Source organism: Novosphingobium sp. SG754 (assembly GCF_013149315.1).
In the GTDB taxonomy this organism is placed as follows: Bacteria; Pseudomonadota; Alphaproteobacteria; order Sphingomonadales; family Sphingomonadaceae; genus Novosphingobium; species Novosphingobium capsulatum.
Genome location: NZ_JABGCC010000004.1, coordinates 399,819 through 455,729, shown reverse-complemented (window position 1 = coordinate 455,729; position 55,911 = coordinate 399,819). Strand labels below are relative to the sequence as shown.

53 protein-coding genes (2 of these 53 running past the window's edge) are annotated in these 55,911 nt (G+C 66.2%); 18 read left to right on the top strand and 35 right to left on the bottom strand.

The features are described 5' to 3' along the window. Window positions 1-549, bottom strand: the 5' portion of a protein-coding gene (rsmD, locus tag FHW97_RS12675) for a 16S rRNA (guanine(966)-N(2))-methyltransferase RsmD (RefSeq protein WP_022674558.1). It extends 3 nt beyond the left edge of the window; the window shows 549 of its 552 coding nt (coding positions 1-549); it begins with the start codon at window positions 547-549; the stop codon falls past the left edge of the window. Between the two features lie 4 nt (window positions 550-553). Beyond that, entirely contained in the window at window positions 554-1,717 is a 1,164-nt protein-coding gene (locus FHW97_RS12670) for a pseudouridine synthase (RefSeq protein WP_171799144.1), read from the bottom strand. A gap of 175 nt (window positions 1,718-1,892) precedes the next feature. Here FHW97_RS12670 and FHW97_RS12665 point away from each other — a divergent pair, with 175 nt between their 5' ends. Next, on the top strand, window positions 1,893-3,605 hold the full coding sequence (locus FHW97_RS12665; RefSeq protein ID WP_253941760.1) for an MFS transporter: 1,713 nt from the start codon (window positions 1,893-1,895) through the stop codon (window positions 3,603-3,605). 64 nt (window positions 3,606-3,669) lie between these two features. Here FHW97_RS12665 and FHW97_RS12660 read toward each other — a convergent pair whose 3' ends face one another. The 4 genes from FHW97_RS12660 to trpB all read right to left on the bottom strand — a co-directional run bounded on the left by FHW97_RS12660 (window position 3,670) and on the right by trpB (window position 8,204). Then, a complete protein-coding gene (locus tag FHW97_RS12660) occupies window positions 3,670-4,992 on the bottom strand; it encodes a folylpolyglutamate synthase/dihydrofolate synthase family protein (RefSeq protein WP_171796309.1) in 1,323 nt (440 codons plus the stop codon). Between the two features lie 57 nt (window positions 4,993-5,049). Continuing rightward, window positions 5,050-5,898, bottom strand: a complete 849-nt coding sequence (accD, locus tag FHW97_RS12655; protein WP_022676002.1) for an acetyl-CoA carboxylase, carboxyltransferase subunit beta — start codon at window positions 5,896-5,898, stop codon at window positions 5,050-5,052. Then, window positions 5,895-6,695: a tryptophan synthase subunit alpha gene (gene trpA / locus FHW97_RS12650; RefSeq protein WP_171799143.1), complete on the bottom strand. Its 801-nt coding sequence runs from the start codon at window positions 6,693-6,695 to the stop codon at window positions 5,895-5,897. The genes accD and trpA overlap by 4 nt, the downstream gene beginning before the upstream one ends. 273 nt (window positions 6,696-6,968) lie before the next feature. After that, entirely contained in the window at window positions 6,969-8,204 is a 1,236-nt protein-coding gene (gene trpB, locus FHW97_RS12645) for a tryptophan synthase subunit beta (RefSeq protein ID WP_171799142.1), read from the bottom strand. A 446-nt stretch (window positions 8,205-8,650) separates the two neighbouring features. Between trpB and FHW97_RS12640 the strand changes: the two genes are divergently transcribed. Next, window positions 8,651-9,112 carry a hypothetical protein gene (locus FHW97_RS12640; RefSeq protein ID WP_022675999.1) on the top strand — a complete coding sequence of 154 codons (462 nt, stop codon included), beginning with the start codon at window positions 8,651-8,653 and terminating at the stop codon, window positions 9,110-9,112. Window positions 9,113-9,230: 118 nt separating this feature from the next. Here the strand turns inward: FHW97_RS12640 and FHW97_RS12635 are convergent, their stop codons facing one another. The 7 genes from FHW97_RS12635 to FHW97_RS12605 form a co-directional block, all read right to left on the bottom strand. Next, on the bottom strand, window positions 9,231-9,875 hold the full coding sequence (locus FHW97_RS12635; protein ID WP_054131947.1) for a phosphoribosylanthranilate isomerase: 645 nt from the start codon (window positions 9,873-9,875) through the stop codon (window positions 9,231-9,233). A 23-nt stretch (window positions 9,876-9,898) separates the two neighbouring features. Next, window positions 9,899-10,660: an SIMPL domain-containing protein gene (locus tag FHW97_RS12630; RefSeq protein WP_171799141.1), complete on the bottom strand. Its 762-nt coding sequence runs from the start codon at window positions 10,658-10,660 to the stop codon at window positions 9,899-9,901. 80 nt (window positions 10,661-10,740) lie between these two features. Continuing rightward, window positions 10,741-11,265, bottom strand: a complete 525-nt coding sequence (locus tag FHW97_RS12625; RefSeq protein ID WP_171796307.1) for a GNAT family N-acetyltransferase — start codon at window positions 11,263-11,265, stop codon at window positions 10,741-10,743. Window positions 11,266-11,271: 6 nt separating this feature from the next. Next, complete coding sequence (pyrF, locus tag FHW97_RS12620) at window positions 11,272-11,955, bottom strand: orotidine-5'-phosphate decarboxylase (protein ID WP_054131949.1); 684 nt, start codon at window positions 11,953-11,955, stop codon at window positions 11,272-11,274. Next, window positions 11,952-12,269: a LapA family protein gene (locus tag FHW97_RS12615; protein WP_054131950.1), complete on the bottom strand. Its 318-nt coding sequence runs from the start codon at window positions 12,267-12,269 to the stop codon at window positions 11,952-11,954. The genes pyrF and FHW97_RS12615 overlap by 4 nt, the downstream gene beginning before the upstream one ends. Before the next feature lie 87 nt (window positions 12,270-12,356). Beyond that, the gene (gene purB / locus FHW97_RS12610; protein ID WP_022675993.1) at window positions 12,357-13,670 is read right to left on the bottom strand and encodes an adenylosuccinate lyase; all 1,314 of its coding nucleotides are present in this window, start codon (window positions 13,668-13,670) and stop codon (window positions 12,357-12,359) included. Window positions 13,671-13,879: 209 nt separating this feature from the next. After that, window positions 13,880-14,566: a DUF2490 domain-containing protein gene (locus FHW97_RS12605; RefSeq protein WP_054131952.1), complete on the bottom strand. Its 687-nt coding sequence runs from the start codon at window positions 14,564-14,566 to the stop codon at window positions 13,880-13,882. A gap of 225 nt (window positions 14,567-14,791) precedes the next feature. Between FHW97_RS12605 and FHW97_RS12600 the strand changes: the two genes are divergently transcribed. Continuing rightward, window positions 14,792-17,200, top strand: a complete 2,409-nt coding sequence (locus FHW97_RS12600; protein ID WP_171799140.1) for a TonB-dependent receptor — start codon at window positions 14,792-14,794, stop codon at window positions 17,198-17,200. 858 nt (window positions 17,201-18,058) lie between these two features. Then, the gene (locus tag FHW97_RS12595) at window positions 18,059-20,131 is read left to right on the top strand and encodes a S46 family peptidase (RefSeq protein WP_253941759.1); all 2,073 of its coding nucleotides are present in this window, start codon (window positions 18,059-18,061) and stop codon (window positions 20,129-20,131) included. Here the strand turns inward: FHW97_RS12595 and FHW97_RS12590 are convergent. Continuing rightward, on the bottom strand, window positions 20,089-21,408 hold the full coding sequence (locus FHW97_RS12590) for a cyclopropane-fatty-acyl-phospholipid synthase family protein (RefSeq protein ID WP_171799233.1): 1,320 nt from the start codon (window positions 21,406-21,408) through the stop codon (window positions 20,089-20,091). The two genes, FHW97_RS12595 and FHW97_RS12590, sit on opposite strands and share 43 nt — an antisense overlap. 121 nt (window positions 21,409-21,529) lie before the next feature. Further along, on the bottom strand, window positions 21,530-21,886 hold the full coding sequence (locus tag FHW97_RS12585; RefSeq protein WP_022675988.1) for a glycine zipper 2TM domain-containing protein: 357 nt from the start codon (window positions 21,884-21,886) through the stop codon (window positions 21,530-21,532). A gap of 181 nt (window positions 21,887-22,067) precedes the next feature. Here FHW97_RS12585 and FHW97_RS12580 point away from each other — a divergent pair, with 181 nt between their 5' ends. Continuing rightward, window positions 22,068-22,904: a PhzF family phenazine biosynthesis protein gene (locus FHW97_RS12580; protein ID WP_171799139.1), complete on the top strand. Its 837-nt coding sequence runs from the start codon at window positions 22,068-22,070 to the stop codon at window positions 22,902-22,904. 109 nt (window positions 22,905-23,013) lie between these two features. On the opposite strand, the gene rlmN is transcribed toward FHW97_RS12580, so the two are convergent. Continuing rightward, entirely contained in the window at window positions 23,014-24,291 is a 1,278-nt protein-coding gene (gene rlmN / locus FHW97_RS12575; protein ID WP_169048171.1) for a 23S rRNA (adenine(2503)-C(2))-methyltransferase RlmN, read from the bottom strand. Window positions 24,292-24,349: 58 nt separating this feature from the next. Beyond that, on the bottom strand, window positions 24,350-25,069 hold the full coding sequence (locus tag FHW97_RS12570; protein WP_171799138.1) for a 2OG-Fe(II) oxygenase family protein: 720 nt from the start codon (window positions 25,067-25,069) through the stop codon (window positions 24,350-24,352). Window positions 25,070-25,269: 200 nt separating this feature from the next. Between FHW97_RS12570 and FHW97_RS12565 the strand changes: the two genes are divergently transcribed. Next, complete coding sequence (locus tag FHW97_RS12565; protein WP_022675984.1) at window positions 25,270-25,947, top strand: outer membrane protein; 678 nt, start codon at window positions 25,270-25,272, stop codon at window positions 25,945-25,947. Between the two features lie 55 nt (window positions 25,948-26,002). On the opposite strand, the gene FHW97_RS12560 is transcribed toward FHW97_RS12565, so the two are convergent. The 6 genes from FHW97_RS12560 to FHW97_RS12535 form a co-directional block, all read right to left on the bottom strand. Beyond that, window positions 26,003-26,356 carry an invasion associated locus B family protein gene (locus FHW97_RS12560; protein ID WP_354489619.1) on the bottom strand — a complete coding sequence of 118 codons (354 nt, stop codon included), beginning with the start codon at window positions 26,354-26,356 and terminating at the stop codon, window positions 26,003-26,005. Window positions 26,357-26,487: 131 nt separating this feature from the next. Beyond that, a complete protein-coding gene (locus FHW97_RS12555; RefSeq protein WP_022675982.1) occupies window positions 26,488-26,691 on the bottom strand; it encodes a hypothetical protein in 204 nt (67 codons plus the stop codon). After that, complete coding sequence (locus FHW97_RS12550) at window positions 26,691-26,891, bottom strand: DUF4169 family protein (RefSeq protein ID WP_107715710.1); 201 nt, start codon at window positions 26,889-26,891, stop codon at window positions 26,691-26,693. Before FHW97_RS12550 ends, FHW97_RS12555 begins: the two co-directional genes overlap by 1 nt. Next, window positions 26,891-27,550 carry a histidine phosphatase family protein gene (locus tag FHW97_RS12545; RefSeq protein ID WP_171799137.1) on the bottom strand — a complete coding sequence of 220 codons (660 nt, stop codon included), beginning with the start codon at window positions 27,548-27,550 and terminating at the stop codon, window positions 26,891-26,893. Before FHW97_RS12545 ends, FHW97_RS12550 begins: the two co-directional genes overlap by 1 nt. Beyond that, window positions 27,547-28,035: a transcription elongation factor GreB gene (greB, locus tag FHW97_RS12540; protein ID WP_169048169.1), complete on the bottom strand. Its 489-nt coding sequence runs from the start codon at window positions 28,033-28,035 to the stop codon at window positions 27,547-27,549. Before greB ends, FHW97_RS12545 begins: the two co-directional genes overlap by 4 nt. A gap of 150 nt (window positions 28,036-28,185) precedes the next feature. Further along, window positions 28,186-30,231 (bottom strand): lytic transglycosylase domain-containing protein, encoded by a 2,046-nt coding sequence (locus FHW97_RS12535; protein ID WP_084390686.1) that lies wholly within the window; start codon window positions 30,229-30,231, stop codon window positions 28,186-28,188. A gap of 167 nt (window positions 30,232-30,398) precedes the next feature. On the opposite strand from FHW97_RS12535, the gene dapA reads away from it, so the two are divergent. After that, window positions 30,399-31,280, top strand: coding sequence for a 4-hydroxy-tetrahydrodipicolinate synthase (gene dapA, locus FHW97_RS12530; protein ID WP_171795149.1), 882 nt, complete (start codon window positions 30,399-30,401; stop codon window positions 31,278-31,280). 131 nt (window positions 31,281-31,411) lie between these two features. On the opposite strand, the gene radC is transcribed toward dapA, so the two are convergent. Then, complete coding sequence (gene radC, locus FHW97_RS12525; protein ID WP_171795057.1) at window positions 31,412-32,161, bottom strand: DNA repair protein RadC; 750 nt, start codon at window positions 32,159-32,161, stop codon at window positions 31,412-31,414. Between the two features lie 128 nt (window positions 32,162-32,289). Here radC and FHW97_RS12520 point away from each other — a divergent pair, with 128 nt between their 5' ends. The 8 genes from FHW97_RS12520 to FHW97_RS12485 all read left to right on the top strand — a co-directional run bounded on the left by FHW97_RS12520 (window position 32,290) and on the right by FHW97_RS12485 (window position 38,984). Continuing rightward, window positions 32,290-35,502 (top strand): YdbH domain-containing protein, encoded by a 3,213-nt coding sequence (locus tag FHW97_RS12520; RefSeq protein ID WP_171799136.1) that lies wholly within the window; start codon window positions 32,290-32,292, stop codon window positions 35,500-35,502. An 86-nt stretch (window positions 35,503-35,588) separates the two neighbouring features. Continuing rightward, window positions 35,589-35,777, top strand: a complete 189-nt coding sequence (locus FHW97_RS22060; RefSeq protein ID WP_231627680.1) for a YnbE family lipoprotein — start codon at window positions 35,589-35,591, stop codon at window positions 35,775-35,777. Between the two features lies 1 nt (window position 35,778). Then, window positions 35,779-36,171, top strand: coding sequence for a YdbL family protein (locus FHW97_RS12510; RefSeq protein WP_022677861.1), 393 nt, complete (start codon window positions 35,779-35,781; stop codon window positions 36,169-36,171). A gap of 209 nt (window positions 36,172-36,380) precedes the next feature. Further along, a complete protein-coding gene (locus tag FHW97_RS12505) occupies window positions 36,381-36,698 on the top strand; it encodes an AtpZ/AtpI family protein (protein WP_022677862.1) in 318 nt (105 codons plus the stop codon). A gap of 91 nt (window positions 36,699-36,789) precedes the next feature. Beyond that, window positions 36,790-37,572: a F0F1 ATP synthase subunit A gene (locus FHW97_RS12500; RefSeq protein ID WP_022677863.1), complete on the top strand. Its 783-nt coding sequence runs from the start codon at window positions 36,790-36,792 to the stop codon at window positions 37,570-37,572. A gap of 59 nt (window positions 37,573-37,631) precedes the next feature. Further along, window positions 37,632-37,859 (top strand): F0F1 ATP synthase subunit C, encoded by a 228-nt coding sequence (locus FHW97_RS12495; RefSeq protein ID WP_022677864.1) that lies wholly within the window; start codon window positions 37,632-37,634, stop codon window positions 37,857-37,859. 86 nt (window positions 37,860-37,945) lie between these two features. Beyond that, the gene (locus tag FHW97_RS12490) at window positions 37,946-38,440 is read left to right on the top strand and encodes a H+-transporting two-sector ATPase subunit B/B' (protein WP_022677865.1); all 495 of its coding nucleotides are present in this window, start codon (window positions 37,946-37,948) and stop codon (window positions 38,438-38,440) included. Continuing rightward, the gene (locus FHW97_RS12485; protein ID WP_022677866.1) at window positions 38,433-38,984 is read left to right on the top strand and encodes an ATP synthase subunit B; all 552 of its coding nucleotides are present in this window, start codon (window positions 38,433-38,435) and stop codon (window positions 38,982-38,984) included. The genes FHW97_RS12490 and FHW97_RS12485 overlap by 8 nt, the downstream gene beginning before the upstream one ends. Before the next feature lie 163 nt (window positions 38,985-39,147). Here the strand turns inward: FHW97_RS12485 and FHW97_RS12480 are convergent, their stop codons facing one another. From FHW97_RS12480 to FHW97_RS12455, 6 genes are all read right to left on the bottom strand, one after another. Next, window positions 39,148-41,481 (bottom strand): glycoside hydrolase family 3 C-terminal domain-containing protein, encoded by a 2,334-nt coding sequence (locus FHW97_RS12480; protein WP_171799135.1) that lies wholly within the window; start codon window positions 41,479-41,481, stop codon window positions 39,148-39,150. Beyond that, a complete protein-coding gene (locus tag FHW97_RS12475) occupies window positions 41,478-42,035 on the bottom strand; it encodes an NADPH-dependent FMN reductase (protein WP_169048163.1) in 558 nt (185 codons plus the stop codon). Before FHW97_RS12475 ends, FHW97_RS12480 begins: the two co-directional genes overlap by 4 nt. Before the next feature lie 5 nt (window positions 42,036-42,040). Continuing rightward, window positions 42,041-43,144, bottom strand: a complete 1,104-nt coding sequence (locus FHW97_RS12470; RefSeq protein ID WP_171799134.1) for an LLM class flavin-dependent oxidoreductase — start codon at window positions 43,142-43,144, stop codon at window positions 42,041-42,043. A 171-nt stretch (window positions 43,145-43,315) separates the two neighbouring features. Then, entirely contained in the window at window positions 43,316-43,816 is a 501-nt protein-coding gene (locus FHW97_RS12465) for a nuclear transport factor 2 family protein (RefSeq protein ID WP_253941758.1), read from the bottom strand. Window positions 43,817-43,831: 15 nt separating this feature from the next. Further along, window positions 43,832-44,221, bottom strand: a complete 390-nt coding sequence (locus FHW97_RS12460; protein WP_171799133.1) for a DUF6379 domain-containing protein — start codon at window positions 44,219-44,221, stop codon at window positions 43,832-43,834. After that, window positions 44,221-45,234 carry a sugar phosphate isomerase/epimerase gene (locus FHW97_RS12455; RefSeq protein ID WP_171792579.1) on the bottom strand — a complete coding sequence of 338 codons (1,014 nt, stop codon included), beginning with the start codon at window positions 45,232-45,234 and terminating at the stop codon, window positions 44,221-44,223. Before FHW97_RS12455 ends, FHW97_RS12460 begins: the two co-directional genes overlap by 1 nt. 438 nt (window positions 45,235-45,672) lie before the next feature. On the opposite strand from FHW97_RS12455, the gene FHW97_RS12450 reads away from it, so the two are divergent. Further along, window positions 45,673-47,907: a TonB-dependent receptor gene (locus FHW97_RS12450; protein ID WP_168351384.1), complete on the top strand. Its 2,235-nt coding sequence runs from the start codon at window positions 45,673-45,675 to the stop codon at window positions 47,905-47,907. Window positions 47,908-48,015: 108 nt separating this feature from the next. Here FHW97_RS12450 and FHW97_RS12445 read toward each other — a convergent pair whose 3' ends face one another. The 4 genes from FHW97_RS12445 to FHW97_RS12430 are packed head-to-tail and all read right to left on the bottom strand — an operon-like array spanning window position 48,016 to window position 53,101. Further along, window positions 48,016-49,581 carry an alpha-N-arabinofuranosidase gene (locus tag FHW97_RS12445; protein ID WP_171799132.1) on the bottom strand — a complete coding sequence of 522 codons (1,566 nt, stop codon included), beginning with the start codon at window positions 49,579-49,581 and terminating at the stop codon, window positions 48,016-48,018. A 35-nt stretch (window positions 49,582-49,616) separates the two neighbouring features. Next, on the bottom strand, window positions 49,617-50,543 hold the full coding sequence (locus FHW97_RS12440; protein ID WP_171799131.1) for a Gfo/Idh/MocA family protein: 927 nt from the start codon (window positions 50,541-50,543) through the stop codon (window positions 49,617-49,619). A 3-nt stretch (window positions 50,544-50,546) separates the two neighbouring features. After that, window positions 50,547-51,545 (bottom strand): AraD1 family protein, encoded by a 999-nt coding sequence (araD1, locus tag FHW97_RS12435; RefSeq protein WP_171799130.1) that lies wholly within the window; start codon window positions 51,543-51,545, stop codon window positions 50,547-50,549. A 29-nt stretch (window positions 51,546-51,574) separates the two neighbouring features. Next, window positions 51,575-53,101 (bottom strand): aldehyde dehydrogenase (NADP(+)), encoded by a 1,527-nt coding sequence (locus FHW97_RS12430; protein WP_171799129.1) that lies wholly within the window; start codon window positions 53,099-53,101, stop codon window positions 51,575-51,577. 68 nt (window positions 53,102-53,169) lie between these two features. Here FHW97_RS12430 and FHW97_RS12425 point away from each other — a divergent pair, with 68 nt between their 5' ends. Then, complete coding sequence (locus FHW97_RS12425) at window positions 53,170-54,036, top strand: FadR/GntR family transcriptional regulator (protein WP_370525386.1); 867 nt, start codon at window positions 53,170-53,172, stop codon at window positions 54,034-54,036. 134 nt (window positions 54,037-54,170) lie between these two features. Here the strand turns inward: FHW97_RS12425 and FHW97_RS12420 are convergent, their stop codons facing one another. After that, a complete protein-coding gene (locus tag FHW97_RS12420; RefSeq protein ID WP_171799128.1) occupies window positions 54,171-55,466 on the bottom strand; it encodes a sugar MFS transporter in 1,296 nt (431 codons plus the stop codon). A gap of 192 nt (window positions 55,467-55,658) precedes the next feature. On the opposite strand from FHW97_RS12420, the gene FHW97_RS12415 reads away from it, so the two are divergent. Next, window positions 55,659-55,911, top strand: partial view of an aldose epimerase family protein gene (locus tag FHW97_RS12415; protein WP_370525387.1) — the 5' end (the start) only. It continues 884 nt past the right edge of the window; 253 of the gene's 1,137 nt are visible here — the first part of the coding sequence; its start codon is at window positions 55,659-55,661; its stop codon lies off the right edge, out of view.

The following is a 55,911-nucleotide window of genomic DNA, read 5'->3' as shown; positions in this document are numbered from 1 at the left end:
GTCCTTGGTTTTCAGGCGCAGCAGTGTCAGCCGGGCCTTGCCCACCTTGCGCTCGCTTTCCACTTCGCAGGCCTTGATCTGCGGTACTTCGTCGGCATGGGTTTCGAGGGAAACCCAGGTGCCTTCGCCAATCCAGCCCAGCCGCACCAGCTTGTCCACCGCCACGGCGCCGGCACCGGTGCCATAGGGCGGATCGAGCAGGATCAGGTCGAGCGGCTCCTTGACCGGGCCGAGCGACAGCACGGACGAAGCGCGCACGTCGGCCTGGCCCTGCACGCGAAAGGCAGCGAGGTTGGCCCGGATCGCGCGGATCGCCGCGGCATCCTGTTCCACGAACAGGCAGTGCGCCGCCCCGCGTGACAGCGCTTCCAGCCCCAAGGCACCCGATCCGGCAAACAGATCGGCCACTTTCAGGCCTTCGAAATCGCCCAGCCGGCTGGCCAGCATCGAAAACAGCGTTTCGCGCGTGCGGTCAGACGTGGGGCGGGTGGTGTCTCCGGCGGGTGCGTTCAGTTTGCGCCCGCGCCATTGCCCAGCAATGATACGCATTCGTTCAATTTTCCGATTTGGGCTGGGCGAAGTTGGTCGGGGCAGGGCTGGTCTTGAGCGTCTTGCGGAAGCGCTCGACCAGAACCTGCGGCACTTCCTCGGCTCCGCCGCGCGGCAGGTCGGCCAGCTCGAACGGGCCATAGGCGATGCGCAGCAGGCGCGAGACCTGAAGGCCCAGATGCTCGAGCACGCGGCGCACTTCGCGGTTCTTGCCTTCGGTCAGGGTCATTTCGATCCACTGGTTGCGGCCGGTGCGCCGCTCCATGTTGGCGTCGATCTGGCCATAGCGCACGCCTTCGATCTCGATGCCCTCGATCAGCTCTTCCAGGCGGTCTTGCGAGATATCGCCAAAGGTGCGGGCGCGGTAGGTGCGCGGAATCCCGGTCGCGGGCAGTTCCAGCGCGCGCTTCAATTCGCCATCGTTGGTCAGCAGCAGCAGGCCTTCGGTATTGACGTCGAGCCGGCCCACCGGCATCACGCGCGGGGTTTCGGGGGGCAGCGCGTTGCGCAGCGCGTTGTAGATCGTGGGCCGCCCGGACGGATCGCGCTCGGCCGTGATCAGGCCCGCCGGCTTGTGAAAGCGGAACACGCGGGTGGGGGCGGCGGCGGCGATCAGCCGGCCATCGACACTCACGCCCTTGAGGTTCTTGAGAATCGTGGCGGGCGTGGTGACCAGTTCATCGTTCAGGCGCACGCGACCTTCGGTGATCAGGCGCTCCACTTCGCGGCGCGAGGCAACGCCGGCGCGCGCGAGCAGCTTGGCAATGCGTTCGCCCTCGCGGCCATCTTCGCGCGGCTGGGCGGGAGTGGGCGCGGGGCGCGCCGCCGGCTTGCCAGTGGGGGTGCGATTGGCGATCTTGAACGGACGGTCCCCCTTGGGACGCTCGCCGACGCGGGGCTGGGTGAGCGAGCGGGCCTGGGCCATGCCGCTGGGGCGATCGTCGCGGCGCGCGGCGGGCTTGGGGGAGGCCGGCTTGGGGCTCAGCTTGCCTTCGATCTTGGTGCCCGGCCGGGCGGCTGGCTTGCCGGCCGGCTTGGCGCCGTCACGGGGCGCGGCGCGGTCTGCGCGCGGCGCGGGCTTGCCATCGGGACGGCGTGTACTTGCGGCCTTGTTGGAAGCGGCGGGCCGTCCCGGGCGGCCGCTCCTGCCTTTTGGGGGAAGTGTCATCGCCGGCCCATAGACCATCGCCGGCTTTGCGTCAAAGCGGGGCGGCCTTGACGCTCGGGCATGGGGCTTCGACTAGCTCAGCCCGAACGGGCGAGCAGGGAATTCCGTTCGCCCTGAGCTTGTCGAAGGGCATTCCCCGCGCCTAGGGTGCCGATCGAGCAACCAGGAGACCACAATGGCATCGGCCCCAGCGCCACAAAAACCAAAGGGCTGGCAGCTGTTCAAGCTGGCATTGCAAACGCGCAAGTCGGCCACGATGCTGGGTTTCGGGTTTTCCTCGGGCCTGCCTTTTGCGCTGCTGATCGGCACGCTCAACGCCTGGCTGGGTGAGGTGAAGATCGATCTGGCGACGATCGGCGTGCTGTCGTGGATCGGGCTGACCTATTCGTTCAAGTTCCTGTGGTCACCGCTAGTGGACCGGTTGGCATTGCCCGGGCTTGAGCGGCTGGGGCGGCGCAAGAGCTGGATCGCGCTGTGCCAGGGCGTGCTGGTAGCCAGCTTTATGGGCCTCGCGGCCACCGATCCGACCCGCTCTATGGGCTCGTTCGCACTTTTCGCTTTCCTGGGCGCACTGGCATCGGCAACGCAAGACGTGGCGATCGATGCGTGGCGCATCGACGTGGCCGATGAGCAGACCAGCGTGGAACTGCTTACGTCGATCGGGCAGTTTTCCTACCGCATCGCCTCGATCGTGGGTGGCGCGCTCGCGCTGGTCATGGCCGGGCGGATGAGCTGGCCGCTGGTCTATCTGCTGATGGCCGGGCTGATCGCGCTGATCATCGTGGTAACGCTGCGCGCGCCGGATACGCCGCGCGTAGGGCAGGGTGCGCTGCATGCCGCGCTCAGCCAGCCTGGCGAGTTGGTGCCTAAGGCACGAGGACTGGCTCTGCTGGTCGTGGGGTTAAGCTGGACCTGGGCGATCGTCACGATCGTGGTCTTCATGGTCCAGATGCTTCGCCCCCTGGCGCCGGGTGCAAAGCATCCGTCGGTGGCTGCTTTCACGCGCGAGACTGGCCCCTGGATCGTGCTCGCCACCGTCGGTGTACCCTTGCTGGTATCGGCAGTGGTCAATGCGCTCAAGGTGCGCGGGCAGGCGGTTCTGGTGGCGCCTGATGATGCACATGGCCCGGGGCGCACTGCGCTCAACCATCTTTATGTGGCGCTTGTTTCTCCGTTGTCGGAACTGGTCGGGCGGCTGCGCTGGGGCGTGCTGATCGTGATCGGCATGATCCTGACCTATCCGTTGTGCTATAATATGTGGGCCAGCTTCGCCTTTCCGTTCTATCTGGATTTCCTGCATTATTCCAAGGACGAGGTGGCTTTTGCCTCCAAGCTGTTCGGCATTTTCATGAGCATGGCGGGGGTTGGCCTGGGCGGTTTCCTGTTCGTGCGGGCGGGGCGCATGCCCACGATCCTGCTCGGCGTGGCGCTGCCCATCCTCGGCAACTTCGTCTACGCCGATCTGGCCGAAGGCGGCGCGATGATCGATCGCGTGGCCCATGGGGTGGGCCTGCAGGCCCTGCTGAGCGCCTTCGGGTTCGACGATCGCATGGTGCGCCTGCTGCTGACGATCGGCTTTGAAAACATATCTACCGGCATCGCCGGGGCAGCGTTCGTGGCCTATATTTCCACGATCGTCAGCCGCAGCTACACCGCCGTGCAATATGCGCTGCTCTCCTCGCTCACGTTCCTGATCGGCTCGCTGGGGCGTGGCATCGCCGGGGAGGCGTTCGACCTGTACGGCTATGCCACGGTGTTCCGCTATGCCGCCGCCGCAGGTGGGCTGGCGGTGGTGTTCGTGCTGCTCGAATGGGTGCGCGTGTCGCGTTTGGCCGCACACCACCCCCCGGCCTCCTCCTCTGAAGAGGGGGGGGAGATAACGGGCTGAAACTAAAGCCCCCTCCTCTTCAGAGGAGGGGGTTGGGGGTGGTGCGATCCCTAACCCGAACGGCTCAATCCGGCACTTCCCCATTCCGCCGCAGCACATCGCCGGCGAGATAGAGCGAGCCCACGATCAGCACGTCGCCACCCGGTGGCAGCGCGGCCAGCGCCTGCGCCACATCGGCGAAGCTGTGCACCGGCAAGGCGCTGTGCGCGGCGAAATCCTCGGGCCGGTGGGCATCGTGGCCCGGTGCGGGCACGACCGAGATCGACAGGGCATGGCCGCCCAGCGGGGCCAGGATGGCGCCCGGGTCCTTGTTGGCCAGCATGCCGATGATCACGTGCACGGGCGGCTGCGCGGCAAGGTGGCGGGCGATCGCCAGCCCGGCGTCGGGATTGTGCCCGCCATCGAGCCACACCGTGCGCCCCGGCACTTGCGCGGTCAGCGGGCCATGGCCCAGCCGCTGCAGGCGGGCGGGCCAACGCGCGGCACGGATGCCCGCAGCCATGGCCGCTTCATCAATCGTCATCACGGTCTGGTGGCGCAGCATCGCCACGGCGAGTGCAGCGTTTTCCGCCTGATGCAGCCCGGCAAGGGCGGGCAGGGGCAGGGTGAGCGCGCCCATGGCATCGCGATAGGCGATGTCTTGGCCGATGGCGGCGTCCCAGGCTGTGCCGCGCGCCAGCACGGGGGCGCCGTGCGCTGTGGCGGTTTCCGCCACCATCTGCGCGGCGCGGGCCGGATAGCGCAGCGTGACCAGCGGCACGCCCGCCTTGGCGATGCTGGCCTTTTCAAACGCGATGCGCACCAGCGGATCGTGCACGGCCGCATCGGGAATCGTCTCGTCGGGCGACAGTAGGAACGCCTCGTGATCCAGGCCCAGCGTGGCAAGACCCGTGGCCGCTGCGGTGGGCAGGATATTGGTGGCATCCAGCCGCCCGCCCAGCCCGGTCTCGATCACGCAAGCGTCCGCCGGCACGCTGGCAAAGGCCAGGAACAGCGCGGCCGTGGTCACTTCGAAAAAGCTTGGGGTAAGATCGGGCTGCGCCGCATCGAGCGCCTGCTTGAGCAGGGCGGCCAGCGTGGCATCGTCGATCAACTGCCCGGCAAGGCGGATGCGCTCGTTATAGCGCACCAGGTGCGGCTTGGTGGCGGTGTGGACGCGCAAGCCCTGTGCTTCGAGCATGTAGCGCAGATAGGTGCAGGTAGAGCCCTTGCCGTTGGTGCCCGCAACGTGGAACACCGGGGGCAGGCGGTCCTGCGGGTTGCCCAGCCGGGCGCAGAGTTCGCGCACGGTGTCGAGGCCCAGCCGTCCCTGCGGCAGCGACAGTGCCCCCAGCCGATCGAGCTGGGCCTGCACGGCCGGATCCTCGGAAATCGCGAAGTCCTTCACGAAAACCCCTCCCCCCATCTGGCCCCCGCGCGCAGGCGGGGGCAGGGCGCATTCGCGTCAGGCGGCCTTGGCGGCCATCAGGTAGTCGATGGTTTCGGCCAGCGTGGCGCGCAGGTTGTGGCGGTGCACCACCATGTCGATCATGCCATGGGCGTGCAGGTATTCAGCCCGCTGGAAACCCTCGGGCAGCTTTTCGCGGATCGTGTCCTGGATCACGCGCTGGCCGGCAAAACCGATGAGCGCGCCCGGCTCGGCAATCTGCACGTCACCCAGCATGGCATAGCTGGCGGTGACGCCACCGGTGGTGGGATCGGTCAGGACCACGATATAGGGCAGGCCCGCGGCATGCAGCCGGCTGATCGCCACGGTCGAGCGCGGCATCTGCATGAGGCTGAGGATGCCTTCCTGCATGCGCGCGCCACCGGCTGCGGTGACGGCGATATAGGGGCACTTTTCGCGGATCGCGCGCTCGGTCCCGGCAATGAAGGCATTGCCCACGGCCATGCCCATCGATCCGCCCATAAAAGCGAATTCCTGCACGCCGACGACGGCCTTCTTGCCCTCGATGCGGCCCACCGCGTTGGTCAGCGCATCGGGATGCGGGTTGGCAGCACGAGCGGCCTTGATGCGATCGCCATATTTCTTGGTGTCGCGGAACTTGAGCGGGTCTTCCTTGACCTTGGGCGCAGGCAGCAGGGTAAAGCCCGGGTCCATCAACTGCGCCAGGCGCGCATCGGCGCCGATGCGGCCATGATGATCGCAGCGCGGGCAGACCGACTGGTTTTCTTCATACTCCTTGGTGAACAGCATTTCGCTGCACCCGGGGCACTTGATCCACAGGTTGTCGGGCGTGTCGCGCTTGGGGGTGAAGGGCAGCGCGTTGCGAACGCGGTTGATCCAGCTCATGCGATATCCTTTCGCGCCGCATGCACGGCCGCGCTCAGCGACGCGACAAGATCGCGTACCGGGCCAGCGGCATCAGCGCCGTGTTGGGCCACGAGATCCACCAGGGCCGAGCCGACGACGACGCCATCGGCCACGGCGGCAATGCCCCCAGCCTGTTCGGGCGTACGCACGCCAAAGCCCACGGCAACGGGGATCGTGGCGGTCTGCTTGATCCGCGCCACCGCCTCTTGGATCGAGGCGAGCGCGGCCGATTGCTTGCCGGTGATCCCGGCAACCGAAACATAATAGAGGAACCCGCCCGACCCTTCGAGCACGGCGGGCAGGCGCGCGGCATCGGTGGTGGGGGTGGCGAGGCGGATGGGCGAAATGCCGTGCGCGCGCAGCGCCGGGCCCAGTTCGGGGTCTTCCTCGCTGGGAATATCGACGCAGATCACGCCGTCGATGCCGGCATCGGCGCAGGCATCGGCAAACCATTCCGCGCCGTGGGTGATCATCGGATTGGCATAGCCCATCAGCACCAGCGGCACATCGGGATGGCGTGCGCGGAAGCCCTTGGCGATGGCCAGGATATGCGCGGTCTTGGTGCCAGCGGCGAGCGCGCGCAGGTTGGCGTTCTGGATCGCCGGGCCATCGGCCATGGGATCGGTGAACGGCATGCCCAGCTCGATCACGTCGGCGCCACCGGCCACCAGTGCGTCAAGGATCGCGGGCGTCGCCTCGGGCGTGGGATCACCGCCGGTGACGAAGCACACGAGGGCAGCATGGCCCTTGGCAAAGGCATTGGAAAGGCGGGTCATCAGCCGACAACTCCACCGCATGTCACGCTCGCGATCGCCAGCGGCAAGGACATCATTTCCAACACACCTTCCATGATCTTCAAGGTTCCGGGCTGCGCACTACGTGATTTGCGCCGAGATGCAAAGAGCCCTGCCTTTTGCCCTCATCGTCACCCCGGACGTGATCCGGGGTCCAGCTTGCGGCCTCTCCCTTGGCTCCACGCATTCAGCTGGCCCACGGATCACGTCCGGGGTGACGCGTGGGGAGTGGAGAGGCCTGCTTGCCGATTGATTTTACAGCTTCACCCCCAGGTGCTCGGCCACCGAGAAGATGTCCTTGTCGCCCCGGCCACACAGGTTGGCGAGGATGATCTGGTCCTTGTCCATGGTCGGCGCCAGCTTGGTGACAGCAGCGATGGCATGGGCCGGCTCGAGCGCGGGGATGATCCCTTCGGTGCGGCACAGCAGCTGGAAGCCTTCGAGCGCCTCGGTATCAGTGACCGAGGTATAGTCGACGCGGCCGACGTCCCTGAGCCAGGCATGCTCTGGCCCGATGCCGGGGTAATCCAGGCCGGCGCTGATCGAGTGGCCTTCGGTGATCTGGCCGTCCTCGTCCTGCAACAGGTAGGTCTTGTTGCCGTGGAGAACGCCAGGGCGCCCACCGGCGAGCGACGCGGCGTGTTCCTTGTCAAGGCCATGGCCAGCCGCCTCGACACCCAGCATCTTGACGTCGGGATCATCGAGGAACGGGTGGAACAGGCCGATGGCGTTGGACCCGCCACCGATCGCGGCCACGAGCACGTCGGGCAGGCGGCCGGCGCGGGCGAGCATCTGGGCGCGGGCTTCCTTGCCGATCACGCTTTGGAAATCGCGCACCAGCTCGGGATAGGGATGCGGGCCGGCGGCGGTGCCGATGATGTAGAACGTGTCATGCACGTTCGCCACCCAGTCGCGCAGCGCTTCGTTCATCGCGTCCTTGAGCGTGGCGGCGCCAGCCGTGACCGGCACCACTTCGGCGCCGAGCAGCTTCATGCGGAACACGTTGGGCGCCTGGCGGGCGACGTCGGTGGCGCCCATGTAGACCACGCAGGGCAGGCCAAAGCGCGCGCAGACGGTGGCCGTGGCCACGCCATGCTGGCCCGCGCCGGTTTCAGCGATGATCCGGGTCTTGCCCATGCGCATCGCCAGCAGGATCTGGCCGATGCAGTTGTTGATCTTGTGTGCGCCAGTATGGTTGAGCTCGTCGCGCTTGAACCAGACCTGCGCGCCCTTGCCTGCCGGCGCATTCTTGGCCAGCTCCTCGGTCAGCCGCGGCGCGAAATAGAGCGGGCTGGGCCGGCCGACATAGTGTTCGAGCAGGTCGTCGAATTCGGCCTGGAACGCGGCATCGGCCTTGGCCTTGCGGTATTCCGTTTCGAGATCGAGGATCAGCGGCATCAGCGTTTCGGCGACATAGCGACCGCCGAACTGGCCGAAGTGGCCACGATCGTCGGGCTGGTTGCGGAAGCTGTTCGGGTTCTGGGCAGTCATGGTCCAGCCGCTTGGCAGAGGGCGGGGCGGTTGTCCAGATTCATGGCCAAAGGGGCGGCGGGCCAGTGGCGCCCGCCCGGCGCCGGGCATGGCCAAGGCATTTTGCCGTAGTTTGCATTTTTGCAATCGCATTTCAGCAATTTGCACGATTGCGCGTTCATCCTGGCGTAATGTCTGGGCGCTAGATGGCGTCTTGCAACGTCGTGAAGGCGGTCCCGTAATGGGGCCGCCTTTTTGCGTTTTACATTACTGCAACGATACTTTCTGTATATTTGTTCAGATAGGGATAAACCTTTCTAAATTGACAGAAACTGTGGCAAAAATGCCATGCGTACTATGTTAGAGTCAGAAATCTTACAGTTATGACTTGTTGGCGATTGGCGTGCGGCCTACTTGCCCGATCGACCGCCGCACCAAACGGCGGCTTGAATGCAAGGAGGTTTATTATGCGTCTCGTTCTTCTCGCGCTCGCCGGTACCCTGGCTGCAGCCGCCCCGGCCATGGCCAACGAGGTCCGCGTCGAAGCGCACAGCGGTGTGCTCTGGAATCACGATGCCACCGATGCCACGGCTGGCGTTGCGGCAGGCTATGACTACGATCTTGGCCCGGCAGCCTTCGGCGGCGTCGAAGTCTCGGCCGACAAGATCCTTAACAGCTATGCCAAGCGCGTGTCGGTTGGCGTGAGCGGCCGCCTGGGTGCGAACCTGGCCGGCACCAAGCTTTATGCCGTGGGCGGCTATGCCACCACGCCCTGCACCGATTGCGGTGGCGCGTGGAACTTTGGCGCCGGCGTGCAGAAGTCGTTCATGCAGAAGTTCTACGGCAAGGTGGAATACCGCCACTACATCGCCGACGAAGGCCTGGGCAACCGCGATGCGGTGACCGCTGGCGTTGGCCTGAAGTTCTGATCGGACCCTGTTTCGACAGGACAATTTCCGAACCAGGAAAAGCAGCGGGCGGCGCGAAAGCGTCGCCCGTTGTCGTTTGCGGGGCTGCGGGTTGCGCGGCTACGGCCGGCGTTGGCGTTCAGGCCGATCGGGCCGCGCGGCAGAACGCCTGGATGCGGCTTTCGTCCTTGACGCCCGGCGCGCTTTCCACGCCGGATGATACGTCGACGAGTTCGGCGCCGGTCTGGCGCACGGCATCGGCAACATTGTCGGGGCCCAGGCCGCCGGCCAGTCCCCATGGCGTGGGGCCGCGATAGGCGTTGAGCAGCGCCCAATCGAACACCAGGCCCAGGCCGCCGGGAATGGCCGCGCCCTTGGGTGCCTTGGCATCGAACAGCAAGAGATCAGCCGCCCCGGCATAGCGGGCAGCGGCAGCGACATCGGCAGGCGCGGCCACCGACAGCGCCTTCCACACCGGCAGGCCAAACTGGGCTTTCAACTGCGCGGCGCGGTCGGGGGGTTCGTGGCCGTGGAGTTGCAGCACATCGAGGTGGGCCGCGGCAATCGCCTCGCCGATCGTGGCATCATCGGCATCGACGAACAGGCCAACCAGGCGGCTGCGCCCGGCATTGCGCGCGCCAAGCAGCGCGGCGTCGCGGATGGTGACGTGGCGTGGGGAAGGGGGAAAGAACACGAGGCCGGCATAATCGGCGCGCGCGGCAAGCGTGGCGTCGAGCGCGGCACTCGTGTTGATTCCGCAGATCTTGATGGCTGGGGCTGGCATGGCCAGCCCATGTGGCGTCTTGCTTACTGCGGTGCAAGCTCGAACGTGATGGTGACGTTGGCGTTGACGTCGAGTTCGCCGGCCGCAACCGGGCTGGGCGCGGCCATCATCATCTTGTCGGCGCGGGCATAGAGCATCGGCGGCTGCGGCGACCAACCACCGGTTTCGCTGATGGTCAGCATCCGCACCACCTTGAGGCCGGCGGCGCGGGCATAGAGATCAGCGCGGGCGCGGGCCTTGGCCACGGCATCGATGCGCGCCTCGTCCATTGCCGCCTCGGGCTTGTCGATCTGGAAGCTGGGGCCGTTGACTTCGTTGGCGCCGGCCTTGACCAGCGTATCGATCACCTGGCCAAAGCGCGCAAGGTCACGCTGCTTGACCTGCACCTGGTTGGTGGCGCGATAGCCCACGATCACCGGATCACCCTGCGTGCTGCCATCGGCCAGGCGCTTCTGCTCGCCATAGACCGGGCTGACCGACAGGTTGCTGGTCTGCATGTCGCGGGCAGCCACGCCGCTCGACTTGAGGGCCGCCATCGTGGCGTTCATCGCGCGGGCGTTGGCTGCCAGCGCCTCGCTCGCCGTCTGGCCCTGGGTGGTAACGCCGGCGGTGAAGACTGCCAGATCGGGCACGCGGGTGCTGCGGCCTTCGGCCTGCACGGTCAGCACCGTGGCGCCGGGGCTGACGACCGGGGCGGTCTGCACGGCCTGCTGGGCCATGGCTGGGGTGACCAGCGCGGCCAGGGGCAGGGCGGAAAGACTGGCGGCGAGGATAAGGCGCTTCATCGGGACGGTCTCCGTATGTGACGGCTGGGGAATGGCCGAAGCGAGCTTGCAGCGCGCTGAACCGTTGCCAGGGTAACCGTTCAGGAAACCATCCGTTCCAGTACGACCATGGCGAAGTCGACCGGCGTGGCGCCAGGGAAAGGCCGGGTTTCGCCGGTCCGAACATAGCCGCGCCGCTCGTACCAGGCGATCAGTTCGGGGCGGCGATCGATCACCGTCATTTCGATTGCGCGGGCGCCCAGCTCGCTTTGGGCCATCGCATCGCATTGCGCCAGCAGCGCGCGGCCCAGGCCACCGGCCTGCACATCGGGATCGACGCACAACATGCCGAGGTAGGCCTTGCCCTGCGGCAGCGCCGTCAGGGTAACGGTGCCGATCAGCGCGCCATCGGCAGCCTGCGCCACGATTACGCAGCGGTCCGGCGCGGTGATGGCAGCGGCGAGTTCTGCGTCAGACGTGCGCTCGTCATCCAGCAGGTCAGCCTCGTGCGTCCAGCCCTGGCGTGCTGTGTCGCCGCGATAGGCGCGTTCGACCAGGCGGCGCAGCGCCGGCAGATCGGTCGGCGTGGCCAGCCTGAACGTGAGCGCGGGTGCAACGCCGGGCATGATGGATCAGAGCGTGGCTTCGATGGCGCGGGCGGCGGCCAGGGGATCTTCGGCGCGGCTGATCGGGCGGCCGATGACCAGGCACGAAGCGCCGGCATCGCGCGCCGCGCGCGGGGTCACCGCACGCTTCTGGTCACCGAGCGCTGAACCCCGGCCTTCGGCAGGGCGCAGGCCCGGCACCACGAAATAGCCGTTCTTCCAGCGGCGGTGCACTTCGCCCACCTCGTGCCCGGAACAGACGATGCCATCAAGGCCGGCTTCCTGCGCCAGGTCTGCCAGGCGCAGGACCTGGTCGTGCGACGAACCGCTGACCCCGCCGCGCGCCAGATCGGCATCGTCCAGGCTGGTCAGCACGGTTACCGCCACCACCTTGCAGCCTTCACCGGCGGCCGCCTTGGCGTCTTCCATCATCGCGCGCCCGCCCGAGGCGTGAATGGTGACGATCGCCGGCTGCAGCACGTGGATCGACTGCATCGCCGCTGCCACCGTGTTGGGAATGTCGTGCAGCTTGAGATCGAGGAAGATCGGCATGCCGATCTTGGCCATTTCATGCACGCCGTGGTGGCCATGCGCGCAGAAGAATTCCAGCCCCAGCTTCAACCCACCGACGTGGCCTTTCACCTTTTGCCCCAGCGCCACGGCGGCATCGAGACGGGGAAGATCGACGGCAAGAAAGATCGGGTTGCTCACGGGTGGATATCCGTCTGGGCCGCATCGCTGGCGGCTTCGGTGGCAGGAAAGGCGCCGGCCTGGCTCACCAGGCTCGACTCCAGGGTGGCGATGCGGCGCTTGAGGCGCCAGCGACGCAGCCGGCCTGCCGCCCACGGCGGCACGAAACCGGCCAGGAAAAAGACCAGGGCGACAAAGCCCACCGGCCAATCGAAGTGCAGATAGCCCGCGCCATATGGCCAGAAATTCACGCGGGCGGTGTCCGCGTTCATGGCGATGAACGCGGCAAAGGCCGCAATCAGGGCCAGCCACAAGACTATGCGGATCTGCTTCATGTGCGGCGCTTCACCCTTCAACCTGCCGTGCCAAACACACGGGTGGCGGACATTAGGCAGATTGCAGACGAAGCGCCAGCACTTGCATTATTCGCCAAACACCCGGGCGAAGATGGTATCCACAGCCTTGAAATGGTAATCGAGGTTGAACTTTTCCTCGATCGTCTGCGGGCTCAGTGCCTTGGTCACGTCGGCATCGGCCTTGAGCAGTTCGAGCAGCGAGAGCTGGCCATCGGATTCCCACACCTTCATCGCGTTGCGCTGGACCAGGCGATAGGCTTCGTCGCGGGTCACGCCAGCCTGGGTCAGCGCCAGCAGCACGCGCTGCGAGTGGACCAGGCCGCCCATGCGATCGAGGTTCTTCTGCATGCGCTCGGGATAGACCACCAGCTTGTCGACCACCGAGGTGAGGCGCGCCAGCGCGAAGTCGAGCGTGATCGTGGCGTCGGGGCCGATGAAGCGCTCCACCGAGGAGTGCGAGATATCGCGTTCATGCCACAGCGCCACGTTTTCCAGGGCCGGCGTCACCGCCGAGCGCACCACGCGGGCCAGGCCGGTGAGGTTTTCGGTCAGGATCGGGTTGCGCTTGTGCGGCATGGCCGACGAACCCTTTTGCCCCGGCGAGAAGTATTCTTCCGCTTCGAGCACTTCGGTACGCTGCAGGTGGCGCACTTCGGTGGCCAGGCGCTCGATCGAGCTGGCGATCACGCCCAGCGTGGCAAAGAACATGGCATGGCGATCGCGCGGGATCACCTGGGTGGAAACCGGCTCCACGCTCAGGCCAAGCTGCTCGGCCACGTATTCTTCCACCGCCGGATCGATATTGGCAAAGGTGCCGACCGCGCCGGAAATGGCGCAAGTGGCGATTTCAGCGCGGGCATTGACCAGGCGCGCGCGGCAGCGCGAAAACTCGGCATAGGCTTCGGCCAGCTTCTTGCCGAACGTGGTCGGTTCGGCATGGATGCCGTGGCTGCGGCCGATGGTAGGCGTGTACTTGTGTTCCAGCGCACGGCGCTTGATCGCGGCGAGCAGCGCGTCGATATCTTCGAGCAGGATATCGGCGGCGCGGGCCAGTTGCACGGCCAGCGTGGTGTCGAGCACGTCAGAGCTGGTCATGCCCTGGTGCATGAAGCGCGCTTCGGGGCCAACCTGCTGCGCCACCCAATCGAGGAACGCGATCACGTCATGCTTGGTCACCGCCTCGATCGCGTCGATCGCGGCCACGTCGATGGCGGGGTTGGTCGCCCACCAGTCCCACAGCGCCTTGGCGCCGCTTGCGGGCACCACGCCCAGGTCGCCCAGCTTCTGCGTGGCGTGGGCCTCGATCTCGAACCAGATGCGATAGCGCGCTTCGGGTTCCCAGATCGCGGTCATCGCGGGGCGGGCATAACGGGGGACCATGGTTCGACTCCGGGTTTGCGGTTTGCTCGGCTGTGCCCCGCCCGCTAGGGGCGCACGGCCGCTAAGGCAAGCCCTGCGCGGATTGGCCCCGCGGGGATCGGCCCGCCCCACGGCGCCGTTCCCCCCGGTTCGGCACAGCAGGGCGGGCCTGCCCCGCACGCGCCGCCAGGCGGGGCGCGGGGTGTGGGAGGCAGCGGCCTTTCAGACGCTTAGAGCGCGATGTTGAGCGCCACCGAGGCGACATGGTCGCTGGTGTCGAGCTTGCCAGGGCGAACGCCGTGCTGGTTGAGATAGCCGGCCTCGATCGTCAGCTTCTTGGCGATCGGCGCGTTGATGCCGATGAAATTGCGCATGCGCTCCTCGCCGTTCACGGTCTGGAACACGGTCTTGTTGAGATCGATGAAGCTTTCGTGGCTAGCCACGATCATCACCTTGCTGCCCTGCGCCACGGGCAGGCTGGCCTTGAGGAACGGGCGCAGGCGCCAGGCGGTGCCGGGCATGTTGTCGCGCCAGCGCTGTTCCAGCCGCATACGCCCGTTGAAGCGCACCGGGCCGAGATGGGCAAAGTTGTCAAAGCTCACCTGCTGGCGAAAGCGCCGCTCCATCACCGCGAAATCGCCGTGCAGGTAGTTGGGATCATGGGTGTAGCCCAGCCAGACGGTGAACGTCTTGTCGAGGTTGTAGCCCACCATGAAGTTGTTTTCGAGTTCGTAGAAACCGCGCGCATTGCCGGTGCGCAGGATGGTTTCGTTGGACAGGCGCCAGTTCTTGCCGGCCTTGGCTGTGACCAGCAGCGTTCCCCATCCCTGGGTATCGGTATCGGCCCGCGCAGCGACCGGGGCAAACAGGACTGCTGCCAGGGCAACGGCACTGCAGAGAGAGGGCAGGATACGCATGGGAAAGGGTGTCCGTTCAGGGCTGTTGGCTGCCCCTATGACGTTTTGATGACACATTCGTGACAAAGGATTGACGTGAAATAGACGGATTTGATGGTGATTGTGCTGCCATTTCCGCAGCTTCGATCCACTCTTGCGCCATGCTATATTTCAGTGAATATAGCTTGAAGTGACATTTTATGACGGTCTGCCGGGCAGGCTGTCGGTGCAGGGGCAAGACATTCCATGCAAAACGTGATCGATCGCCGGTGGCGGCGGGCTGTGCCGTGCGCCTTGGCGCTGGCAACCAGCCTCGGCATAGCCAACCCAGCCTGGGCTGATTCGCCCGATGCCGCCAGCGTTCCGGTCGCGGGCACGGATGCCCTGCGCACGGCCGGCGATATCGTGGTGACGGCGCGCCAACGCCCTGAACCGGCCCAATCGGTGCCGGCCGCGCTCAGCGTGGTCGATGGCGCGTGGCTCGATCGGTCGCTGGCGGTGAACACCCAGGCGCTCACCACGCTGGTGCCGGCGTTGACCTATTCCTCGGCGAACCCGCGCAACACGGCCTTTACCATCCGTGGCCTGGGATCTAGCGTGGTGGCGGTCAGCCAGGCCAACGACGGGCTTGAGCCAGGCGTCGGGTTCTATGTCGATGGCGTCTATCACGCGCGGCCAGCCACGGCGGCGTTCGACTTTGCCGATGTTGAGCGGGTTGAGGTCTTGCGCGGGCCGCAAGGCACCCTGTTTGGCAAGAACACCACGGCCGGTGCCATTGCCATCACCTCGCGCCTGCCCTCGTTCACCCCGGCGGCGAACGAAGAGGTGAGCGTGGGCGAACGCCGCCTGGTCCAGGCCAAGGCCATGGCCACCGGGCCGCTTATCGATGGCGTGCTGGCCTATCGCCTTTCAGGCCTGCTGACGCGGCGCGATGGCGTGATCCACAACGTGCGCACCGGGGCAGACCAGAACAGCGTCGATAACCAGGCGCTGCGCGGGCAGTTGCTGTTCACCCCTTCTGCCAGCGTGCAGTTGCGCGTGGTGGCCGATTATGCCCGCTTTGGCGGGGACTGCTGCACCCAGGTCTATCTGCGCGTCGGCACCAGCCTGCGCAGCCCGGCACGCCAATATGCCGCGCTGGCGGCAGCCGCGCACTACGCGCCGCCCAGCGCCAACCCCTATGATCGGGTGACCGACATCGACGCCGGGCTGGGCGTGAACACCAACGAGGGCGGCATTGCCGCCACGCTCGATTGGCATCTGGGCGGAGCCACGCTGACCTCGATCAGCGCCTGGCGCTTCTGGAACTGGGACGCGGCCAATGACCGCGACTATACCGGCCTGCCAATCCAGACCACGCAGCACATCCCCTCGCGCCAGGATCAGGTGAGCCAGGAACTGCGCCTCGCCTCTGACGGGCAACGCGCGCTGTCTTACGTGGCCGGGCTCTATTATTTCCGCCAGGTCATCACCGGGCACCCGATCTCGATCTATGGCCCCTATGGTGCGCCGTGGCTGCTCGGCAGGACCACCAGCAATGGCACCGCGATCCCGACCAACCTGCTCGATGGCTATGGCCAGGGCGGCGACACGCGCTTTGCCGTCAACAGCTATGCCGCCTTTGCCGAGGCGAACTGGACGATCGTGCCGCGCCTGACGCTGACCGGCGGCCTGCGCCAGACCTGGGAAGACAAGAACGGCCAATATACCACCAGCGTGTTCGGCGGCCCGCAGGTGACCAACGCCGCGCTGATCGCCGCGCAACTGTCGGTGCTGCGGCCGCAGGCCTATGCCGCCAGCACCCGCGATTCCAGCCTGTCGGGCCGCGCCAACCTGGCCTGGCAGGTAAGCGATACGGTGATGGCCTATGGCGGCTATGCCCAGGGGTTCAAATCGGGCGGGATCAACATGTCGGGCCTGCCGCTCGACAGCGCCAACCAGCCGGTTCTGGCCACAGCCGTGATCCGGCCCGAACGCAACATCACCTGGGAAGGCGGCATCAAGAGCCAGTGGTGGGATCGGCACCTGCTGCTCAACCTGGCCGCCTATCGCACCACAGTGCGCGATTTCCAGGCGACGGTGGTTGATTCCGGCCAGACCGTAGCGCTGCGTGGCTATCTCTCCAACATTCCGCGCGTGCGGGTGCAGGGGGTGGAGGCCGATGCCGCACTGCACTGGGGCGGCCTCGTGCTGACGGCGGGCCTGGCCTATGCCGATGGGCGCTATACCGATTATCCCAAGGGGCCGTGCCCGCTGGAGGTGCAGACCGCAGCGACCACGGCGTGCAACCTGACCGGCAAGGCGCTGACCGGCCTGTCGCGCTGGAGCGAGACGCTGGGCGTGGACTATCGCCTGCCGATGGCCCGGGGCGAGTGGGTGCTGCACAGCGACACGGCGTGGCGCAGCAGCTATAACGGCGATCCCTCGCTCTCGCGCTATACCTCGATTGATGGCTATGCGCTGACCAACGCCAGCCTGGCCTGGCGCAGCCGCCGCGATGGCGGGCCGGGCGTGGAACTGGGCGTGTTTGCACGCAACCTGTTCAAGGCCAACTATATCCAGAACCTGACGATCCAGGCCGGCAATTCCGGCCTGATCCTGGGCACGCCGAGCGACCCGCGCACCTTGGGCGTGACGTTCCGCGCCTGGCAGTGAGGCGGTGTGCGGGCTCCGTGGCGATCGGCTGATCGCCTGATCGGCAGCGGTTGGCGTAGCGCCCCGGGTCAGGTCCGGCGCGACGAGGCGAGACGAGACGACGGGCGCAAAGCAAGTCTTGATGCCAAGTGAGCACGTCTGTTGGCGTGCGGCGGCATCGATGGCGCTTGGCAAGCCGCTGACGATGCTAGGCGCATCCCGCGCGCTGGTGCTGCTGGCTTGCCCCGGTGAGTCCAAGGTGCCAGGTCCAACCCGCTCAGCCTGCGCCGCTAAAGCCGCGCCACTAAGCCCGTCCCACTGGGCGCTGGTTACTGGGCCAATCCGGCTGGTCCGTCATCCCCCGCAAGGCAGGGGGCACAAGGCATGGTTCAATGGCTGCCGATGGAGCAGGCAGAAACGGCCGCGCCATGCCGGGTGGCCGGGCGCGTGGGGTGGGCGGGTCGGGCAGCGATACCGCCCGACGGATAGCAGATGCCACGACTTCCCCAGCCGTTGGCAACCCTCCGGAGCTATGGCCAATCCGCCTGCATCCGGCCTTGTTCCATCAATGCCAATGTCGCTTCCCTTATACCCCCTGCTAAGTGAAGACCTGTAGCGTTGGGCCTCAATCGGGCGGCAAAGTCATCCCGCGATAGTTTGGGTTTCGAGCGACATTGCCGTTTGTTGCGGCGTGGTTTGCAAAGAACCGTAAAAATGTTCAGTGCGGTTCAGTGCTTACCGTGCTGCGGCATTCTGTCGGTTTCGGACCGATTGGCGTGGCCCAAGATTTCCGTTCTTTGCCTTCGTTTCGGTTTGCGGCGCGCCGCGGTCCATGGCACCCCTGCGCGCATCGCAATGCCCTGCAAGAGGATGCCTATAATGCTGTCTTCACCCGCGCTTTCGCGTCTGCGCCAGGCCATGATGGCCGGCGCCATGCTGGCCACGCCCTTTGCCCTTGCCGCTCCGGCGCAGGCCGACGAGGGCATGTGGACGTTCGATGCCTTTCCCGCCGCGAAGATGAAGCAGGACTATGGCTGGGCGCCCGACCAGGCCTGGCTCGATCGCGTGCGCGCCTCGGCCGTGCGGCTGACCGGCGGCTGTTCGGCCAGCTTCGTGTCGGCCGAGGGCCTGATCCTGACCAACCATCACTGCGTGGTGGAATGCGCGCAGAACCTGTCGAGCGAAAAGGAAGACCTCGTGGCGAACGGCTTTACCGCCGCGCGGCGCGAGGATGAGCGCAAGTGCCCGGGCCAGCAGGCCGAAGTGGTCACCGCCATCACCGATGTGACCGGGGCGGTGAAGGGCGCGATCGGCAGCCTCGCCGGGGAAGCGCTGGTCAAGGCGCGCGACGCCAAGATCGCCGAGATCGAAAAGGCCGGCTGCAAGGACCTGGCCACCACGCGTTGCCAGGTCGTCACCCTGTTCGGCGGCGGGCAGTACAAGCTCTATACCTATCGCAAGTATTCCGATGTGCGGCTGGTCTGGGCGCCGGAATTCCAGGCGGCGTTCTTTGGTGGCGATCCCGACAACTTCAACTATCCGCGCTATGCCCTCGATGCCGCGTTCCTGCGCGCCTATGAAAACGGCAAGCCGGTGAAGGTGGCCGCGCACCTCAAGTGGAGCCCGCGCGCGCCGCAGCCGGGCGAGGCAACGTTCGTGGTCGGCAATCCCGGTTCCACCCAGCGCCTGTTCACGATGTCGCAGATCGCGTTCCAGCGCGAAGTTTCGCTGCCGATCACCAACACCGTTCTGTCGGAACTGCGCGGCCGCCTGATCACCGCAATGGAGCAAAGCCCGCAGCGCAAGCGCGAGGGCGGCGACAGCCTGTTCGGGTTTGAAAACGCGCTCAAGGTCTATATCGGCCGGCAAAAGGCGCTGAACGACCCCGCATTCGTCAAGATGCTGGCCGACAACGAAGCCACGCTCAAGGCCAAGGTCGCCGGCAATGCCGCGATCGGCGATCCGTGGAGCCAGGTGAGCGAGGCGGTTGCCGCCTATCGCAACATCTATCCCGCCTATCGCTTTACCCAGCCGATGGGCGATCTCTATGGCTATGCCGAAACGCTGGTGAAGGCCGCGATCGAAAAGGCCAAGCCCAATGGCGAGCGCCTGCCCGGCTATACCGACAGCGCGCTGCCCCTGCTGGAAAAGCAGGTGCTTGATGCCAAGCCGATCTATCCCTGGCTTGAACAGCTGGAAATGGAATGGAGCCTGTCCAAGGCGCGCGAATACCTGGGCGCCGATGATCCCGACACGCGCCTGATGCTGGGCAAGGAAAGCCCCGAAGACCTTTCGGCGCGGCTGGTGACCGGCACCAAGCTGGGCGATCCGGCGGTGCGCAAGGCGCTGTGGGAAGGGGGCGCCGCGGCCATTGCCGCCAGCACCGATCCGATGATCGTCTATGCCCGCAGCCTTGAGCCGCGCCAGCGCGAACTGCAAAAGGCGGTGGATTCGCAGTACCAGGGCCCGTTGGCTGCTGCCGGGGCCAAGCTCGCCGATGCGCGCTTTGCCGCCTATGGCGCCACGCTCTATCCCGATGCCACGTTCACCCTGCGCATCAGCTATGGCAAGGTGGCCGGGTGGAAGGAACGCGGCGCCGATGTGGCACCGGTGACCACCATGGGCGGCGCGTTTGATCGCGCCACCGGGGCGCAGCCGTTCCTGCTGGCCAAGCAGTTTACCGACCATGCCGCTCAGATCGACAAGGCCACGCCGTTCGATTTCGTCACCACCAACGATATCATCGGCGGCAATTCCGGCTCACCCGTGGTGGACAAAAACGGCGCCGTGATCGGCGCCGCCTTTGACGGGAACATCCACTCACTGGGTGGCAACTATGGCTACCAGGGCGATGTGAACCGCACCGTGGTGGTCAGCACCGCCGCCGTGCAGCAGGCGCTGGAAAAGATCTATCCGGCGCCGGCGCTGGTGCGCGAATTGGCATCGAACTGAAAGACCTTGGTCCCGTCGGCGTCGTTATCGGCGCCGGCGGCAGCCAGGCGGCGCGCGCGCAGACTGGCCTCTTCAGTGCCGATGTAATCGCGGGTCAGCGGCAGGGAGTCGCGGTGACGCACCAGCTGGAACTGGAAATTGACCATGTCGGCATGCTCGAACGCGGTCGCCGCGCCTGACAGATAGAACAGCCACATGCGATAGAAGCGCGCGTCGAACAGCGCCTCGATCTTGTCCTTGTTGGCCACGCAGCGTTCGTACCAGGCGCGCAGCGTGGGCGCATAATGGCGACGCAGCACTTCCACATCGGTGACCATCAGGCGGTTGGGCTCGATCGCGGCAACGGTTTCGCTCATCGCCGGGATATAGCCGCCGGGGAAGATGTACTTGCGCGTGAAGTCATCGGTGACCGAGGGCGGGCCGACGCGGCCGATCGTGTGCATCAGCATCACGCCATCCTCGGCCAGGATATCGTGGCACTTCTGGAAATAGGCGCCGAAATTGGGCACGCCGACATGCTCGAACATGCCCACCGAAACGATGCGGTCATAGCTGTCGGCCACATCGCGATAGTCGGTCAGGCTGAAAGTGACCTGCCCGTCCACGCCTTCGCGCGCGGCCCAGCCCTTGGCATAGGCCAGCTGTTCCTTGGACAGGGTGATGCCATGCACGCTCGCGCCGGTCAGCTTGTGCAACTGGATGGCAAGACCGCCCCAGCCGCAGCCGATATCGAGCACGCGGTGTCCCGGGCGCAGCGCCAGCTTGGCGGCGATATGCTCAACCTTGGCGTGTTGCGCTTCTTCCAGCGTGGTGACGCCATCGGCCCAATAGGCGCAGGAATACTGGCGCAGCGGGTCGAGAAACAGATCGTAGAGCCGATCATCAAGATCGTAGTGGTGCGCCACGTTGCGGCGCGAGGCGGCGCGGGCGTTGACGCGATCGACCCGGCCGACGATGTTGAGCCACAGCTTGCGCATGGGGCCGGGGTTGTCGATATCGCCGGCACGCTCCCACGGGTTGTTGGCCCGCACGAAGCTGATGAAATCCATGATATCGCCGCCTTCGATGCGAACGCGGTCATCCATATAGGCTTCGCCCAGGCCCAGGCTGGGATTGCGCGCCAGGAAACCCGGCACCTTCTTGTCCATCAGCCGCAGGGTAAGATCGGGCCAGCCTTCTTCCTTGGTGCCGAAAACGCGGCTGCGGCCATCAGCTTCAATTACCGTCAAAGTACCGTGGCGGATCAGGCGCTTGAGCACCGGACCCAGGATAAGCATGGACATCGTTCAAAAAGCTCCGACGGTCCCGTCCCGTGTCCGGCCACTATGCACAAGCGCGGCCCGCCTGCAAGCGGACCGCGCCTTTTATTGATTATCCTGATTTTTCAGGATGTGCGGATCAGCGGCAGCGCGCGCCGCCACGATCGATTTCGCGGCCGAGCAGGCCACCACCGACGGCGCCGAGCAGGGTGCCCATGGTGCGGTCACCACGCGTGTCGATCGCGCGGCCCACCAGGGCGCCACCGGCCGCGCCGATGATCAGGCCGGTCGTGCCATTGCTGCGCTTGCAGTAGTAACGGCCATCGCGGCCGCGCCAGATGCGTTCGTTGGCGCCGATCGGACGCGGTTCGCGATAGCGGCCGCGATCGTCATAACGGCCCCAGCCATGGCCGCGGCCGTGACCCGGATCGGCCATGGCGGGTGCTGCGGGGAGAACGATGGCCGCCATCACGGCGGCAAGGATGGTCTTCTTCATAGCTAATGTTCCCTGCTTTTTGGGTCCCGAGAATTTCGTGACGGTGAACACGGTTTTGAGCGATCCGATCCACAACGCCCGATGAACGTCTCGTTGTGTTGCGCGTTCCGCGATGAACCGCGCCTGGTGTGCGACCGGCCGACGCTTGCCCCTGACGCGCCCGCCCGATAGGCATGGCGCCATGCTGCTTGATCTCGTCGATGTATTCGCCTCTGGCCCGCTTTCGGGAAACCCGCTGGCCGTGGTGCGCGGCGGTGACGGGCTCGATACGCCGGCCATGCTCGCGCTGACCCGCTGGCTGGGTTTTTCCGAAACCACGTTTCTCCTGCCGCCCAGCGTTCCCGGCGCCGATTATCGCGTGCGCATTTTCTATCCGGCAGGCGAACTGCCCTTTGCCGGGCACCCCACGCTGGGCACGGCCAAGGCCTGGCTGATGGCCGGTGGCGTGCCGCGCACGCCTGGCCGCCTCGTGCAGGAATGCGGCGTGGGCCTGGTCGAGGTGCGTATGGAAGACGAAACCCTGGCGTTTCGCGCGCCGCCGCTGCTGCGCGGCGGGCCGCTGGATGCGGCCGAGCGGGCCGAGGCGATCCGCGTGGCTGGCGTATCAGAGGATGCCGTGGTCGATGCCATCCATGCCTGCAATGGCCCCGGCTGGCGCCTACTGCGTCTGCGCAGCGCGGCCGATGTTTTGGCGGCGAGGCCGGTGGCCGAAGCGCCGGTGCCCACCGACGTGGGCCTGATCGGTCCTTGCGACGGGGGCGATCCCGCCCATTTCGAACTGCGCGCGTTTTTTGCCGATCCACAGGGCAAGATCGTGGAAGATCCCGTGACCGGCAGCCTCAATGCCGCCGCTGCGCAGTATCTGTTTGCCGCCGGGCTGGCGCAGGACGAGTATGTTGCCGCGCAAGGCCGCTGCACCGGCGCCGATGGCCGCGTGGTCTTGACCCGCGATGCTGATGGCGCGGTGTGGGTGGCCGGGGCTGTGGAGATGGTCAGCCAGGGCGGGGTGCTGCGCTAGGCCAGGCACCACCCCCCGACCCCCTCCTCTAAAGAGGATGGGGAGTAGCAAACGGGAAAGCCCCCTCTTCTTCTGAGGAGGGGGGTGGTGTGAAGCGTTACGCTGCGCCTCAGCCCAAAGCCGCCTGCTTTTCGGCGGCCAGACGGTCCAGCTCGGCGCGGCTGCGGCGTTCGGCGGCGGTCTTGAGCTGGCCGCAGGCCGCGTCGATATCGCGTCCGCGCGGGGTGCGCACCGGCGCAGAGATGCCCGCTTCGAACACGATCTCGGCAAAGCGCTTGACCCGTTCCGGGGTGGAGCATTCATAGGGCGCCCCCGGCCAGGGGTTGAACGGGATCAGGTTCACCTTGGCCGGCAGCTTGTATTGTTTGAGCAGGCGCACGAGTTCGCGCGCATCGTCATCGCTGTCGTTGCGATCCTTGAGCATCACATATTCAAACGTGATGCGCCGCGCGTTGCTGGCGCCGGGGTAATCGGCGCAGGCCTGGAGCAGTTCTTCCAGCCCGAACTTGCGGTTGATCGGCACGATCTCGTCGCGCACGTCCTTGGTCACGGCGTGGAGCGAAACCGCCAGGTTCACGCCGATTTCCTCACCCGCGCGGGCCATCATCGGCACGACGCCGGCGGTGGAGAGCGTGATGCGGCGCTTGGACAGGGCGAGGCCATCGCCATCCATCACGAGCTTGAGCGCATCGCGCACGTTGTCGAAGTTATAGAGCGGCTCGCCCATGCCCATCATCACGATGTTGGTAAGCAGGCGCCCGTCAGCGGTGTAGCTGCCTTCGTCGGCGTCTTCTTCCACCTCGTCGGCCAGTTCCAGCCCCGCCATCGATCCCTTGGGCCATTCGCCCAGCGCATCGCGCGCCAGCATGACCTGGCCGACGATCTCGCCCGGCGTCAGGTTGCGCACCAGCTTCATCGTGCCGGTGTGGCAGAACCGGCAATTGAGCGTGCAACCCACCTGGCTCGATACGCAGAGCGTGCCGCGGTCGGCATCGGGAATGAACACCATTTCAAAGTCATGGCCATCGGCCGTGCGCAGCAGCCACTTGCGCGTGCCATCGGTGGAAACCTGGGCTTCCACCACCTGGGGACGGCCGATGACAAAGCGTTCGGCCAGCCACGGGCGCATGGTCTTGGCAATGTCGGTCATCGCCTCGAACGTGGTCACGCCGCGATGATACAACCAGTGGAACACCTGCTTGGCGCGCAGCTTGGCCGCCTTGGCGTCAAGGCCGGCATCCTGGAACAGGGCGGCAATCTGCGGGCGGGGCAGGCCGATCAGATCGGTGCGGCCATCCTCGCGCGGGGTAACCGGGCGCGGCACGGGCACGGGATCGACATGGCCGGGAATCGGCATGGACACGGGAAGCGAGGTGGGGGCGTTCATGCGCCGCCATATACGCATTTATGGGAAAATCGCCAGTGGGCGCGAGTGACCCTGCGGTTTAGCGGCGCAACCACCCGGTGATCGCCAGGCGCGGCGCCCCGGCAAAGGGCGTCACCAGCGACACCGAATGCGCCTGCGGCACGCGGAACAGGTGCAGCGCATTGTGCCGTGGCGCCAGGGCGCGGTGCACGTCTCCCGCGCTGTCGTGGAACATCAGCAGCCCGCCCCATTCCACGCGCCAGCGCGGCGTCAGGTTGAGGACATAGGCGGCAACGCGGTTCTTGCCCGCCACATTGTCATCATGCCCGGTCAGGAAATGGCCGGGCAGATAGCGCGTGGCCTGGCCATCGACCATGGCGATCGCCGGTTCCCCGGTCAGCGCGCGAAACAGATCGAGCCAGGGCGGCGTGTTGAATGCTGACACCAACTGATCCACCGGCCAATTGCGGGCGGCGCGCGCAGCGGCATCGTCGGACACGCGCAGGGAATCGAACAGGAACTGAAACCCGTCGCGCGCCTGGCCGTGCACTGCGTCGAGCAGCGCGACCTGCGCCTGCGGATCGAGCGCGGCGCGCTGCGCGGCATCGAGATCCCACACTTTGTCCCCCTGGTTGAGCACACGCGAGAACGGCGCCTCGCCATCCAGCCAGCGATGCAGGACGTCGGCCCCCGCCGCCGGCAAGGCCGGCTCCACGCGGACATGGCCATTGGCGGCAAATTCGGCGGCAGCGGCTTGGGCTGCGGCGGCGCTGACAGCGGGGGAAAGGGGGGTGGCCATGCCGCGTTCTAGCCCGCGAATGGCTGTGGCGCAAATGTCACAGATTTCTTGTTGTGCTACGTTCATGAAACCGGATCGCCTCTCCCTCCGTTCGTTGCAGGTCTGTCGGGTCGCAGCAAGGTTGCCAATCTGGAACCTCTTACAAGAGGCCAGGCAATCGGCCGACAGAAAAAGAACAGTTCGAATGGAGTTGAACCATTATGAAGACCATTCTCGCCAGCGTTGTCGCCGTTTCGGCGCTCGCCGTTTCCGTTCCGGCCTTCGCGCAGGACGCCGGCACCCCCGACGCTCCCAACCGTACGTTCTCCGGCCCGCGTGTCGGCGCCGTTCTGGGCTATGACCTGAGCCGCTCGGGCAGCTCGGTGGACAACGACAACACGCGTAACCAGAAGCAGTCGATCAATGGCCTGCTCTATGGTGGTGAAATCGGCTTTGACGTGCCGGTGGGAACCAATCTGGTTGTTGGTGTCGAAGGTGAAGCGACCGGCAGCACGGCCAAGTGGTCCAACACCTTCGAACCCAACACGTTCAACCTGGGCCGCGTGAGCGCCGGGCGTGACCTCTATGTCGGTGCGCGCGTCGGTTATGCCGTTTCGCCCAAGGCTCTGCTGTTCGTGAAGGGTGGCTACACCAACATGCACTACAAGCTGCAGGGCACCGACGGCCAGACCTCGGAAGACTACCGCATCACCACCGATGGCTATCGCGTCGGCGGCGGTCTGGAATATGCCTTCAGCCCCAAGACCTTCGGCAAGATCGAATATCGCTATTCGAACTACAGCCGCGCCAACTTCAACTTCAACGGCAACACCAGCGACCGTTTCGACGTGGACACCGATCGCCACCAGATCGTCGCCACCTACGGCCTGCGCTTCTGATCGTAGCCGAACCGTTGTTGCAAGGGCGGGCCGGGGGAAACCCCGGCCCGTTTCTTTATTGCCCCGCGCAACCCACGGTGGCGGCGTCCATCGCCGAAGCCGCGCCGCCCAGGCGATAGCTGTCGCGGAACGTGCGGCCATCGCGGGCCTTGCCGCTGACCGTCAATGTTCCGGCCGATCGCAGCCGCGCGACCACGGCGGCATCCATGCGGCGGTCCTGCGCCCAGGCCACCGCATCGCTGGCCATCAACACAAAGGTTTCGCCGTCCACCGACACTGTAACCTTGCTGTTCGGCGCAATGCGGCGCGACAGCCGCCAATGCACCTCGCCACGCACATTGCGGCGCGGCCAGGTGCCGATCGTCATATAGGGCACCACATCGCGCGGGCGGCTGCTGGGTTGCGGCATTGCGATGGCATAGCAGCGCGGCACGGCGGAATCGCGAAATGCCCCCCAATCCTCCCACACGCCCAGCGAGTCCCGTGCATATGCAGGCCCGGCACCCGCAAGAGCCAGGCCGGCGGCAAAGAGCGCGGCGCTCAGCCTTCGGCCAGGTCGAGCCATGCGATCACATCGTTGTCGGTGGCGATGAACAGGTCGGCCTGGATATCCTCGCTCTGCTGCGCGGCCAGGGCCATGGCCTGGTCGAGCGGGCCATAGAACAGCGTTTGCGCCGCGCCGCCTTCCGGGCCATCGGACAGGTGATAGAGCCGCACGGTGGCGCTTTCATAAGTGGTGCGCATCAGTCTTGCCCTTGTTCCTTGCCGTCATGATCCAGGCGGTGCCCATCGAGCTGGCGGCGCGCCAGTTCCTCGCGCGCCAGATCAGCGGCCTTTTCCGCCTTGGTGCGGCCAAAACGCGCGCGGTTGGCGGCAGCCTGGGCTTGTGCGGCCTGGCGGTCGCGGGCCTTGCGCGCCTGGCGCAGATTGATCACCTGCGCCATCAGGCGTGCTCCGTGCCGCGGGACGAGCCGAAGAACACCTCTTCGCGGCCGTTCTCGATCAGCGCGATCGATCCCTGCACCAAAGAGGGCGCGATGGGCGCCCCATGGTCGGGATGGGGTGGCAACCCGGCCAACAGACCACGCAGCACCCGGCTGGAAATGCCGTGCATCACCACGATGTGGGTTTCCTCGGAGATGCCCACGGCATCGATCCAGCGTTGCAGCCGCGCGGCGATGGCCGGGTAATCCTCGCCATCGGGCGCCGGGCGCAGCAGGTGATCGGCCAGCGTGATCGGGCCGTGCTCCGCCTCCACATCATCATAGCCGCGCCCGATCCATGATCCCATGTCGATCTCGAACAGATCGGGCGTGCGGTTGGCGGCAAACCAGTCGATGCCCAGTTCCTCGGCGATCAGCGAGGCGGTCTGCAGGGCGCGGCCGGTATCGGAAATGTGCAGCCGCACCACCGGCCGCTCCCCCAGCGCACCGCGCAGGGCCTGGCCCATCATCACCGCCTGCTCAAACCCCTGGCGCGTTAGCGGGGTGTGCATCGCATTGGATTGCAGGCGGCGCGCGGCGTTGAACACGGTTTCGCCATGGCGCAGCACGAAAAACCGGCCGGGCAACGCGTGCACGGGAAGGGCCTGGTCTTCGATCATGCCGCCACCGGATAGCTGATGCCCATGATTTCCCATTCCTTTTCCCCACCCGGTAGCCGCACCACGCGCAGATCGCCCACCCGTGCCCCGCGCAGCGCCCGCGCGATCGGCGCGCTCCAGCCGATCAGGCCCTTGGACGCGTCCTGCTCGTCATCGCCCACCAAGGTCAGCGTGCGGCGGTTGTCGTCTTCGTCGGCCAGTTCCACGGTCGCGCCGAACAGCACGCGGCTCTGGTCGTCCTGCCGCGCCGGATCGACCACGCGCGCCGCCTTCATCCGCCGGGCGAGCCAGGCCAGTTCGCGGTCGATCTCGCGCATGCGCTTGCGGCCATAGAGATAGTCGCCGTTTTCTGACCGATCGCCATTGCCGGCGGCCCAACTGACGATCTCGACGATCGCCGGCCGCTCCGTGCCCAGCAGGTGGTCATAGCGCGCGCGCAGGGCAGCCAGGCCGGCCGGCGTGATCGGGTTGCCATCGGGTTTCATCACTCCCGCCTTTAGCGGGTGGGGCAGGCTTCCACCACCCCCCGACCCCCTCCTCTGAAGAGGAGGGGGAGTAGTGCGCTGATAAATAAGCCCCCTCCTCTTCAGAGGAGGGGGTTGGGGGTGGTGCGCGGCACAATGCAACCGCCCCGATCAACCCGGCGTCGGCTTGCCCAGGATGTGGCTCATCGGATTGGGGCCGTGCCATTCGGCCTTGTCGGGGTTCATCGCGTCATAGACCACGGCGTTTTCCAGCACGCGCTGCACATAGTTGCGGGTTTCCGACAGGGGAATGCGCTCGATCCAGTCCACCCATTCCACCGCGCCGGTGCGCGGATCGCCATTGGCGCGCAGCCACTTGTTCACGTTGCCCGGCCCGGCATTGTAGGCGGCTACGGCCAGTGGCGTGGAGCCGCCATAGATATCCATCAGCCGGCCGAAAAAGGCGCTGCCCAGCATCAGGTTGAAACCGGCGTCATCGGTCAGCGACTGCGCGGAATAAGCGAGGCCCAGCTTGCCCGCCTGTTCGTTGGCGGTCGACGGCATCAACTGCATCAACCCGCGCGCGCCGGCATGGCTCATCGCGTTCTGGGCAAACTGGCTTTCCTGGCGGGTAATGGCGTGGATCATCGTCCACGATTGCTCGGTCCCCGGCGGCACCGGGATCAACGGAAAGGCGATATGCTGGAAATCGAGATAGCCGCGCGCGCCGGCCGCCTGGCCGACGATCACGCCCAGATCGCGTCGGCCCAGCTCACGCGCCAGTTCGGCCACCAGCATGTGCTGGCCCTCGGTCTGTTGCTGGGCGGCGATTTCCTTGAAAAAGCGCACGGTGGTGCGCCATTGCCCGCTGCGCGCCACTTCGCGCACGGCGAGCGTAAGCGGGCTGGCGTTGAAGCGGGCGCGCTCCTCGGCCGTGGGCATGGCGCGCGAATCATAGGCAAAGTTGGGCACCGGCTGGCCCAGCCGTTCCAGGGCGAGCAGGCCATAGAACTGATCGGCATAGCGCGCGGCCATGGCGAAATAGCGCTGCGCATCGCCGGTCAGCCCGGCCTGCGCGGCGGCGCGGCCGGCCCAGTAATAGCCCTTGGCCTTGGTGCCGGGGGTTTGCGCCGCGTTGCCATAGCGCCAGAACAGCGGGGCCGCGCCGGCGCCATCGCCCAGGCGCCACAGCGATTGCGTGCCGCCCAGCCACACCAGCGAGGTGTAGTCATCGCGCAGATCATAGGGCATCTGGCTGATGTCTTCGCCAGGGGCAAAGGCATCGTCCACGCCGCGGGCAATGGCCACGGCGCTGCGTGCGTCGCCCATCGATGCCGCGCCTTGCGCATTGGCCAGCAGTTCATCGATCCACTTGCCCCGCGCCAGCGGGCGGGCGCGCAGCAGCGGGCGGTTGGCGAGCAGCGCCTGCGCGGCGATGCCCTGGCCCTGTTTGCGCAATTCGCGCGCGCGGGCATAGAGAAAGCCCGGATCGCTGTTGAGCTGGTCGGCCGGGGTGCCGGCGGCTGCGGCAAAGGGATCAAGCCCTTGCAGCGCCATCAGCCGCGCGCCATCGATGCCGCGCCGCTGCGGAGAGACGGCGGCAAAGGCGCGGTTGGCCTGATCGGTTGCGCCGGCCCAGAGCAGCGCGTCCATCCGCGCATCGGCATCGTCTGGCGTGAACGTGGCGCCCCAGGTGGCCTGGATGGCGGCCTCGTCGGCATCGTTCATCGGCCCGCCGCGCCAGGCGGCCTTGGCCATGGCATCGGCATCGGGGCGGCCCAGGGCCCTCAGCGCCAAAGCATAGCGCGCGCGGCCTGGATTGGTCAGCGGCGGCTGCCGATCGAAATAGGCCACCGTGGCGCGCACGTCGCCACCACCGCCCGCGCCAACCTCGCGATCGAGCGCACCTTCGGCATAGCGGCGCAGGCGCTCTTCCTCGGGGAAACCCGGATAAGTCAGCAGGAAGCCGGCATAGTCGGAAAAGGCAAAGCGGTTGGAAGAAGTGAGCAGTTCCCAGCGCGATATGGCCAGGGCCATCGGCCCCTGCTGCCCGGCGACCAATTGCGCGCGGGCGCGGTCCCAGGCGCTGCCATCGGTGTCGGGCCCGGCATCGCTGGCATGCGTGGGCATCGACAGCGCGACCAGCGCGGCCAGCCCGCACAAACCATTGCGCAGGGCGTGGGAAACGGGGATTCGGGGCATGTCCATGGTGGACATCGTCTTTGTGGCCTCCTTATCCGGCGCTGAATGTCTTTTTGCCGTGGCAAAGCAAAGTTTGCTGGGCCGATGTTTGACTGACCCATGTTTGCCGGGGTAAGCGCCCCACGGCAAGCGTCGAGACCTGCCCAGAACCGCATTGTGCGACAAGACGAGGGATAATGTCCATGTTTTCCGGCTCCATTCCGGCATTGGTGACACCGTTTCGCGATGGAGCCGTTGACGAGAAAGCATTTCGCCGTCTGGTCGACTGGCAGATCGAAAACGGTTCGTCCGCGCTGGTGCCCTGTGGCACCACCGGTGAAGCATCGACCCTGTCGAACGCCGAGCACCACCGCGTGATCGAGCTGTGCGTGGAACAGGCCGCCGGCCGCGTGCCGGTGATCGCCGGGTGCGGCAGCAACGACACGATGAACGCGCTGTTGCACATGACCTTTTCCAAGAAGTGCGGCGCCCAGGCGGCGCTGTGCGTGGCGCCCTATTACAACCGCCCGAGCCAGGCCGGCCTGATCGCGCATTTCAGCTATCTGGCCGAAAACAACGACCTGCCGATCATTCTTTACAACGTTCCGGGCCGCACGGTGACCGACATCCTGCCCGAAACGGTGTGCGAGCTGGCCAAGCGCTATCCCGACAAGATCGTCGGCATCAAGGACGCCAGCGGCGATCTTTCGCGCGTGACTGATCACCGCATGGGCATCGGTAAGCATTTCTGCCAGCTTTCGGGCGATGATGAACTGGCCCTGCCGGCCAACGCCGCCGGGGCGGTGGGCTGCATTTCCGTGACCGCCAATGTCGCGCCGAAGCTATGCGCCGAATTCCAGGCAGCCTGCGCGGCCAACGACCTCGCCCTGGCGCGCGAGTTGAACGACAAGCTCTATCCGCTGCACTATGCCATGTTCGAAGATGCTTCGCCGGGGCCGGTCAAGTATGCGCTGTCGCGTGTGCACGAATGGATGGGCGAGGAACTGCGCCTGCCGCTGGTTCCGTGCAGCGACGCCGCGCGCCAGGCGGTGGACGCCGCGCTGGAGCATGCTGGCCTGGTGTAAGCGGCTGAATTAAGGTGATTTCTCCCCTCCTCTTCAGAGGAGGGGCTGGGGGTGGTGCTGGCCCTGGCGCGACGCGCCATGTTTCCACCACCCCCCGACCCCATCCTCTGAAGAGGAGGGGGAGTTTCTTTTCAGATCAAGCCCTTGGCCTTGAGCGAGGTATGGCCTTCGCGGCCGATGATCACGTGATCGTGCACGGTCACGCCCAAAAGCCGCGCGGCTTCCATGATCTTGTGGGTGATCTGGATATCGGCGCGGCTCGGTTGGGTGCTGCCCGAGGGATGGTTATGCACCAGGATCAACGCAGCCGCGCCGATCGCCAGGGCCTTGGCAATGATCTCGCGCGTGTAGATCGCGCTTTCGTCCAGCGTGCCATCACTCACGATCTGGTCGAGCAGCAGGCGGTTCTGGGTGTTGAGATAGAGCACGCGCACGCGTTCGTGGTTCAGGTGCGCCATGTCGATGGTGAGATAGTCGATCAGTGCCTGCCAGCTGGAAAGCACGGGCATTTCCTGCACTTGCGCGCGGGCCAGGCGCCGCGCGGCAACGCCGGCGATGCGCAGCGCGGCAGCGGCGGCCTCCTTGATGCCGGGCACCGCCTGCAACGCGCGCGGATCGGCGTTGAACACGCCGGGCAACGAGCCGAAGCGCTGCAGCAGCATGCGCGCCAGCGGCTTTACGTCCATGCGCGGGATCACGGTCATCAGCAGCGCCTCGATCACCTCGTGATCGGCCAGGGCATCGTCGCTGCCGCTCAACAGGCGGCGGCGCAGGCGGGCGCGGTGGCCGGATGTATCGTGCGCCGCCTCGCGCACCCGATCCGGCACGAGATCGGCCGTGGGCGCCGATCGTTCAGGAAAGAGTCGGGGTTCGTCCGGCATGACCTCGTGCGGGCAAGAAGGTGTGGGCGCAAAAAGCACGGCACCGGACCGACCGGCACGCGTTGGCGGGAAGAATGTTACGGTGATTTGCATTGCCCAAGCGCGGGCCATGCGCAAGAAGGGGGCGAATGGCGGATACGACCGATTTGGCGGAACCCGATGGTCCGGTGCCCAAAGGGCGGCGGCGGCATTGGCGTGTGGCATTGTGGGCCACCGGCGCGGCCGTGCTGGTGGCCGGCGGCGGCCTGTGGCTGGCGCGCAACCGCATCGCCGATGGGGTGATCGCCCGCGAACTGGCGGCGCTGGGCCTGCCGGCGCGCTATACCATCGTGTCGATCGGGCCTGGCCGTGAAGTGCTCGCCAATGTGGTGGTGGGCGATCCGGCGCGCCCCGATCTGGTGATCGAGCGGGCCGAACTGAGCCTGGCGTGGAGCCTGGCCGGCCCGCGCATCGGACAGGTCACGTTGGTGCGGCCGCGGCTCTATGGCACGGTCCATGGTGGGCACGCGAGCTTTGGCGCGCTCGACAAGGTGATCTATGCGCCGTCTTCCTCCAAGCAGCCGTTTCGCCTGCCCGATTGGCGGCTGACGATCATCGATGGGCGCGGCCTGGTCGATGCCGATCAGGGGCGGGTGGCATTCAAGGCCGATGGGGCGGGGGCCTTGCGCGACGGGTTTGCCGGCACGCTGGCGGTGGTAGCGCCGCGCCTGGCGCTGGGCGCCTGCAGCACCGGGCGGGCAACCGCGTTTGGCCGCGTGACGATCCGCAACGAACAGCCGCGCTTTGTCGGCCCGGTGCGTGTGGCCAACCTGGCCTGCGGCAGCGCCGGCCTGGCGGTGCGCGGTGCTGACCTCAATCTCGATGCGCTGGCCGATCGCGATCTTGCCGGGCTGAGCGTCAAGGGGCAGTTGCGCTCCAGCGCCTTTCGCGCCGGCGCCGTCTCTGGCGAAACATTGGGCCTCGATACGGCATTGGCCTGGCGCGGCGGCGCGCTGCGCGGGCGCGTGGCGGCAACGGCCGGCGGCGTGCGCACCGCGCAGGGCGGGGTGGGCCTGCTGGAACTGGATGGCCTGGTCAAGGCGCGGCCGGCGGCGGCTGCAGGCGGCGTGCCCGATGCCGAATTTCGCGGCACGATCGATGCGCGCGGGCTGCGCCGTGGGCCGATGCTCGACCAGGCGCTCGCCTCGGCCCAGGCCGCGGTGGCCGGCACGCTGGCCGCCCCGATGGTGGCACAGGTGCGCCGCCGCCTGCACGAGGAAGAGCGAGGCAGCCGCTTTGCCGCCGATCTTACGCTGCGCCACGGCCATGATGGCGCCTGGGACGTGGTCGTGGCCCAAGGCGCGTTGCGCGGCGGCAGCGGGCAGGCGCTGCTGGGCCTCAACAAGGTGCGCGTGTTTGGCAGCAGCGCGGCGACGCCCCGCTTTGCCGGCAATTTCGTGACCGGAGGCAATGGCCTGCCGCGCCTGTCAGGCACGATGGAGCGGCTGGGCAATAGCGGCGCGCAGTTTCACCTGACCATGGCGGACTATGCCGTGGGTGGCGGGCACCTGGCTGTGCCGGAACTGGTCGTGGTGCAGATGCCCGACGGCGCGCTGGGCTTTTCGGGGCAGACGCGCCTGACTGGCGCCATTCCCGGCGGGCGGGTGGAGAACCTGCGCCTGCCGATCAACGGCGCCTATGGCCGCCATGGCGCGCTGGCGCTGTGGCGGCGCTGCATCCAGCCCGCTTTCGATTCGCTGGAGCTGGGCCAGATGGCGATCGACGGTCAGACGCTCACCGTGTGCCCGGTGGGCGGGCAGGCGATCGTTTCTGCCGGCAGCACGCCGCTCCGCGTGGCGCTGGGCACATCGGCCCTGCGTATGACCGGGCGCATGGGCGAAACCCCGCTGCGCCTGGAAACCGGGGCGGTCGGCCTGGCCTGGCCCGGCACGCTCACCGCGCGCGGCGTCAACGTGGCGCTGGGACCAGAGGCCACCGCCACCCGCTTGACCTTGGCCGACCTTACCGCGCGGCTGGGCAAGGATTTCACCGGCAGCTTTGCCGGCGTGGAAGCCCGCATGGCCGCCGTGCCGCTCGACATCACGGGCGCCACCGGCACCTGGCGCTTTGCCGATGGCAAGCTGGCGCTGGCCAACACCGCGTTTGACCTGACCGATCGCGCCAGCCCGGCCCGCTTTGCCAAGCTGGCCGCACGCGATGCCACGCTGACGTTGGCCGATGGGCGAATCGCCGCGCAAGCGGTGCTGCGCGATGCACGCAGCGGCCGCCCGGTCACTACCGTCACTGTCGACCATGACCTGGCCAGCGCCACCGGCCATGCCGATCTGGTGGTGGACAAGCTGGTGTTCGACAAGGATCTTCAGCCCGCGCAGTTGACGCCGCTGGCGCTGGGCCTGATTGCCAATGCCAATGGCGCGATTACCGGCAAGGGGCGGATCGACTGGCAGGGCGACAAAGTCACCTCGTCTGGCCGATTCGGCAGCCAGGGCCTGGATTTTGCCGCTGCGTTCGGCCCGGTGAAGGGGCTTTCCGGCACGCTGGACTTTACCGACCTGCTGGCGATGGAAACCGCCCCGCACCAGATTCTCAAGGTTGCCTCGATCAATCCGGGTGTGGAAGTGACCGACGGCAAGGTCGATCTGCAGCTCAAGGCGGGCCAGGTGGTCCAACTCAACGGCGCGCAGTGGCCGTTCATGGGCGGGCGCCTGTCGCTCGAGCCGACCACGCTGCGCTTTGCCCTGGCCGAGGAACGCCGCTTTGCCCTGGTGATTGAGGGGCTGGATGCGGCGCAGTTCGTCTCGCATATGGAAATGGCCAATATTTCGGCCACCGGCACGTTCGATGGGCGCCTGCCGGTGGTGTTCGATGCCACGGGCGGGCATATCGTCGGCGGCGCGCTGGCCTCGCGCGGGGGCGGCAATGTCTCGTATGTCGGCGCGCTGACCTACAAAGACCTCTCGTTCATGGCCAACTATGCATTCCAGGCGCTGCGGTCCCTGGATTACAAGCACATGACCATCGCGCTGCGCGGCGATATCGCCGGCGATTTCGTCACCCAGGTGCAGTTCGGCGGGGTGAGCCAGGGCGCAGGGGCCAGCCGCAACTTCTTCACCCGCCAGATCGAAGGTCTACCGATCCAGTTCAATCTCAACGTCCGGGCGCCGTTCTACAGCCTGCTGGGCACCTACAAGTCGATGTATGACCCCTCGGTCGTGGCCGATCCGCGCACCGTGGGCCTGCTCGATGCCAAGGGGCGCGTCGTGCCACGCACGCCAGCATCGGCCGCCTCGCCGGCCGGCCAGCCCGCCATTCAGCCTTCAGCAAGTGGAAACATGCCATGAGCCGCAAATCGCATTGCCCTCTCTTGACCGTGCATCATGGCACTGCAACGATTGCCGGGTGCAACGGCCAAAAGGGGGGTGCTGACGTGAGGCGCAAGGTTCTGGCCGCAGGCGCGCTGGCAGGGTTTGCCGCAACGCTGTGCGGATGCATATCGGTCAAGGCGCCAGACAAGCCGATCGTCATCGAGCTGAATATCAATATCAAGCAGGAAGTCGTCTATCGCCTGGCCGGGGATGCCAGCCAGACGATCGACAAGAACAAGGACATCTTCTGAGATGGCACGCACCACTGCTTTTTCCGCCCTCATTGCCGCCGCCGTGGCTTTGCCGCTGGCGATCGCCCCCGTGGCCGCGCTGGCGCAGCGCGATCCGGCCTATGCCGCCGCGCGTTCCGCCGGCCAGGTGGGCGAGAAGATGGATGGCTATCTCGGCTACGTCACCCCGCCGAGCCCCGCGCTCAAGGCGGTGGTCGAGGATATCAATCTCAAGCGCCGGGCGGTCTATTCCGAAAAGGCCCAGGCCCAGAAGGCCACGGTGGAGGAATATGCCTTTACCTCGGGCTGTCTGCTGATTGCCCAGACCCAGCCGGGCGAGAAGTATCAGGCGCCCAATGGTACCTGGCAGACCCGCACCAGCGCGCCGCCGCAGCGGGATTCGCGCTGTCTGTGAAAATATCGTCTTTCCAGTGCCTTGCGATTGGTATGTCGCAAGATTGACGCAAACGTATGCGTGCAACTGTGGCAAGTTCGGCGCACGGCGGTTGACTCGGGAAAACCCCCCGCCTAAGGGGCAGGCGCCCTCGGCGGGATGCCGTTGCGCATGATATGCCCTGTTGGGTGAACGGACATACCCTGTCCGATCCTTTGGCGGAGCATGGCATGAGTGACGAACAGACCGACGCAGAGCCCATCGGTGAGGATGCACGCCTTTCCAACCTGAACGCGCGGCTTGATGCTGCGCGCCAGAAGGAACAGGTGCGCAGGCCAACGCCAGACCAGGCAAAGTCCGACGCGAACTATCGCATGGGCAACCGGGTCTTGGCCGACCTGATCGGCGGGCTTGCGGGCGGCGCGTTCATTGGCTGGGTCATCGACCAGTTTGCCGGAACGCGACCATGGGGGCTTCTGGTGATGCTGTTTGTGGGGATGGGCGTGGCCTTCCGCAATATCATCAGGATCTCGAACGGGCGTTCCTGATCGGGTCTTTGCATCCGATGGGTTTCCGGCCATTACACTGGCCGGAGCAGGGGGCGCCTTGGTGTTTTTGCGCGTAACGGGGACAAGCACTGTGGCCGAAGGAAAGGTCGATCCGGTACACCAATTTACGATCGAGCCGCTGTTTGGCACCGATCATTGGGCGATTGCCGGTCATAACATTGCTTTCACCAACTCGGCGCTGTGGATGGTCATCACCACCCTGGTGCTGATCGTGTTCGTGGGTGGTGGCGCCAAGAAGGCCCAGGTTCCGGGCCGCTGGCAGATGGCTGTCGAAGGGCTGACCGGCTTTGTCGACACGCTGCTGCAGTCCAACATCGGTGACGCGGGCCGCAAGTACCTGCCTTACGTGTTCTCGCTGTTCACGTTCATCCTGTTTGCCAACCTGCTCGGCCTGCTGCCGCTGGCCCTGGTCGGCATCCATCCATTTACCGCCACCAGCCACTTTACCGTGACCGGTGTGCTGGCGATCATGAGCTTTGCGATCGTGCTGATCGTGGGCTTTGCCAAGCACGGCTTCCACTTCTTCTCGCTGTTCGTGCCGCATGGCACGCCGGCGGTGATGGTGCCGGTGATCTTCCCGATCGAGCTGATCTCGTTCCTGGTGCGTCCGTTCTCGCTCGGCCTGCGACTGTTCGTCGCGATGATGGCCGGCCACGTGCTCCTCGAAGTGCTCTCGGGCTTCGTCATCTCGGGCACCAATGCGGGCGTGGGCACCTTCTTCCTGGCCGGCGTGCCCAGCTTCCTGCTGATGATCGGCATCTGCGCCCTGGAATTGCTGGTTGCCGGCATCCAGGCCTACGTTTTTGCCCTGCTTACCTGCGTCTATCTCAACGACGCGGAAAACCTTCACTGACCGTCACCACCACCTGATACCGCTTCACACCGGTTTACGACAAAGAGGGAGTTTTTATCATGGACGCACAGAGCGCAAAGCTTCTCGGCGCTGGTCTCGCTGCCATCGGCGCCGGTCTGGCCTCGCTGGGCGTGGGCAACGTCTTCGCCAAGTTCCTCGAAGGCGCGCTGCGCAATCCGGGCGCCGCTGATGGCCAGCAGGGCCGTCTGTTCATCGGCTTCGCCGCCGCCGAACTTCTGGGCCTGCTCTCGTTCGTCGTTGCGATGATCCTGATCTTCGTTGCCTGAGGCAGCGAAGCGGACCATTGATTGACATCCGGCCGGCGTAAAACCCGGCCGGCCAGAACGACAGACAGGAAGCGCGGACCAACGCGATGCCCCAGATAGCCCAACTCGCCGCTACCTATGCCAGCCAGATCTTCTGGCTGCTGGTGTGCTTTGGCCTGGTCTTCTTCGTCATCGGCCGGGGCATGCTCCCGGGCGTGGTGTCGACGATCGACCAGCGCAACAAGCAGATCGCCGACGATCTTGGCGCGGCAGAAGCCGCCCGGGCCGCCGCCGACGCCGAAGAACAGGCCTGGCGCATTGCCGAAGGCAAACAGCGCGCCCAGGCGCATGACCTGATCGCCGCCGCCAAGGCCGAGGCTGCCCGCAACACGCAGGCTGCTCTCGATGCCGCATCGGCGCGGATCGAGGAAACCACTGCCGCAGCAGAGGCGCGCATTGCCGCCGCCCGCGCCGCCGCGCAGGGGGAAGTGCAAGACGTGGCCGCGCAGGCCGCGCAGGATATCGTCAGCCGCCTGGCGGGCCTTTCGGTTTCGGCCGAAGACGCGCGCGGTGCGGTGCAGGGAGTGCTCGCTCATGGCTAACGCGACCGCCACGACCGCCACGGTCGAACAGCACGCCGGCGGCCATGAGGCAGCCGAACCCACCATCCACGGCATCGGTGCCGGCGCGATTGTTGCCGCTGCCATGTTCGTCTTCCTGCTGATCCTGGCGTGGAAGAAGGTGCCGGGCACGATTACCAAGGGCCTCGACAACCAGATCGCCGCGATCCGTCGCGAACTGGCCGATGCCAAGGCGCTGCGTGCCGAAGCCGAAGCGCTGCGTGCCGAATACGCCGCGCGCATCGCCAACGCGGAAAAGGACGCGGCCGCCATGCTCGAGCATGCGCGCACCGAATCCGCCGCGATCGTGGCCAAGGCCGAAGCCGATACCCGCGAGGTCATTGCCCGCCGCGAGAAGATGGCGTCGGACAAGATCGCCGCTGCCGAACGCGCCGCGGTTGACGATCTGCGCGCCACGGCCGCTGCCGCTGCTGCTTCGGCCGCTGGCCAGATCATCGCCGCCCGCCACGGCGCCGATGCTGACCGCGCGCTGGTCGACAACGCGATTGCCGGACTGACCCACTAAGCAGTCCTGCGCCAAGCGCATCAAACAAGGCCCCGCCGGGAAACCGGACGGGGCCTTTTTGCGTCAGCCTTGAAAGCGCCTTGGCGCGGATAGGCACCACGGCAAAAGGCCCGGAACGCCACATCGGCATTCCGGGCCTGTCTGCTGCAACTGCTGGCTGTGCCTAGCGCGGCAAGCGTAGCGTGAAAGCGGCGTCCTGTGCGTTGCGCCCCACCACCAGCGGCACGGCATCGCTGCCCGGCACGCTGCGCAGGATATAGGGGCTGGGTTCGATCGTGGCGGTGGCGCTTTCGCCCGGGGCGAGGTGCAGCTTGGCAAAGCCGACCAGGGCATAGGGGCTTTGCGCCAGATAGGCCTGGATCACCTCGCTGCCGGCGCGGGTGCCGGTGTTGGTCACCTCCACCACGATCCGGCCATCGGCGATGCGGGCCTCGCCCAGGGCAAAGCTGGTATAGCCCATGCCGGCACCAAGCGGAAACAGCGCGGCCTTGCCCTGCGCCTTGAGGCCGCGATAGCCAACCAGCAACCCGTCATCATAGCGCAGGTCACCCCCGTCATCGGGCGTCAGGCCATAGGCGGGATAATCGGCCTCTTGCGTTGCCAGGGTCATCGGCAGGCGGCCACCGGGTTCGCGCGTGCCGATCAGCACGTCGGCCAGGGCCTTGCCGAAGTTCTGCCCCGGATACCAGGCCACCAGCAACGCGGCGGCATCGGCGGCAAAGCTGGCATCAAACGCGTGGCCGACGTTGACCACGATCGCCGTGCGGGGATTGGCCGCACGCACGGCCTGCGCCAGGTGCAACTGCGCCGGATCGAGCCGGGTATCGCTGCGGTCCTTGCTTTCCACGCTGGCATCGGCGGTTTCGCCCAGCATCAGCACCACGGCATCGGCCTGGGCTGCGGCAGCAATGGCGCGGGCGAGCATGGCATCGGGCGTATCGGGCGCCCGCACGCCATACCACAGGCCTTGCACGCGGGCCGGGGCATAACGCAGTTCCACTTCGACCAGCACGCGCTGCCCGGCGCGGAGCGTCACCACGCCTTCGTCGGCATCGCCGGCCTTGAGCACGCCCATGATGTCGGACGCCGCCGGCTGGACATCGCGGCGGATGATTTCGACGCCATCGACCTTGAGTACCACCGGGCCGGTTGCCCCGGCATAGAAGCGATGCGCGCCATCGCCAGACGCGACATACCAGCCGCTGGCACGCACGGCGCCGGTCTCGTTGAAGCGACCCTGATCGTGCACGCCATGGAACCAGACCAGCGAATTGGTCGCCCGCGTCTCACGCGAGAGTGGTTCTGCGGTGAGATCGTGTCCGGCGAAGTATTCCACCGTCAGGCCGGTCGCGCAGCCATCGCCCAGGTCCATCGCCGGGGTCACCGGCATGGCGGGCAGGCGGGGCTGGGGATCGACGCCCGGTTCATGGACGATCGCCATGTGCTGACCCAGCGTGGCGGTGATCGCTTCGAGCGGCGTGAGCGCATCCGGAGTCACGGCGATGCGGGCAAAGGTGCCGCCCTGATAGCACGGCGCCGTGGCATTGGGGCCGATCACCGCCAGCGTGAGGATCGTCGGTGCGAGCGGCAGCAGGCCATCGTTGCGCAGCAGCACGAAGCCTGCCGCCGCGCCGGCGGTGAGCAGTTCCTCGCTATCGAGCGTGGCGGGTGTCTTGGCGCCGCCAAAACGCTGGTTGAAGCGGATCACCCGTTCGGCGGCGTCCTGCACGCGGTCTGCGCCGACCAGGCCTTGGGCCACGGCATCTTCCGCCTTGGCACCCAGGAAGCGGGCGGGACCGGGCATTTCCAGGTCCAGCCCGGCGTTGAGCGTGGCAGCGGTGGAATGCGTGGCGAAGAAATCGCTCATCAGCACGCCGCCATAGGCCCATTCATCGCGCACGATGGCCAGCGGGCCCGAAGCCTCGGCACACCAATCGCCGTTGACGTGGTTGTAGGCCGTCATGATGCCTCCGCAGCCGGCGGCGCAGGCCATTTCGAATGGCAGCAGATAGACCTGGCGCAGTGTGGCATCGTCCACCACGCAGTTCATCGTGTCGCGCTGGGTCTCGCTGTCGTTGCAGACAAAGTGCTTGGCCACGGCGGCGGTGCCGGTGGACTGGATGCCGCGCACCCAGGCCGCGCCGCACAGCCCGGTAAGCAGCGGATCTTCCGAATAGTATTCGAACGCCCGCCCGGCGAGCGGGCTGCGCGCCATGTTGACGTTGGGTGCAAGCAGCGCATCGACACCCATGGTGATGGCATCGTTGCCCACCAGCGCGCCCATCTGCGCCACGAGATCGAGATCCCAGCTGGCGCCCTGCGCCACTGGGGCGGGGGTGAGCACGGAAACGTCGCGTTCGTCCACCCGGCCGCTGGCCACGCCCATCGGGCCATCGGCCAGCATCAGGCTGCGGGCATTGCGTTCGGGAACGGCGCCCGTGGTCCACATCGTGGCGCCGGCCGTGAGGCGGGCGGCGTCGGCAAGGGAAAGCGTCATGCGGCACCTTTGGCAAATTGCATGATCTGGCGGGCCTGCATGGCAACGGCTCCGGCGATTTCGGGATCGGCCAGGCTGCCATCGGCGGCGAACGGTTTTTGCGCCACGGTGTTGACGGCAATGCCCAGCGGGGTGGGCCAGCCGCGCATGGCATGGGTAATGCCGCGCAACGCGGCCAGGGTCACGCCAGTCGCCTGCCAGCCGGCGGCGCTGACCACCAGCCCGACCGGGCGCCCGTCGAAATAGGGGCGTGCGTCGCGCGCCAAGTCTTCGAGCAGGTCGATCGCGTTCTTGACCAGGCCCGATACCCCGCCGTGATAGCCGGGTGAACCGATCACCACCGCGTCAGCATCCCGCACCGCGTCGACCAGGGCGCGCTCGCCGGTGGTCCGCTCTGCGCTTTCCGGGTTGAAATGGGGCAGGGCCTTCAAGGCGCTGCCCCCGAACATCTGCGTCTGGGCGCCCATGCTTGCGCACGCGTCCAGCACCGCCGCCACCAGGCGTTCGGTGCTGGAGCCATCGCGCAGGGTTCCGCCGATCCCCACGATCTTCATGGCGTTCACGCTCCCTTGAGGGCCGGGATGACCTTGCTGCCCATCAGGTCAAGCGTCTGCTGGCCCAGGCGCAGGCGCTCGTCGGTCAGCGGCCCGGTGGTGGTGCCGCACAGCACGTTGCCGATGCCCAGTTCGGCATAGGGGCGCAGATGCTCGATCACCGTTTCGGGCGAGCCATAGAGGCACCACGTGCCGATCCAGTCGTCGGTCAGCGCGTTGGGGGTGCGGTCGGTCTTGGTATTGGCTTCATCGTTTTCGGCGCGGGCGTTGAATTCGGCCTCGCGCTCGATCGCGTCCTGGTATGAACGCAGGATCACCATGAGTTCCTCGCGCGCCTGCTCGTCGGTCTCGGCCACGTGCACCGCCTGATAGGTGTGCGTGGTCCACGACAGCGCATCCTTGACCACGTCATCGCTGTGCCCGGCTTCCAGCAGCAGGCCCTTGTAGATGTCGAAGTACTTTTTCACATGCGTGAACGGTTCGGTGCCGCCGATCTTGGGCGGGGTGAACGCGGGGATGAAGGCTGGCCAGCCATGGCGCGCGGCGCGGCGGGCGCTGCTTTCCTTCATCGCCACCGGCATCAGCCGGGCGTGCTGTTCGCCATAGGGCGAGGGCGTGATGCGCTGCAGCACGCGGCCCTGATATGGGCCGTTGTCGATCCGCACCGCAGGATCATCCATGCGCTTGGCCCACAGCTCTTCGGCCACGGCAAGATTGGCTTCGGCGAGCGGGCCGGCGTCCTTGTAGTTGACGTTGAAGCCGATCATTTCCTCGGGCGTGGTGCCCGAACCGACGCCGACCAGCAGCTTGCCCTTGGTCAGATGATCGAGCACGTTGACGCGCTCGGTAAAGCGTACCGGGTGGTGCAGCGGCACCGACACCACCGAAAAGCCGAAGTGCATCTGCGGCAGGCGCGCGGCGAGATAGCCGGCCAGGATGAAGCTGTCGCTCGCCACCGGCATATAGCCGTTGAAGTGGTGGTCGGGCATGAAGATCGCCTCGAACCCGTTGGCGGCGGCCTGTTCGGCGTGGCCGATCAGGTCGGTGATCAACCGGCCATCCTCGGCCGGGCTCATCGAACGGGCATTCAGGAACACGGAAAAACGCATGATCTCTCCCCAAAAAGTCGGCGCAGCCGGCGTGGACTTTCGGAACACGCCTGTGCCCCCCGATCGCGCTGCGGCTGATGCTATTTAGAATTAGAACTTTTATTATTGTTTGTCTAGCCGCATTTCCGGGCGGCGCGGGGTGCGCCGGCGCCGCGTTTGCCTGCCTGGCGATCAAAACATCGGATGAGGGTTGGCGGCCTTTTCGGGGATGGGCTGGATCACGTCCCAGTGCTCGACGATCTTTCCATCTTTCAGGCGATAGAAATCGGCAACGGCCGCGCCGCGCGCTGCCGGGTCGGGCTTAACGAAGATGTGGATCGCCGCCAGATCGCCATCGACCACGATGTGGCGGATCGAAAAGCTGTGCCCGGGGTCGGAAAACATCGGTGTGAGCGCCGCGATGGCCGCCTCGCGCCCATCGCCAAGCCCGGGGTTGTGCTGGATATAATCCGGCGCGACATAGGCTTCGAACGCGCTGCGTACTTGCCGCAGGGTATAGAAGCGGCGGGCAAAGTCAGTGATGATCGCCCGGTTGCGGGCGGTTTCGCGCGCAGCAGCGGTGGCCGCGGTGACGTGGTGCGGCGCTGCGGGCTTGGCGTCAACGGCATGCGATGCTGCCATCGCACCGGTGAACAGGGCCAGGGCCAGCGCAGATTTGATGGCAGCATGCATGGCGTCGTTATCCTTTCAGGCCGCTTGCACCGTCTTTTCGTCGGTGTTGAAGGCGGGGAAGGGCAGGTAGGACACGCGCAGCTTTTGACGCAGCGCGAGGGTGTGTTCGCCCGCTGGCAAGCCGCCGGGATGGTTGACGATGATCGTGGCCGGCGTGCCGAATCCCCACCGCCGGTCATAGGCGGTTTCCATGGCATCCAGCGTGATCGGGCCCTGGCCCTCATCGAACTGCACCGCTTCACGCGGCAGTTCCACGCCATCGAGCGTGATCGCCAGTTCTTCGATCATCGACAGGGTCAGGCCGCGGTAATAGCCCAGCTTGGCGTCGAATGCGAAGCCGGTCGGCGCCTCCGCCGGGCCGATATTGCGCACCGTGGCGGCATCGATCAGGTACTTGTCGAACATCACACGGTCTCCTTGGCGCCGAATGCGGCTTCTGCCTGGTCGATCAGGCGCTCGAACATCACATGCTGGCGGCGCACCTGCTCGCGGCTGTCCACCGGGTGCACGTCCTGGATCCAGCGGTTGCCTTCGTATTCGCTGGACAGGGTTCCTTCCCAGCCGCACTTGACGAGTTCGGGGATGACCTCGTCATAGGCGATCGACGGGTCGGTGCAGTCCTCGTCCATTTCATAGAACTTGGCCTGGATGTGCCGGAAATAGGGGGCGTAGTCGCCGATCCGCTTGGGGTTGGCATAGGGGGCATGGCGCAGGGTCTCGGCCATGGCCACCTCGGCCTTGTTGCCGCCCATCTTCACGGCCACTTCGTAGATCGTGTATTCGGCCATGATCTTGGCCTCGTGGCTGTCCACGATGAACTGCGTCACCTCGGGCCGCGCGCCCTGGCGTTCGAACCGCGCGCGGAAGGCCGGCGGATAATGCTTCATGAAGATGCCCATGTCGGGCAGGATGCCCAGGTGACGGGTGCCCAGGCGGTCTGCCTCGTCGATCGTGCGCAGGATCCAGGCATGTTCGAGATGCCACGGCGCGTGCACTTCCACGCCCAGGTGCACGTCATACTGCTCGGCATAGGGCACGCAGGCCGCCAGGATATCGGGCCGCACGAACACCAGCACGCGCATGTTGCGAATGCCCAGCCGGCTGGCCAGCTTGATGTCGCGCACGATGCTTTCCACCTGCTCGGCATCGCTCATCGGGCGATCCTTGCGCAGCTTGGTATCGAGGAACATGTCATAGCAGGTGAAATGCGCGCCATGGCGGGCCAGCATGTCCTGCCAGCGCGCCACGTCGGCATCGCTCAGGTTGGGGAATTCGGGCATGTTCTGCTCGGGCAGGATTTCGATGCCCTTGGCGCCGATCGAACTGCCAAACGCGATGCAGTCCTCCACGCTCATGGTGCCCAGGAAGAGCTCTTCCTGAAACGAGTAGAGGCTGACGCCCCGTTGGATCTTGGACATGGCTTTCATGGCTCCGTCAGGAGGGGCGGCAGCGAAGGGCTGCGCGCTGGGAAAGGGAACGGGATGGAACTGGCGCGGCCGGCGCGAGGCCCGCGCGCTGGCGGCTGCGGGACACTGCCGGCGCCGTTGTGGCCGGCCCGGTGGCGTGGCGCGGAACGAAGGCGGTGGTGATCATGGCTCTCCCCAGCGGCGGGCAGGCGCCACGCCATAATTAGAACTTTAGTTCTTATTGATCTTCGTATCGCTTTCCCCGGCCGCTCTGTCAAGATGTGGTTTTTTATGGATTAAACTGTTGGAAAATAATGGTAAAATGCCGCGCGGTTGATCTGCGTCAAACCATCTTGACCGGAAATTCCATCCGCCATAATAAGAACCAGCATTTTGATTTTATAAATGGCGAGTCACGATCTCGCCATGCTCAAAAGGGGAGGACGTCGGATGAACCGCCTGATCGCGGCACTGTTGATCGGTGCCAGCATGCCTACGATTGCCACGGTTGCGCACGCGCAGGATGGCGCCGCGCCGCAAGATGCTGCCAGCAGCACGGGCGGCAACAATGACGGCCTTGCTGAAATCGTCGTCACGGCCAACCGCACCGAAAGCTCGGCGCAGAAGACTGCTGTGGCCTTGACCGTCTATACCGGTGCGGATCTGGCCCAGAAGGGCATCAGCAACGTGCAGTCGCTCGCGACGGTCGATCCCAGCGTCAATCTCAGCACCAGCTCGGGTTCGGCCTATGTCGCCGTGCGCGGCATCGCGTCGACCGACGTGACCGAAATCGGCGATCCTTCCGTGCCGATCGCGCGCGACGGGTTCTATACCAACCGCTCGTTCTCCATCGGCACCTCGATGTACGACATCGCCCGCATCGAAGTGCTCAAGGGCCCGCAGGGCACGCTCAACGGCCGTAACTCCACCGGTGGCCTGATCTCGCTGATCACCAACCGCCCCAGCGACACGGCGGGCGCCTATGGCTCGTTCGAAGTGGGCAACTATCGCGCGCTCAACGTGGAAGCCGGCGGCAACGTGCCGCTGACCGACACGCTGGCCGTGCGCTTCTCGGGCATCCATCGCCAGCACGACGGCTATCGCCACCTCACCGGCATCAACCTGGACGGGGATGATGAAAATACCTCGTCCGGCCGCGTACAGCTGCAGTGGAAGCCGACCGACAACGTCAAGCTCTGGGCGTCGTACCAGCATGACGACATCCGCAACGTGGGCGACGTGGCGATGGTTGCGGCGCTGGGCACACGCCCCGATTTCGGCGACGCGCGCAGCTTTCCCAACCAGGCGCTCACGTCTAACCGGGTAAAGGGCGATCGCATCCGCTGGGAAGGCACCGTGGCCAACTTTGCCGGCGACCTGACGCTGACTTATGCTGGCGGATGGGACAAGCAGACCTGGGCGCACAAGCTCGATGCCACGGGCCCGGCCTATCCGGCGATCCGCAATTTCATCCAGCACGAGGCACCCACCACCTGGAACCATGAAGTGCGCCTGTCCAACGGGTCGAACAACCCGCTGTTCTTCCAGGTTGGCCTGTTCCACTTCCAGGAAACCAACACGATCAATTCCGGGATCTATAACCTGGCGATGACCGGCCCTTATGCGCCCGGCGGCCCGCTGTCGTTCCTGGATTTTTCCAACACCTACGGGATCCACTTCGATTACAACGTCAAGACCAAGTCTGACGCGGTGTTCGGCCAGATCGCCTACAAGCTGGGCGATCAGTGGAAGCTCACCGTCGGCGGGCGCTATACCCGCGATGAAAAGGTGCGCACCGGCGGCGCCACGCTCAATTATCCGGCGCTGGCTTTCCCGGAATGGGGCTTTGTCTTCCCCTTCACCACGGGTTTCACCGATGGTGCGGGCCGCATGACCAAGTCGCAGCCGACCTGGCACGTGGGCCTGGACTATACCCCGGCCAGCAATTCGCTGGTCTATGCCAAGTATGATCGCGGCTACAAGTCGGGCGGGTTCAACTCCAACGGTTCGGCAGCCTCGATCCCCTATGGTCCCGAAACCCTCGACGCGTTTGAAGTGGGCACCAAGAACCGCTTCATGGGCAACCGCCTGCAGCTCAACGCCTCGGCGTTCTACTTCAACTATCGCGGTTACCAGGCTTCGCAGACGGCAGACTCGCTCAATGGCGCGGCCGGCACGTTCAACGTCGGTACGGCCAAGATCTATGGCGCCGAAGCGCAGGCCGTGGCCCTGTTCGGCCAAGGCGGGCGGATCGACCTCAACGCCGCGTGGCTGCACACCCGGTTTGGCGACAACATCACCGTCAACGATGGTGGTGGCACGCCGCAGAGCATCGGTGGCCACCAGCTGCCCAACGCGCCCAAGCTGTCTGTCTCGGGCGGCATCGAATATGCCATCCCGGCTTTCGGTGGCACGCTGACCCCGCGCGCCGATGCCAAGTACAGCTCGTCGTTCTACTACTCGGTGTTCAACACCTATGACACGCAGTCGCGTCCCTATGTGACCGGCAACCTGTCGCTGCAGTATGCCCCCGAGGGCGCGCGCTGGACGCTCCAGGCGTTCGTGCGCAACGTGGGTGACAAGGTCGTCCTCGCCTACGCGGCGCAGAACTTCAACTCGCGCCTCAATACCTATCAGTTCCAGCCGCCGCGCACTTATGGCGTGCGCTTCGGCTTCAAGATCTGATCGCCACACAACGGAAAAAGGCCAGCCCGGCGCATGCCGGGCTGGCCTTCCAGGTGCCGGGCCGGGACAGCGGCCCGGCACCATTTGTTTAAGCAGGCGCGCTGGCGATCAGCGCAGGTCGAGCACGACGACAGACTTGGCGGGCAGCGTGACGCTGAGCACGCCGTTCTGGATCGTTGCCGCGCTGAACGGCATCGGGCGCACGGTATCAGGCGCAGCAAAGGTATTGTGCGCATCGATCGCGGCGCCGGTCAGCACCTGGCCGCTCGCGCTGGTGGCGGCGATCCCATCCAGCTTGACCGTCACCGTATTGGCTTGGGCGGGATCGCGGTTGGACAGGGCCACGTGCACCACGCCAGCCTTGTCGCGCACGGCAGAGCCGCTCACCGCCGGCATCGTGAACTGGTCCTTGGCATACCACGGCGTGACGATGTCGATCGGCAGCACGGTGGCATCCTGCCACGGGCGATACATCATGAAGACATGATAGGTGGGCGTCAGCACCATCTTCTTGCCGTCGGTCAGGATCATGGCCTGCAGCACGTTGACCATCTGCGCGATCGCCGACAGTCGCACGCGATCGGCATAGCGGGCAAAGATGTCCAGCGTGGTCGAGGCGATCAGCGCATCGCGCAGGCTGTTCTGCTGACGCAGGAAGCCGGGGTGCGTGCCGGCATCCTGGGCATACCAGGCGCCCCATTCGTCCACTGCCAGGAACACGCGCTTTTGCGGATCATACTTGTCCATGATCGCGGTGTGCCGGGCGAGCAGATCGTCGATCCGGCGCGCCCCTGCGAGGGCATCGGCCCAGTCGTGCTCGTCAAAACCAACCGGCTGCGCCTTGGGCGGCCAGGTGCCACGGCCAGGCACGGTATAATAATGCAGTGACAGGCCATCGACCTGGTCGCGGGCCGACCGCATCATCGTTTCGGTCCAGTTGGTGTCATCCGCATTGGCGCCAGAGGCCACGCGCAGGATCTGCGTGCCGGCCACGGGCTTGATGAACGCGGAATAGCGGCGTGTTTCGTCAACCGCGTATTCGGCGCGCATGTTGCCGCCACAGCCCCACAGCTCGTTGCCGATGCCGAAATAGGGCAGGGCCCAGGGCTGCTTGTGGCCATTGCGGGCGCGCTCGTCAGCCAGGCTGCCGGCCGGCGCGGTGACATATTCGATCCATTCGGCCATTTCGCGCGGGGTGCCGTTGCCCACGTTGCCCGAGATATAGGCCTCCGCGCCGATCTGGCGGAGCAGTTCGAAGTATTCGTGCGTGCCCACGCTGTTGGGCTCGGTCACGCCGCCCCAGTTGGTGTTGACCTTGACCGGGCGCTTCGCCTGCGGCCCGATTCCCTCGCGCCAGTGGTATTCATCGGCAAAGCAGCCGCCAGGCCAGCGCACCATCGGCACCTTGAGATCGCGCAGCGCGCCGACCACGTCGTTGCGGAAGCCGTTGGTGTTGGGGATGGACTTGTCGTTGCCTACCCACAGCCCGCCATAGATGCCATTGCCGAGATGCTCGGCAAACTGGGTGAAGATATGCCGGTCATAGGTCGGGCCGGGCTTGTCAGCGTGCAGCGTGGCGGTGGTGGGCGTGCCCCCGGTATCGGCCAGCGCTGGCGTGGCCAGGGCAGTGGCGGCGAGCAGCGCGGCGGCGGCGGAGCAAAGCATCTTGATCATGCGAGGGCGCGTCCTTGTTTGCGAAGGTGGCGGGATCAATCGAAAAAGGCGTCTGTCACCAGCCGTTTGCCGCGCAGGAATGCATCGGCCACCAGGGTAAGGGGGCGAGTGTCGACATCGCTTTGCCCCTGCTCGACGAGATCGGCAAAGCGGGCATAGAGGCCAGGATATTCGTGGTCTTCATCGCGCAGTGTCTCGCCCGGCAGGGTCAGGACCGCACCGCCGTTGGCAAGGCGCAGCGTGCCGTCGGTGGTTTCCACCACGATGTCCCAGCTCTGCGGGCCGGTCTGGCGCCAATCGAGATCCATGTGGATGGCTGTGCCGCGGGAATCGCGGAAATGCAGGTCTGCCGCAATCGGGGCAGCGCGGTTTTCCGGCACTTCCAGCGTGGCTTCGGCCAGGAAGAACGGTGCGGGCAGGATATGGGTGATGATCGAGAGCGCATTGATCCCCGGATCGAACACGCCCAGGCCGCCCGGCTCCCAGATCCACGCCTGGCCCGGATGCCACACGCGCACATCCTCGCGCCAGATCACCTTGACGCCGGTGATCTGCCGGTCGGCCAGCCAGGCGCGCGCCGGGGCAACGCCAGCGGCATAGCGCGAATGCCAAGAGGCAAACAGCGTGGTGCCGGCCTTGGCGGCATGGGCCACAAGCGCATCGACTTCGGCCAGGGTGGCGCCCGGCGGCTTTTCCAGGAACACGTGCAGGCCCCTGTCCAGCGCCAGCGCCGCCAGATCATAACGCACCTGCGGCGGGGTGCAGAGCGCCACCGCATCGATGGCCACGCCACTGTCGAGCAGGGCGGACAGATCGTGGAAATGGGGCACGCCCTCCACGCTGCTGTCGCTGCGGCTGACCGTGGCGGCTAGGGTAAAGGCCGGGTTGCCGGCAATCGCGGGCAGGTGCTGGTCATGGGCGATCTTGCCCATGCCGACCACGGCAATGCGGATCGGGTCCATGGCTTAGAGCACCTTGACTGCGAACGGCACGGGGCCGGCCGCTGCGCGCGCCAGCGGATTGTGCAGCGGCAGGGCAAAGGGTGCCGCCGCGATTTCAAAGGCATCGCCTTCCTGCGTCTTGATCCCGTCGCTGAACGACAAAGTGGCGGTGCCGAAGAAGTGCACATGAATGTCTCCGGGCCGGCGGAACAATCCGTACTTGAAATGGTGATGTTCCAGGTTGGCCAGGCTGTGCGACATGTTGTCTTCGCCCGAAAGGAACGGCTTTTCCCACAGCGTGGCGCCATCGCGCAGCACGCGGCTGGTGCCGCGAACGTCGGCGGGCGGGTTGCCCAGCAGCAGTTCGGCGCCCAGCGCGGCCTGGCGCAGCTTGGAATGGGCCAGCCACAGATAGTTGTGGCGCTCGGTCACATGGTCGGAAAACTCGTTGGCCAGTGCCAGCCCCAGGCGCCAGGGCGTGCCATCGGCACCGATCAGATAGATCCCGGCCAGTTCCGGTTCCTCGCCGCCATCCTTGGCAAATGCCGGCATCGTCAGCGGCTGGCCCGGGCCGACCAGCTGCGTGCCATCCCCTTTGTAGAACCATTCCGGTTGTTGCCCTTCGGTACCAGCAGCGGGCTTGCCACCCTCCAGCCCTTCCAGGAACATCCGCATGGAATCGGTCTGCTTTTCGGCCTGCGCGGCATCGCGGTGCATCTTGTCGCGCCCTTCCGCCGAACCAAGATGGGTAAGCCCGGTGCCAGTCAACCAGACGCGCGCGGTGTCATCATGGTCGATCGCGGGCAGCAGCGTGCCGGCGGCGAGCTCGGCGGCGATGTCCACCACCTGGCTGCCGGCGCGGGCGGCAGCGGCATCGGCCAGGCTGTGCCCGGCGGCGATCGCCGCCTGGGCCAGCTCGCGCACCGTCGCGGGGCTGTCTAGGAACACGGCGCTGTCACCGGTGGCCAGGATCACGCGACGCGTGCCATCGGCGCTGCGATGCTGAAGAAGGCGGGTTGCCATGGAAGAGGATCTTTCGCGAGAGAAGGGGATCAGAGTGTGAGCGTGCCGTCGATCAGGCGCGGCGCGCCATCGCCGCGTGCGGCATCGGTCAGTTCGGCTGGCAACACCGCCTGGCTCAGGTTCTGGTAGCTGACCGGGCGCAGGAAGCGATCGATCGCCAGGCTGCCGACCGAGGTGGTGCGCGGATCGGACGTGGCCGGGAACGGCCCGCCGTGCACCATGGCATGGCACACTTCGACGCCGGTGGGCCAGCCATTGGCCAGGATGCGGCCAACCTTGCGTTCAAGAATTGGCAGCAGCTCGCTTGCCAATGCCTCGTCCGCTGCGTCCATGTGCAGGGTGGCGGTCAGTTGGCCTTCCAGGCCCTTGAGCACCGTGGCAAGCTCGGCCGCATCAGCGCAGGTCACCACGATCGAACTGGCGCCGAACACTTCGTGGCCGAGCGCCTTGTCGGCCAGGAAGGCCTGGGCCGTGGTGACGAACAGCGCGGCCTGGCCACAGGGGCCTTCGCCCACCGGCCCGGTCGCCACGGTTTCCACGCCGGGGGCCGTGGCCAGCGCCTTGACCCCGGCTTCATAGGCAGCGTGGATGCCGCTGGTCAGCATGGTCTGCGGCTGCGCTTGGCCCACGCCCTCGCGCGCGGCGGCCAGGAAGGCGTCGAGGCCTTCACCGGCGATGGCCAGTACCAGGCCGGGGTTGGTGCAGAACTGCCCGGCGCCCATGGTGAGCGAGCCGACGAACGCTTGGCCGAGCGCCGCGCCGCGTGCAGCCAGCGCTGCCGGCATCAGCACGACCGGGTTGATGCTCGACATTTCGGCATAGACCGGGATCGGCACCTCGCGCTGTTGTGCAATGCGGGCCAGCGCCAGGCCACCGCCACGCGAACCGGTAAAGCCGACAGCGGCCATGCGCGGATCGGCCACCAGCGCTGCGCCCAGTTCGTTGCCGGGGCCAACGAGATGGCCGAACACGCCTTCGGGCAGGCCGCATGCGGCCACCGCGCGGGCAATCGCGCCCGCGACCAGCGCGCCGGTGTCGGGATGGGCCGGGTGGCCCTTGACCACCACCGGGCACCCCGCCGCCAGCGCCGAGGCGGTATCACCCCCGGCCGTGGAGAACGCCAAGGGGAAGTTGGAAGCACCGAACACCGCCACCGGGCCAAGCGGGATCATCCGCAGGCGCAGATCGGGGCGGGGCAGGGGCTGGCGATCGGGCAGGGCCGGATCGATGCGCAACTGCTGCCATGCGCCTGCACGCACCACGCCGGCAAACAGGCGCAACTGGCCCACGGTGCGGCCGCGCTCCCCCTCCAGCCGCGCGCGCGGCAACCCGCTTTCGCGCATGGCGGCCACGATCAGCGTATCGCCGATGGCAAGAATTTCCTCGGCGATGGTTTCGAGGAAGCGGGCGCGCTCTTCGCGGCTCGTGGCGCGATAGATGTCGAACGCCGCCTCGGCCGCGGCACACAGCCGGGCCACATCGTCAAGGCCGTGCACCGCCAGGGCGGGCCCATGGGGCTGCCCGGTGTGGGCGTCGGTCGAGCGGAATTCGGTCATCGGATTCTCCCTATTTACTCCGACATATTCCGCCAGCATGACAAACGCAATAATAGTCGTTTCACCCCGTGTCGCTCCCTGCTACCCACGTTTGGCAGGAGGCGATCGAGACAGTGATGCAACGGCAGTTCCCGGACAAATCGCGCAAGGGCAAGGCAATGGAAAGCGCCGCCGACAGCGCGGCGCCGGACAGTGTCGCGGCCGAGGAGCGCGATAGCCCGGCGCGCGGCCCTGGCCGGCGCCTGCATGGGGCGATCGCTCACAAGCTGGGCACGGCGATCCTGTCGGGCCAATACCAGCCAGGCGATATCCTGTCGGGCGAGGTGGCCTTTGCCGAAGAACTCAAAGTGTCGCGCAGCGCCTATCGCGAGGCGATCCAGGTACTGACCGCCAAGGGCCTGGTGGCAAGCCGCCCCAAGGCCGGCACCCGCGTGCTGGAGCGCGACCGCTGGAATCTGCTCGATCCTGAAGTGCTCGCCTGGGCCTTTGCCGGCGAACCCGATCTGCAATTCGTGCGCGATCTGTTCGAACTGCGCGCCGTGGTGGAACCGGCCGCCGCGCGCCTGGCGGCCCAGCGCCGCGACAAGGCCGATCTCAAGGCAATCCGCGATGCGCTTTCGGCGATGCGGCGGCATACGCTGACCAACGATGCCGGCCGCGCGGCTGACCGTGATTTCCACGATGCGGTGCTGCGCGCCAGCCACAATGCCGCGCTGTTGGTGCTCTCAGCCAGCATCGGCGCGGCGGTGCATTGGACCACGCGGTTCAAGCAGCGCAGCCGGGAACTGCCGCGCAACCCCATTCCCGATCATGCACGCGTCTATGACGCAATTGCCGAAGGCGATGGCGAGGCAGCCGCCCAGGCGATGGGTGTTCTGGTGCAACTCGCCCTGGAAGACACCGCCAGCGCAATCGAAGCTGCCGTAAACCGCTGATCCTCCCCGGTACGGGGAGGGGGACAAGCCGCAGGCTGGTGGAGGGGAGCTTGCGCCTTGCACGCCGTTTCAGGCGGCCAATCCCCTCCACCACGCTTCGCGCGGTCCCCCTCCCCGTTTCGGGGAGGAGCCGATCAGTCTGTTGCCTTGGTCTTCGCACCCCACAGCGCGTAGAAGATGATGTAAAGCTCGCACGCCGCGGTCAGCAGGAACGAGGTCTGCAGGCCAAAGGCATCGGCCAGCTTGCCCTGCACCACCACCAGCGCGCCGCCGGCAATCGCCATGATCAGCAGGCCCGATGCTTCCTCGGTCAGCGGGCCAAGGCCCTTGATCCCGAGGGTAAAGATCGTGGGGAACATGATCGAGTGGAACAGCCCCACGCTGATCAGCGCCCACATCGCCACGGGCCCGTGGGTGAACACGGTAATCATCATCACCACGAATGCACCCACGGCGGCCAGGGCCAGCACGGTTTCGGCGCGCACCCTCTGCATGATCGCCCCGCCGGCAAAGCGGCCCACCATCATCCCGCCCCACAGGAACGTCAGATAGCGCCCAGCCTGCTCGTGCGTCAGGTTGGCAATGTCACCCTGGCTGACGAAATTGACGAACAGGTTGGCCACGCCGATTTCGGCGATCAGATAGATGAAGATCGCCGGAATGCCGAACACAAGGTTGCGGTGTGACCACAGCGAGTGATGCTTGCGTTCTTCTGCTGCCATGCGACTGGTCGCGCTGCCCATGGCGGGCAGGGGATAGCGCGCGATCACCACGGCCAGCACCACCAGCACGGCGGCCACCAGGCCATAGGGCAGGATAACCGAATGCGCATCGGCCAGGCGCTCGGCCGGGGTGAGCACGGTGGTGGCGCTGGCCGTGCCGCTTTTGGAGCGGCCCAGGATCAGATAGGCGCCGAACAGCGGGGCCAGCATCGTGCCGGCCGAGTTGAGCGCCTGCACCAGGGTGAGCCGCGACGACGCGGTTTCGGCCGGGCCGACGACGGCGACATAGGGATTGGCCGCGACTTGCAGCAGGGTGATGCCGCTGGCGATGACAAACAGCATGACCAGCGTGACGCCATAGGACGGAATCGAGGCGGCCACCATCATGCCCAGCGCGCCAGCGGCCATGATCAGCAGGCCGGTGACCATCGCCATCTTGTAGCCGATCTTCTCGATCAGCTTGGCCGAGGGGATCGAGGCGACGAAATAGGCAATGAACCACACGGATTCGATCAGCGTGGTCTGGGTATAGTTGAGGTCGAACACCGCGCGCAAATGCGGCAGCAGGGTGTTGTTGATGACCGTGATGAAGCCCCACATGAAGAACAGCGTGGCCAGGAGCGCCAGCGCGCGGCCATAGCTGGCGCCGGGCGGCAAGCCCTCGCCAGGGGCAGCGGAAGCCGCAGCCGAAGAAGCAACTGGGGGCATGTCCATCCTCTCTCGAAGGGGTGTGTGTGCAACGGCAATGCGCGGCCTCGCCATCCCGTCATGATGCTTGCGAACCGGCTTGCGCTCTTTCTATTTGTCGGACTATATGCTCGGGTACGGCCACGTCAATGGCTGCGCACGTGTTTTCACGTGCCGCCCAGCGGGCAAGAAAGGCCGACCATGGAGACCAGGATGAACACCAAGGCCGCTTCCCTTGCCGCGCTGCTGGCGCTTGTGCCGTTTTCCGGTGCCCATGCTGCCCAGGCAAGCCAGGAGGCGGCAGGTTCGCTGGCCGATGGTCAGAAGGTTGTTGCCGTTACGCTCAAGGCCGCCAATGGCGTTTCGGCCCGCATCCTCAGCTATGGCGCCACGCTGCAGGCGCTGGTCGTGCCTGATCGCGCCGGCAAGCCGGCCGACGTGCTGCTCGGCTATGACGACCTCGCTG

Excerpts from the sequence above, each read along its gene's own strand:
- FHW97_RS12630 (WP_171799141.1), bottom strand. The coding sequence starts at position 10,660 with ATGAAGCGCCTTATCCTCGCCGCCAGTCTTTCCGCCCTGCCCCTGGCC.
- accD (WP_022676002.1), bottom strand. The coding sequence starts at position 5,898 with ATGAGCTGGATCAACCGCGTTCGCAACGCGCTGCCCTTCACCCCCAAG.
- FHW97_RS12490 (WP_022677865.1), top strand. The coding sequence starts at position 37,946 with ATGCCCCAGATAGCCCAACTCGCCGCTACCTATGCCAGCCAGATCTTC.
- FHW97_RS12555 (WP_022675982.1), bottom strand. The coding sequence starts at position 26,691 with ATGCGCACCACTTATGAAAGCGCCACCGTGCGGCTCTATCACCTGTCC.
- FHW97_RS12625 (WP_171796307.1), bottom strand. The coding sequence starts at position 11,265 with ATGCCCGGCGTTGCACCCGCGCTCACGTTCAGGCTGGCCACGCCGACC.
- greB (WP_169048169.1), bottom strand. The coding sequence starts at position 28,035 with ATGAAACCCGATGGCAACCCGATCACGCCGGCCGGCCTGGCTGCCCTG.
- FHW97_RS12670 (WP_171799144.1), bottom strand. The coding sequence starts at position 1,717 with ATGACACTTCCCCCAAAAGGCAGGAGCGGCCGCCCGGGACGGCCCGCC.
- araD1 (WP_171799130.1), bottom strand. The coding sequence starts at position 51,545 with ATGGCAACCCGCCTTCTTCAGCATCGCAGCGCCGATGGCACGCGTCGC.
- radC (WP_171795057.1), bottom strand. The coding sequence starts at position 32,161 with ATGCCGGACGAACCCCGACTCTTTCCTGAACGATCGGCGCCCACGGCC.
- FHW97_RS12585 (WP_022675988.1), bottom strand. The coding sequence starts at position 21,886 with ATGAAGAAGACCATCCTTGCCGCCGTGATGGCGGCCATCGTTCTCCCC.
- FHW97_RS12640 (WP_022675999.1), top strand. The coding sequence starts at position 8,651 with ATGCGTCTCGTTCTTCTCGCGCTCGCCGGTACCCTGGCTGCAGCCGCC.
- FHW97_RS12580 (WP_171799139.1), top strand. The coding sequence starts at position 22,068 with ATGCTGCTTGATCTCGTCGATGTATTCGCCTCTGGCCCGCTTTCGGGA.
- FHW97_RS12590 (WP_171799233.1), bottom strand. The coding sequence starts at position 21,408 with ATGCTTATCCTGGGTCCGGTGCTCAAGCGCCTGATCCGCCACGGTACT.
- FHW97_RS12565 (WP_022675984.1), top strand. The coding sequence starts at position 25,270 with ATGAAGACCATTCTCGCCAGCGTTGTCGCCGTTTCGGCGCTCGCCGTT.
- FHW97_RS12520 (WP_171799136.1), top strand. The coding sequence starts at position 32,290 with ATGGCGGATACGACCGATTTGGCGGAACCCGATGGTCCGGTGCCCAAA.
- trpB (WP_171799142.1), bottom strand. The coding sequence starts at position 8,204 with ATGACTGCCCAGAACCCGAACAGCTTCCGCAACCAGCCCGACGATCGT.
- FHW97_RS12605 (WP_054131952.1), bottom strand. The coding sequence starts at position 14,566 with ATGCGTATCCTGCCCTCTCTCTGCAGTGCCGTTGCCCTGGCAGCAGTC.
- FHW97_RS12430 (WP_171799129.1), bottom strand. The coding sequence starts at position 53,101 with ATGACCGAATTCCGCTCGACCGACGCCCACACCGGGCAGCCCCATGGG.
- FHW97_RS12480 (WP_171799135.1), bottom strand. The coding sequence starts at position 41,481 with ATGACGCTTTCCCTTGCCGACGCCGCCCGCCTCACGGCCGGCGCCACG.
- FHW97_RS12460 (WP_171799133.1), bottom strand. The coding sequence starts at position 44,221 with ATGTTCGACAAGTACCTGATCGATGCCGCCACGGTGCGCAATATCGGC.
- FHW97_RS12475 (WP_169048163.1), bottom strand. The coding sequence starts at position 42,035 with ATGAAGATCGTGGGGATCGGCGGAACCCTGCGCGATGGCTCCAGCACC.
- FHW97_RS12560 (WP_354489619.1), bottom strand. The coding sequence starts at position 26,356 with ATGCCGCAACCCAGCAGCCGCCCGCGCGATGTGGTGCCCTATATGACG.
- FHW97_RS12485 (WP_022677866.1), top strand. The coding sequence starts at position 38,433 with ATGGCTAACGCGACCGCCACGACCGCCACGGTCGAACAGCACGCCGGC.
- FHW97_RS12545 (WP_171799137.1), bottom strand. The coding sequence starts at position 27,550 with ATGATCGAAGACCAGGCCCTTCCCGTGCACGCGTTGCCCGGCCGGTTT.
- FHW97_RS12600 (WP_171799140.1), top strand. The coding sequence starts at position 14,792 with ATGCAAAACGTGATCGATCGCCGGTGGCGGCGGGCTGTGCCGTGCGCC.
- FHW97_RS12535 (WP_084390686.1), bottom strand. The coding sequence starts at position 30,231 with ATGTCCACCATGGACATGCCCCGAATCCCCGTTTCCCACGCCCTGCGC.
- FHW97_RS12420 (WP_171799128.1), bottom strand. The coding sequence starts at position 55,466 with ATGCCCCCAGTTGCTTCTTCGGCTGCGGCTTCCGCTGCCCCTGGCGAG.
- FHW97_RS12595 (WP_253941759.1), top strand. The coding sequence starts at position 18,059 with ATGCTGTCTTCACCCGCGCTTTCGCGTCTGCGCCAGGCCATGATGGCC.
- dapA (WP_171795149.1), top strand. The coding sequence starts at position 30,399 with ATGTTTTCCGGCTCCATTCCGGCATTGGTGACACCGTTTCGCGATGGA.
- FHW97_RS12615 (WP_054131950.1), bottom strand. The coding sequence starts at position 12,269 with ATGAAGCAGATCCGCATAGTCTTGTGGCTGGCCCTGATTGCGGCCTTT.
- FHW97_RS12495 (WP_022677864.1), top strand. The coding sequence starts at position 37,632 with ATGGACGCACAGAGCGCAAAGCTTCTCGGCGCTGGTCTCGCTGCCATC.
- FHW97_RS12465 (WP_253941758.1), bottom strand. The coding sequence starts at position 43,816 with ATGCATGCTGCCATCAAATCTGCGCTGGCCCTGGCCCTGTTCACCGGT.
- rlmN (WP_169048171.1), bottom strand. The coding sequence starts at position 24,291 with ATGAACGCCCCCACCTCGCTTCCCGTGTCCATGCCGATTCCCGGCCAT.
- FHW97_RS12635 (WP_054131947.1), bottom strand. The coding sequence starts at position 9,875 with ATGCCAGCCCCAGCCATCAAGATCTGCGGAATCAACACGAGTGCCGCG.
- trpA (WP_171799143.1), bottom strand. The coding sequence starts at position 6,695 with ATGACCCGCCTTTCCAATGCCTTTGCCAAGGGCCATGCTGCCCTCGTG.
- FHW97_RS12455 (WP_171792579.1), bottom strand. The coding sequence starts at position 45,234 with ATGTCCAAGATCCAACGGGGCGTCAGCCTCTACTCGTTTCAGGAAGAG.
- FHW97_RS12470 (WP_171799134.1), bottom strand. The coding sequence starts at position 43,144 with ATGCGTTTTTCCGTGTTCCTGAATGCCCGTTCGATGAGCCCGGCCGAG.
- FHW97_RS12445 (WP_171799132.1), bottom strand. The coding sequence starts at position 49,581 with ATGATCAAGATGCTTTGCTCCGCCGCCGCCGCGCTGCTCGCCGCCACT.
- FHW97_RS12450 (WP_168351384.1), top strand. The coding sequence starts at position 45,673 with ATGAACCGCCTGATCGCGGCACTGTTGATCGGTGCCAGCATGCCTACG.
- FHW97_RS12665 (WP_253941760.1), top strand. The coding sequence starts at position 1,893 with ATGGCATCGGCCCCAGCGCCACAAAAACCAAAGGGCTGGCAGCTGTTC.
- purB (WP_022675993.1), bottom strand. The coding sequence starts at position 13,670 with ATGGTCCCCCGTTATGCCCGCCCCGCGATGACCGCGATCTGGGAACCC.
- FHW97_RS12440 (WP_171799131.1), bottom strand. The coding sequence starts at position 50,543 with ATGGACCCGATCCGCATTGCCGTGGTCGGCATGGGCAAGATCGCCCAT.
- FHW97_RS12570 (WP_171799138.1), bottom strand. The coding sequence starts at position 25,069 with ATGGCCACCCCCCTTTCCCCCGCTGTCAGCGCCGCCGCAGCCCAAGCC.
- FHW97_RS12505 (WP_022677862.1), top strand. The coding sequence starts at position 36,381 with ATGAGTGACGAACAGACCGACGCAGAGCCCATCGGTGAGGATGCACGC.
- FHW97_RS12550 (WP_107715710.1), bottom strand. The coding sequence starts at position 26,891 with ATGGCGCAGGTGATCAATCTGCGCCAGGCGCGCAAGGCCCGCGACCGC.
- FHW97_RS12510 (WP_022677861.1), top strand. The coding sequence starts at position 35,779 with ATGGCACGCACCACTGCTTTTTCCGCCCTCATTGCCGCCGCCGTGGCT.